48 protein-coding genes and 1 tRNA gene (1 of these 49 running past the window's edge) are annotated in these 57,671 nt (G+C 42.6%); 37 read left to right on the top strand and 12 right to left on the bottom strand.

Annotated features, from left to right (window positions below; all coding sequences use genetic code 11):
* The 6 genes from BMW61_RS13785 to BMW61_RS13760 all read left to right on the top strand — a co-directional run.
* Window positions 1–2,079, top strand: partial view of an NHLP family bacteriocin export ABC transporter peptidase/permease/ATPase subunit gene (locus tag BMW61_RS13785; RefSeq protein ID WP_091822969.1) — the 3' portion only. It extends 156 nt beyond the left edge of the window; 2,079 of the gene's 2,235 nt are visible here — the last part of the coding sequence; its start codon lies beyond the left edge, outside the window; it ends in the stop codon at window positions 2,077–2,079.
* 3 nt (window positions 2,080–2,082) lie between these two features.
* Window positions 2,083–4,662 (top strand): NHLP bacteriocin export ABC transporter permease/ATPase subunit, encoded by a 2,580-nt coding sequence (locus BMW61_RS13780; protein WP_091822966.1) that lies wholly within the window; start codon window positions 2,083–2,085, stop codon window positions 4,660–4,662.
* Entirely contained in the window at window positions 4,649–6,025 is a 1,377-nt protein-coding gene (locus tag BMW61_RS13775; RefSeq protein ID WP_091822963.1) for a radical SAM family RiPP maturation amino acid epimerase, read from the top strand. The genes BMW61_RS13780 and BMW61_RS13775 overlap by 14 nt, the downstream gene beginning before the upstream one ends.
* A gap of 1 nt (window position 6,026) precedes the next feature.
* The gene (locus BMW61_RS13770) at window positions 6,027–7,460 is read left to right on the top strand and encodes a radical SAM family RiPP maturation amino acid epimerase (protein ID WP_091822960.1); all 1,434 of its coding nucleotides are present in this window, start codon (window positions 6,027–6,029) and stop codon (window positions 7,458–7,460) included.
* A gap of 83 nt (window positions 7,461–7,543) precedes the next feature.
* Window positions 7,544–8,257, top strand: a complete 714-nt coding sequence (locus tag BMW61_RS13765; protein WP_091822957.1) for a hypothetical protein — start codon at window positions 7,544–7,546, stop codon at window positions 8,255–8,257.
* A 31-nt stretch (window positions 8,258–8,288) separates the two neighbouring features.
* Window positions 8,289–11,954: an InlB B-repeat-containing protein gene (locus BMW61_RS13760; protein ID WP_091822954.1), complete on the top strand. Its 3,666-nt coding sequence runs from the start codon at window positions 8,289–8,291 to the stop codon at window positions 11,952–11,954.
* A gap of 165 nt (window positions 11,955–12,119) precedes the next feature.
* On the opposite strand, the gene bilS is transcribed toward BMW61_RS13760, so the two are convergent.
* Together bilS and BMW61_RS13750 are read right to left on the bottom strand one after the other, a co-directional pair.
* Entirely contained in the window at window positions 12,120–12,671 is a 552-nt protein-coding gene (bilS, locus tag BMW61_RS13755; protein ID WP_022761598.1) for a flavodoxin family protein BilS, read from the bottom strand.
* Between the two features lie 7 nt (window positions 12,672–12,678).
* Window positions 12,679–12,945: a hypothetical protein gene (locus BMW61_RS13750; protein ID WP_091822951.1), complete on the bottom strand. Its 267-nt coding sequence runs from the start codon at window positions 12,943–12,945 to the stop codon at window positions 12,679–12,681.
* 299 nt (window positions 12,946–13,244) lie between these two features.
* Between BMW61_RS13750 and trkA the strand changes: the two genes are divergently transcribed.
* The 4 genes from trkA to BMW61_RS13730 all read left to right on the top strand — a co-directional run bounded on the left by trkA (window position 13,245) and on the right by BMW61_RS13730 (window position 18,117).
* Window positions 13,245–14,612 carry a Trk system potassium transporter TrkA gene (gene trkA, locus BMW61_RS13745; protein WP_026498911.1) on the top strand — a complete coding sequence of 456 codons (1,368 nt, stop codon included), beginning with the start codon at window positions 13,245–13,247 and terminating at the stop codon, window positions 14,610–14,612.
* 18 nt (window positions 14,613–14,630) lie between these two features.
* Window positions 14,631–16,076, top strand: coding sequence for a TrkH family potassium uptake protein (locus BMW61_RS13740; RefSeq protein ID WP_091822948.1), 1,446 nt, complete (start codon window positions 14,631–14,633; stop codon window positions 16,074–16,076).
* A gap of 97 nt (window positions 16,077–16,173) precedes the next feature.
* Window positions 16,174–17,673 carry an NAD-dependent dihydropyrimidine dehydrogenase subunit PreA gene (gene preA / locus BMW61_RS13735; protein WP_091822946.1) on the top strand — a complete coding sequence of 500 codons (1,500 nt, stop codon included), beginning with the start codon at window positions 16,174–16,176 and terminating at the stop codon, window positions 17,671–17,673.
* A gap of 150 nt (window positions 17,674–17,823) precedes the next feature.
* Window positions 17,824–18,117 (top strand): STAS domain-containing protein, encoded by a 294-nt coding sequence (locus BMW61_RS13730; RefSeq protein ID WP_022761603.1) that lies wholly within the window; start codon window positions 17,824–17,826, stop codon window positions 18,115–18,117.
* 85 nt (window positions 18,118–18,202) lie between these two features.
* Here BMW61_RS13730 and BMW61_RS13725 read toward each other — a convergent pair whose 3' ends face one another.
* Entirely contained in the window at window positions 18,203–19,759 is a 1,557-nt protein-coding gene (locus tag BMW61_RS13725) for an alpha-amylase family glycosyl hydrolase (protein WP_091822943.1), read from the bottom strand.
* A 212-nt stretch (window positions 19,760–19,971) separates the two neighbouring features.
* On the opposite strand from BMW61_RS13725, the gene BMW61_RS13720 reads away from it, so the two are divergent.
* Window positions 19,972–20,838 carry a TraX family protein gene (locus BMW61_RS13720; RefSeq protein WP_022762410.1) on the top strand — a complete coding sequence of 289 codons (867 nt, stop codon included), beginning with the start codon at window positions 19,972–19,974 and terminating at the stop codon, window positions 20,836–20,838.
* Window positions 20,839–20,854: 16 nt separating this feature from the next.
* On the opposite strand, the gene BMW61_RS13715 is transcribed toward BMW61_RS13720, so the two are convergent.
* Window positions 20,855–21,082 carry a hypothetical protein gene (locus BMW61_RS13715; protein WP_022762411.1) on the bottom strand — a complete coding sequence of 76 codons (228 nt, stop codon included), beginning with the start codon at window positions 21,080–21,082 and terminating at the stop codon, window positions 20,855–20,857.
* A 221-nt stretch (window positions 21,083–21,303) separates the two neighbouring features.
* Between BMW61_RS13715 and BMW61_RS13710 the strand changes: the two genes are divergently transcribed.
* Window positions 21,304–24,189: a response regulator gene (locus tag BMW61_RS13710; protein ID WP_091822941.1), complete on the top strand. Its 2,886-nt coding sequence runs from the start codon at window positions 21,304–21,306 to the stop codon at window positions 24,187–24,189.
* 661 nt (window positions 24,190–24,850) lie between these two features.
* Here BMW61_RS13710 and BMW61_RS13695 read toward each other — a convergent pair.
* Window positions 24,851–27,781, bottom strand: coding sequence for an amino acid permease (locus tag BMW61_RS13695; RefSeq protein WP_175475211.1), 2,931 nt, complete (start codon window positions 27,779–27,781; stop codon window positions 24,851–24,853).
* 194 nt (window positions 27,782–27,975) lie between these two features.
* On the opposite strand from BMW61_RS13695, the gene BMW61_RS13690 reads away from it, so the two are divergent.
* The 4 genes from BMW61_RS13690 (at window position 27,976) to BMW61_RS13675 (ending at window position 33,222) form a co-directional block, all read left to right on the top strand.
* The gene (locus BMW61_RS13690; protein WP_091822932.1) at window positions 27,976–28,335 is read left to right on the top strand and encodes a BlaI/MecI/CopY family transcriptional regulator; all 360 of its coding nucleotides are present in this window, start codon (window positions 27,976–27,978) and stop codon (window positions 28,333–28,335) included.
* 57 nt (window positions 28,336–28,392) lie between these two features.
* Window positions 28,393–30,423, top strand: a complete 2,031-nt coding sequence (locus BMW61_RS13685; protein ID WP_091822931.1) for a M56 family metallopeptidase — start codon at window positions 28,393–28,395, stop codon at window positions 30,421–30,423.
* 709 nt (window positions 30,424–31,132) lie between these two features.
* Window positions 31,133–32,410 carry a sensor histidine kinase gene (locus BMW61_RS13680; protein ID WP_091822929.1) on the top strand — a complete coding sequence of 426 codons (1,278 nt, stop codon included), beginning with the start codon at window positions 31,133–31,135 and terminating at the stop codon, window positions 32,408–32,410.
* Window positions 32,407–33,222, top strand: a complete 816-nt coding sequence (locus tag BMW61_RS13675) for a response regulator (RefSeq protein ID WP_091822927.1) — start codon at window positions 32,407–32,409, stop codon at window positions 33,220–33,222. Before BMW61_RS13680 ends, BMW61_RS13675 begins: the two co-directional genes overlap by 4 nt.
* A gap of 145 nt (window positions 33,223–33,367) precedes the next feature.
* Here BMW61_RS13675 and BMW61_RS13670 read toward each other — a convergent pair whose 3' ends face one another.
* A complete protein-coding gene (locus BMW61_RS13670; RefSeq protein WP_139176329.1) occupies window positions 33,368–33,769 on the bottom strand; it encodes a hypothetical protein in 402 nt (133 codons plus the stop codon).
* A 212-nt stretch (window positions 33,770–33,981) separates the two neighbouring features.
* Window positions 33,982–35,466 (bottom strand): CAP domain-containing protein, encoded by a 1,485-nt coding sequence (locus tag BMW61_RS13665; protein WP_091822922.1) that lies wholly within the window; start codon window positions 35,464–35,466, stop codon window positions 33,982–33,984.
* A gap of 185 nt (window positions 35,467–35,651) precedes the next feature.
* Here BMW61_RS13665 and BMW61_RS13660 point away from each other — a divergent pair, with 185 nt between their 5' ends.
* The 3 genes from BMW61_RS13660 to BMW61_RS13650 all read left to right on the top strand — a co-directional run bounded on the left by BMW61_RS13660 (window position 35,652) and on the right by BMW61_RS13650 (window position 37,247).
* Window positions 35,652–36,470 carry an Ltp family lipoprotein gene (locus tag BMW61_RS13660; protein ID WP_022762421.1) on the top strand — a complete coding sequence of 273 codons (819 nt, stop codon included), beginning with the start codon at window positions 35,652–35,654 and terminating at the stop codon, window positions 36,468–36,470.
* A gap of 48 nt (window positions 36,471–36,518) precedes the next feature.
* Window positions 36,519–36,600: transfer RNA gene (locus tag BMW61_RS13655), tRNA-Leu, on the top strand.
* A gap of 398 nt (window positions 36,601–36,998) precedes the next feature.
* The gene (locus BMW61_RS13650) at window positions 36,999–37,247 is read left to right on the top strand and encodes a hypothetical protein (RefSeq protein ID WP_091822920.1); all 249 of its coding nucleotides are present in this window, start codon (window positions 36,999–37,001) and stop codon (window positions 37,245–37,247) included.
* A gap of 69 nt (window positions 37,248–37,316) precedes the next feature.
* Here BMW61_RS13650 and BMW61_RS13645 read toward each other — a convergent pair whose 3' ends face one another.
* Complete coding sequence (locus BMW61_RS13645; RefSeq protein ID WP_091822917.1) at window positions 37,317–37,547, bottom strand: hypothetical protein; 231 nt, start codon at window positions 37,545–37,547, stop codon at window positions 37,317–37,319.
* 31 nt (window positions 37,548–37,578) lie between these two features.
* Window positions 37,579–38,133 (bottom strand): hypothetical protein, encoded by a 555-nt coding sequence (locus tag BMW61_RS13640; RefSeq protein ID WP_091822916.1) that lies wholly within the window; start codon window positions 38,131–38,133, stop codon window positions 37,579–37,581.
* A gap of 143 nt (window positions 38,134–38,276) precedes the next feature.
* Here BMW61_RS13640 and BMW61_RS13635 point away from each other — a divergent pair, with 143 nt between their 5' ends.
* From BMW61_RS13635 to BMW61_RS13610, 6 genes are all read left to right on the top strand, one after another.
* Entirely contained in the window at window positions 38,277–38,468 is a 192-nt protein-coding gene (locus BMW61_RS13635) for a DUF6462 family protein (RefSeq protein ID WP_091822912.1), read from the top strand.
* Window positions 38,469–38,478: 10 nt separating this feature from the next.
* Complete coding sequence (locus BMW61_RS13630) at window positions 38,479–38,814, top strand: hypothetical protein (protein WP_091822909.1); 336 nt, start codon at window positions 38,479–38,481, stop codon at window positions 38,812–38,814.
* A gap of 95 nt (window positions 38,815–38,909) precedes the next feature.
* A complete protein-coding gene (locus BMW61_RS13625) occupies window positions 38,910–39,272 on the top strand; it encodes a hypothetical protein (protein WP_091822907.1) in 363 nt (120 codons plus the stop codon).
* A gap of 252 nt (window positions 39,273–39,524) precedes the next feature.
* A complete protein-coding gene (locus BMW61_RS13620; protein WP_091822905.1) occupies window positions 39,525–40,133 on the top strand; it encodes a hypothetical protein in 609 nt (202 codons plus the stop codon).
* A gap of 199 nt (window positions 40,134–40,332) precedes the next feature.
* On the top strand, window positions 40,333–40,713 hold the full coding sequence (locus tag BMW61_RS13615) for a hypothetical protein (RefSeq protein ID WP_139176327.1): 381 nt from the start codon (window positions 40,333–40,335) through the stop codon (window positions 40,711–40,713).
* Window positions 40,700–40,912 carry a hypothetical protein gene (locus BMW61_RS13610; RefSeq protein WP_091822901.1) on the top strand — a complete coding sequence of 71 codons (213 nt, stop codon included), beginning with the start codon at window positions 40,700–40,702 and terminating at the stop codon, window positions 40,910–40,912. Before BMW61_RS13615 ends, BMW61_RS13610 begins: the two co-directional genes overlap by 14 nt.
* Before the next feature lie 176 nt (window positions 40,913–41,088).
* On the opposite strand, the gene BMW61_RS13605 is transcribed toward BMW61_RS13610, so the two are convergent.
* A complete protein-coding gene (locus BMW61_RS13605) occupies window positions 41,089–41,286 on the bottom strand; it encodes a hypothetical protein (protein WP_091822898.1) in 198 nt (65 codons plus the stop codon).
* Window positions 41,287–41,430: 144 nt separating this feature from the next.
* On the opposite strand from BMW61_RS13605, the gene BMW61_RS13600 reads away from it, so the two are divergent.
* From BMW61_RS13600 to BMW61_RS13580, 5 genes are all read left to right on the top strand, one after another.
* Window positions 41,431–41,658, top strand: coding sequence for a hypothetical protein (locus tag BMW61_RS13600; protein WP_091822896.1), 228 nt, complete (start codon window positions 41,431–41,433; stop codon window positions 41,656–41,658).
* A gap of 78 nt (window positions 41,659–41,736) precedes the next feature.
* Complete coding sequence (locus BMW61_RS13595; RefSeq protein ID WP_091822894.1) at window positions 41,737–42,849, top strand: tyrosine-type recombinase/integrase; 1,113 nt, start codon at window positions 41,737–41,739, stop codon at window positions 42,847–42,849.
* 265 nt (window positions 42,850–43,114) lie between these two features.
* Entirely contained in the window at window positions 43,115–44,488 is a 1,374-nt protein-coding gene (locus BMW61_RS13590; protein ID WP_091822892.1) for a sodium-dependent transporter, read from the top strand.
* 129 nt (window positions 44,489–44,617) lie between these two features.
* Window positions 44,618–45,457: a hypothetical protein gene (locus tag BMW61_RS13585; protein ID WP_091822890.1), complete on the top strand. Its 840-nt coding sequence runs from the start codon at window positions 44,618–44,620 to the stop codon at window positions 45,455–45,457.
* A 291-nt stretch (window positions 45,458–45,748) separates the two neighbouring features.
* Window positions 45,749–47,350: an MBL fold metallo-hydrolase RNA specificity domain-containing protein gene (locus tag BMW61_RS13580; protein ID WP_091822885.1), complete on the top strand. Its 1,602-nt coding sequence runs from the start codon at window positions 45,749–45,751 to the stop codon at window positions 47,348–47,350.
* Window positions 47,351–47,427: 77 nt separating this feature from the next.
* On the opposite strand, the gene BMW61_RS13575 is transcribed toward BMW61_RS13580, so the two are convergent.
* Window positions 47,428–48,516: a hypothetical protein gene (locus BMW61_RS13575; protein WP_091822882.1), complete on the bottom strand. Its 1,089-nt coding sequence runs from the start codon at window positions 48,514–48,516 to the stop codon at window positions 47,428–47,430.
* A 294-nt stretch (window positions 48,517–48,810) separates the two neighbouring features.
* Here BMW61_RS13575 and BMW61_RS13570 point away from each other — a divergent pair, with 294 nt between their 5' ends.
* The 7 genes from BMW61_RS13570 to BMW61_RS13540 all read left to right on the top strand — a co-directional run bounded on the left by BMW61_RS13570 (window position 48,811) and on the right by BMW61_RS13540 (window position 56,961).
* Window positions 48,811–50,094, top strand: coding sequence for a leucine-rich repeat protein (locus tag BMW61_RS13570; RefSeq protein WP_175475210.1), 1,284 nt, complete (start codon window positions 48,811–48,813; stop codon window positions 50,092–50,094).
* Window positions 50,095–50,118: 24 nt separating this feature from the next.
* Window positions 50,119–50,970, top strand: coding sequence for a thymidylate synthase (gene thyA / locus BMW61_RS13565; protein WP_022762427.1), 852 nt, complete (start codon window positions 50,119–50,121; stop codon window positions 50,968–50,970).
* Between the two features lie 12 nt (window positions 50,971–50,982).
* A complete protein-coding gene (locus tag BMW61_RS13560; protein ID WP_022762428.1) occupies window positions 50,983–51,471 on the top strand; it encodes a dihydrofolate reductase in 489 nt (162 codons plus the stop codon).
* A gap of 174 nt (window positions 51,472–51,645) precedes the next feature.
* On the top strand, window positions 51,646–53,715 hold the full coding sequence (gene glgX / locus BMW61_RS13555) for a glycogen debranching protein GlgX (RefSeq protein ID WP_091822877.1): 2,070 nt from the start codon (window positions 51,646–51,648) through the stop codon (window positions 53,713–53,715).
* Window positions 53,716–53,903: 188 nt separating this feature from the next.
* Entirely contained in the window at window positions 53,904–55,037 is a 1,134-nt protein-coding gene (locus tag BMW61_RS13550) for an ABC transporter substrate-binding protein (RefSeq protein ID WP_022762430.1), read from the top strand.
* A gap of 217 nt (window positions 55,038–55,254) precedes the next feature.
* A complete protein-coding gene (locus tag BMW61_RS13545; RefSeq protein WP_091822874.1) occupies window positions 55,255–56,136 on the top strand; it encodes an ABC transporter permease in 882 nt (293 codons plus the stop codon).
* A gap of 33 nt (window positions 56,137–56,169) precedes the next feature.
* Window positions 56,170–56,961 (top strand): ABC transporter ATP-binding protein, encoded by a 792-nt coding sequence (locus tag BMW61_RS13540; protein ID WP_022762432.1) that lies wholly within the window; start codon window positions 56,170–56,172, stop codon window positions 56,959–56,961.
* 111 nt (window positions 56,962–57,072) lie between these two features.
* Here the strand turns inward: BMW61_RS13540 and BMW61_RS13535 are convergent, their stop codons facing one another.
* On the bottom strand, window positions 57,073–57,429 hold the full coding sequence (locus BMW61_RS13535) for a hypothetical protein (protein WP_091822872.1): 357 nt from the start codon (window positions 57,427–57,429) through the stop codon (window positions 57,073–57,075).
* Between the last annotated feature and the right edge of the window lie 242 nt (window positions 57,430–57,671).

Below are 57,671 nucleotides of genomic sequence, written 5' to 3'. Positions count from 1 at the left end.
ATGATACTGCAGTATTACGGCAAGTATGTTCCGCTTGAGGAGCTGCGCGTTGAGACGGGTGTTTCACGAAATGGCTGTAACGCGAAGAATATATATCTTGCGGCTGAAAAATACGGCCTCGAGGTTGTGGCAAGTCAGCGCGATTTAAGATCTATGCTTCAAAAGAACCGGCCGCCCTGCATTATTCATTGGAATTTCTCTCACTTTGTCGTTTTTGAAGGATTACACTTTGGATCCTTTTATATAAACGATCCTGCACAGGGGCGCAGAAAGCTAACCTATGAGGAACTTGAAGAAGGGTATTCGGGAACGGTACTTGCATTTAAACCAACCGAGGACTTTACAAGGGCCGGGAAAAAGCGTACGCTTTGGAGCTTTATGAAAAAGCGCCTCGAAGGTCAGGAAAAGACAATGGTTGCACTCTTTTTGATCGGGATTGCACTGATTTTACCCGGAATTCTGACGCCGGTATATTCCCAGGTGTTTCTGGACAGTATTCTTGTTAAGCACAAGATCACCTGGATGAAATGGCTGATTCTTTTCATGATTGTGACAGCCTTGTATTCGGCATATTTTACATATCTCAATTCTAAAATAGCGCTACTGCTCAGGGCCAAAACAAGTCTGATGACTACTGACCACATGATCGCTCATATGCTGCGGCTTCCAATGGTTTTTTATGAACAGCGCTATGCCGGAGATCTGGTGTCGAGAGTATACAACAACATGGCTGTTTCAGCTTTCCTTTCGGGACAGTTTGTAACGGTATTTATAAATGCGATAACCAGTATTATCTACCTATTACTTATGATAGGTTACTCACCCAAGCTGTCGCTTATTGCTTTGGCATCGTCGTTGATTTCGATGGTTGTGGCGATAAGGGTTTCAGACAAGATCAGAACCATGACCATGAAGTTCGGCATGGATACAGGAAAACTGCAGGGTGCTCTCTATAACGGACTATCTTCCTCATCGAGCCTTAAAGCAGTAGGTGCCGAGGGCGAATATGTCGGAAGACTTATGGGATATTACACAGAGGTAAATATAAATGATCAGAAGCTTGGAAAAACCCAGGCTATGCTGGATGTTATCCCACAGAGTATGGGGCACGTAACCACGGTAATCATGCTTATTCTGGGAAGTATAGAAGTAATTGAAGGAAATATGACTCCGGGTATGCTGCTGTGCTTTAACGGTTTTCTTGCGGCGTTTACCTCACCGTTTAACAGTATTGTCAGCTTTATCAGGTCACTTCAGCAGGTGAAAAATGACATGATGCGTGTTGACGACATCATGAATTATAAGATAGAAAATCGCTATGCATCCGAGAGTATTGCGACTGAAGGAGACAGTAAGCTAAAGGGGCGCATAGTTATGGAGGACGTAACCTTTGGCTACAACAAGATGGACGAAGCGCTTATAAGGAAGTTCAATCTTAAGGCAGAGCCCGGTCAGTCAATTGCTCTTGTAGGGGCAAGCGGCTGCGGCAAATCAACCGTATCCAAGCTCCTTAGCGGCCTATACGAGCAGTGGGAAGGCAACATTTTATTTGATGACAGCAAAATAGAAAGTATAAGTCCGGAGGTGATTTCAAGCTCGGTATCGGTTGTGACTCAGCAGATATCACTGTTTGACGGAACTATATATGAAAACATCAGCGGGTGGAACAGCGCGATAACGCAGGAACAGATAATAAGAGCGGCCAAGGATGCCTGTGTGCATGATGACATAGTAAAGAAAAACGGTGGCTACGGATACCGTTTGAAGGACAACGGTTCAAATATTTCAGGAGGCCAGAGACAGAGAATTGAAATTGCAAAAGCACTGGCAACGAATCCGACAGTTCTGATTATGGATGAAGCAACCTCTGCGCTTGATACCGTAACCGAGAAAGAAATAATCGACAACATAAAGAGAAGGCATTGCACCTGCATAGTTGTAGCTCAGCGTCTTTCGACTATTCGTGACTGCGATGAAATAATCGTCCTGGAGCACGGTCGTATCAAAGAGAGAGGAACGCATGAAGAACTTGTAGCCATGCAGGGGTTATACAAAAAACTAATTTCAGAATCGGCGTAATTTATGGATGACTCAAAGGAACTTATAAAGTTAATAGGCTCACAGTCCTTTGTTACCCGGAGCAGTGACGAATACTTCAGGGTGGAAGAGGGCGATGCATTTGTATATATGCAGCTTTCCAAAGAACAGGTGACCGATAGGTCCTTGTATATTTGTGATGCCAAAAAGGGTGATATCATACCAGGACTTTTCTGTTCCTTATCCGATCCCGAAAGGGAGTACAGTTTTGTAATAATTCCAAGAAAAGAGGTATCGCTTTCAAAGCACGAATTAACAGAGGATGATAAAGAGCTCGGCAATAAATTCGCAAACAAACTTGATAATATTCCGGGGACAGAGGAAGCGGATTATCAAAAAAGATTTATAGACTGGTATGACAACACTCTGACCCGGGAGAAGGATGCGATACAAAAGTTTCACCGTCAAAAATTCAGGGATTTTGACGCCAAGCTTGATCTTATAGGAACTCTTTTTCGCAACAAGAGCATACTTGAATATGATTTTTCAACAGATTCGTCCTTATACAACGCCGTAAGCGTAATGTGCGACTACCTGAAGATACCGCTAATAAGCTATGACAGACTTCTTGCTGTAAAGGGGAACGATTTTACGCTTCAGGATATGGCAAGACTTTCCCACTTTATAACCAGAGAGGTCACTCTCGATAAGAACTGGTATAAGAGGGATGCGGGAATGCTTCTGGGCTTCATGAAGGATGATGGAAGACCCGTTCTTTGTGTTCCGAAAAATGCCCATACATACATGATGTATGACATCGAGAAAAAAGAAGAACTCGTTGTGGAAGAGGTAGAGGCGAATGCGATTGAAAAGACTGCGTTTATCATCTACAGACATCTTCCCGATGAATCCCTGACACTTAAGGATGTCCTTCTGTTTGGAATCAGGCCTATTAATTCCTGGGATATTTTTGTCTTTGTCTTGATGAGTATTTTTGTGGCTCTCATAGGACTTGCAATGCCCTATCTGAATGAGAAGCTGTATGACAATCTGATACCGCTGGGGCTCTTTGAACCCATATATCAGGTGGGACTGGTTATTTTCGTTATAATGCTCGGTAATATGTTCTTCAGCCTAGTCAGGAATCTGGCTAATTTCAGAGCCATTAAAACTTTGGAGTACCAGATTGTCGGCGCGACCTTTGACAGGATTTTCAAGCTTCCGCAAAAATTCATTGAGCAGTTCGGATCAATAGAGCTTGTTAACCGTGTAAGTGCAGTGTCGGGAGTTTTTTCTTCCACGGTTACTTCCGGAGTGACTGCCTGCCTTGGCTTTGTTTTGTCGATGTTTTATCTCTACAAGATGTTTGATAAGTGCAAGACACTGGCATGGCGCGGCGTCATAATGGCGATCATATCGGGAATCGTCATGTATCTGTTCGGATATTTGCGTGTGTCCAAGGAAAAACAGAAGCTGGAAGCATCGACAAAAGCAAACGGAATGCTCTATCAGTTTCTGTCGGGAATCCTTAAAATAAAGGTTTCCGGAATGGAGAACAGGAGCCTTTTTGAATTCCAGAAGGCCAACGTCGAAGCTATGAAGTACGACATGAGATCGGCTAGAATCTCAAATGCCGGTTCCATTTTCTCATCGATAATGGCAGTGGCATATACGGGAATAATCTACTACGTAGTAATAAAAAAGAAGCAGTCACTGACAATAGGTGAGTATACTGCTTTTACAAGTGCCTACGGAATGTTTACTTCCGCAGTATCACAGCTCGTAAATTTCTTCCTGACACAGGCGAGTCTTATTCCGGTTATGGACCGTATCAAACCAATTTTCAGTGAACCGGCGGAAGTGGTGGGGCTATCACCCACAGCGAAGGCACTAAGAGGTGAGATTGAAATATGTCATCTGAGTTTTTCCTACGAAGAGGATGAACCCGATGTTTTGCATGATGTAAACATGCACATACAACCCGGCGAATTTATTGGTATAGTGGGATCCTCAGGCTGCGGAAAATCGACACTTCTAAAGCTTCTTCTTGGTTTTGAGGAGGCAAAAGTCGGCAACATTTTTTATGACAGCAGGGATATCAATACTCTCGAAAAAGCTGAGATGAGAAGGCAGATGGGCGTTGTACTTCAGGACGGAAAAATGGTAGTGGGGAATATATATTCCAACATTACGCTTGCCAATCCGGGGATGAAGCCTTCGGATGTCGAACCGCTTTTGGAGGAGGTAGGTCTTGCGGAAGAGATAAAACAAATGCCAATGGGTATGTTTACATCTATTTCAGAGGGCGGTGGCACAGTATCGGGCGGCCAGCAGCAGAGAATTCTGATTGCAAGAGCTCTTGCCAACGATCCCGTAATTCTGTTTTTGGATGAAGCCACTTCCGCGCTTGATAACATAACTCAGCAGAAGGTATGTGAAAACATGGCTGCCAGAAATATTACCCGTGTAATGATCGCTCACAGATTATCAACCGTTAAAAACTGCGACAGAATTTATGTAATGAACGCAGGCAGGATTGAGGAAGTTGGTGCATACGAGGAGCTCATGGCAAAGAAAGGACTATTCTACGAGCTTGTAAGGAGGCAGGAATTTGGAGAAGTATAGATTTTTTGATCCAAAGGATATAGAGGTGATAGGGAACGTAAAGCGTATTATGGAGTACCAGGCACTTATCCCGGGATTTGCTAAGGAGTTTAATGAAAATCCCAAAGAGTATCTCTCTAAGCTCGGGATGGATTTTACACCTGAAGAAATATCCTTTTTACCGAATACAATTGAAAACGGCGAGATAAAAATGCATCCGGCTTATCCCGGAACACCGGCTGAGAAGTATGCGGAATTTATGGATAACAAGTTCAAGTACAGAGATACTATCAGGGAAAAATGTGAGCCCCTAAATCCTTCAATGAAGAAATGGCGGGCCAGACAGATTGCAAGGTGTGCGATGCAGCTGGGAGGAAAATCAAGTGCGCTTATTCATGCACCTTTCTCTGTTGAGTTGTCCGATGGCTGTTCTGTAGGCTGCAAGTTCTGTGCCCTCGCAGCTTCGGGACTTAAATCGGTTTTCTTCTACACAACTGAAAATGCAAAGCTTTTCAATAATGTAATAAATGTGGCTAAAGAAATAATCGGTGACGCCGCCGGAATGGGGACCTTGTACTTTGGCTGTGAGCCGCTGGACAATCCCGATTATGAGAAGTTCAAGAAGGACTATACGGAGTGCTTTGGAACCATTCCTCAGATTACTACCGCCAGATCCACGAGCAACATAGAGAGACTAAGGCCCCTTTTAAAAGAGATAAATGAGACGCAGAAGAATATCTACAGATTTTCAATGCTCTCGGAGGAAATGGTTCATAAGATATTCGAAGCCTTTACTCCGGAGGAACTGATACTGACGGAGATACTTCCGCAGTTCGATGAAGCTCCTTCATCATCGCTTATAAAGAGCGGAAGAAGGGCAGCAGAGGGAGAATACGAGGATACGATTTCCTGCATGTCGGGCTTTGTGGTAAATATGCCAAGACACGAGGTGAAGCTCACCACACCGGTGTGGTCTTCAAAGGAGCATCCAACGGGAGAAGCAGTCCTGGAGGTTGCAAACTTTACTGACGGTGAGGATTTCAGACAGGTCATTTTGGGAATGATAAGCAGGCATATGCAGAACATCATAGGACCTGATGATATGGTAAGGCTTGAGGACGGACTAAAGCTGGAAGTAGCGCAGGATAAGATTGTTATTCACAGCGATAAAGGCATAGAGTTCAACATGGATTTTAAAGGCGATGCCGGGATGTTCGAGAAGACCTTTGAAATTCTTGGGGAAGGCTACAACCGTAAACGTGATATTGTTGCGCAGCTTTCAAAAACAGATGACGGAAAGATCATCCCGAGTGAACTCATCTATTACGTTCTAAATAAGTGGTGGGGCATGGGACTGATACGTACAAAGAGCGGGAAACTATGACATGAACGAGCATGAGCTTTCACTTATCGATAAAAACTTAAATGAAATGAGTCCACAGGACAGCTCCAGAATTATGCTCGGTCTCTCAAATGCCAAGAGGCTGATTGACGTCACAAGCATTATTCCGGGGGCGAGAGATGAGTATATTTCCGATAAAAAGAGCTTTCTTGAGAAATATGGAATTGAACTTAGCGTGGAAGATGCAGATTTTCTGATATGTCCTGCAAATCCTAAGGAAAAGCTGCAAATAATATCGGATCCGAAGCGGATATCAGAGATGCCGGAGAGCTTTTTCAGATACAGACAGTTCTACGGAAATAAGCTGGCATTCAGGGATAAGATGATAAATGAGCTATGCGTCCCGGATAATGAAAAGCTGAAAAAGTGGAGGCTTCGCCAGAAGAGGCGCTGCGACGGGGAGCTTGGAGGCTTAAATGAATCCTTCGTACATACGGTAGTTACCTATGAGCTTGCCAGCGGGTGTTCGGTAGGATGCCCCTTCTGCGGACTCGACGCAGGACCCCTGAAAGAGCTTTTCAGATATACGCCGGAGAACAGCAAGCTGTTTGGGGATGTAATAAGAGTCTGTCATAAAGTTGTGGGTGACGCGGCAGGTAACGGTATGATGTACTTTGCCACGGAGCCCTTGGACAACCCGGATTATGAGAAATTTGAGAAGGATTTTTACAACGAGTTTCACATAGTTCCGCAGATAACTACAGCGGTCTTTGACAGGGATATTGAGAGAACAAGGTATTTTGTGAATGAGTTGTCTAAAGGTATGGGCTTCATTCACAGATTCACCATAAGATCTCTCGAGATGGCAAGAAGTGTATTTGAGAATTTTTCGGCACCTGAGCTACTCATGGTGGAACTTCTTCCGCAGTTTCCCGAGGCACCTTCCTTTGCACCCTATGTTAAAGCGGGAAGGGAAACGGAAAATGAGCATGAACCCATTGCTGATACGGATCCCGGAACAATATGCTGCGTGGATGGTTTTTGCATCAATTTTCCCGAAAAGAAATTCAAACTGATAAGCCCTGTAAGGGCCTGTGAGAGATTTCCGAAGGGGATATACGAATCCGAGTGGATAGGCTTTTCTGACGGAGATGATTTTGAGGAAAAACTAAAAGCCTATATAGAGGAAAAGCTGGAGATTGAAATTCCGCAGGATAATCCGTTAAAGCTGTATGACTATATGGATATTTCCGAGTATAAAAACGCTCCTGCAATAGTGAGTAAATACGGCGAAGCGATTCCTCTTAAAGAACCGTATATGGTCAGGATCGCAGAGCTTTTAAAGGAAGGAAAATACACAAGAAAAGAGATAGCCGGGATGGTAATGAAGGAGAATATTACTGCTCCGGAAAACGCATACTGGTATCTTAACCGTTTGTGGGACAACGGATGCATTATTGAGACGATTTTTTTATAAAAATATAATATTTAGTCGCACGCAACCTGAAGTAAAATTATGTATATATGTGTAGCTGTAAAACCACAGATTAGGAGGTAGTTATGTCTGATAATTATGAACTTACTGAAGAGCAAAAAAAAGAGTTGAAGCAAGCCATTGATGATCAGATGAATCGCATGGGTGAAGTCTTTTCACAGTGCTGGGAATCTGAGGAGTTTAAGCAGGCATTTATAAAGGATCCCAAGGCAATTTTCAGGGAGTACGAAGTAAATCATAATCCGGAGAAGGAATATGTTGTAATTGATTCTCCTGAAAAGACCATTGTGCATGTACTTCCTCATGATGGTATAAAAAGTGCCGTTAAGGGATTCGGAGATTTGCTTTATAAGAAGGTCGAAGATCTTGACGATAAGGATGGCAGACAGATTCTTCTTGATGGCTGGAAGTATGAGATCTATCAGAATACACCTGATAAGTTCTATATAGTAATTCCGCACAGCCCGGAGAATCTTTCTCCCGAAGAGCTGGAGATGGTTAACGGAGGCTGCTTCTTTGCAGTACTAATATTTGTAGCTGAGGTTGTTGCTCTTGCTACAACAGTAGCTGCTGCTGCGGAGGTTGCTGCAGTTGCCCTTGTTGCTGCCGCTATCGTAGAAGCTGCCGCAGCGATGACTACAGCTGTTGCTGTTGCTGAGGGCTGGATGGTTGTCCTTACGGTAACAGTGATTGCTACTGCGAATGAAGCTATTTCGGGATATTTCATTACTACAAATGCTGAAGCAATCAATCATGCCGCAAATGTTGTAACACGATAACACAGATTAAAAAGTTTTGTGATGGGGTAATATGAAGAAGGGGAGAAAAGGCATAAGCAATAAGCCTAAAATGAGTATTGCTGTAGCTGCAGGTTTTGTCGGACTTACGGCTTTGATAGGGTCGCTCTTTTTGTGCGGCCCTTTTTCTAATGTTTTGAGAACCGATAAGCCTTCGGAGTTGTTCACAGAGATAACTGAAAGCGGGTCACCGGAAGGAACAATTGAAAGTATCTTTGCTGAAGGTGATGGTGAATACTATGCGGGGGATGTTGTTCCCGTAAATACCGATAGCCTTGCAGACATGACTGAAGTTACCGCAGCGTCGGAGAATGAGGACTACGGAGATGTTGAATATTCAACCTGTAATACTGAAAGCGGGAGGACGCTAACCGCCACAGCTGTTCCCAGGGAAGGTTACAAGCTTGAGCACTGGAAAGTAGATAATAAGATTGCATATTCTCTTGGCGATAATACCGAGGTGACGGTTACCGACATTTCACAAAACATGGCGCTTGATGCTGTTTTTGGTCCGGATTCTGAAGATGCTCCGGAAGAACTCGTATCGAATTCTTCTGTTGCCGGAGCGTCAACTGACACTGCGAAGTACCAGGTGTTCACAGTGGTTGATCCTGATTGTATACCGTCGGGGAAAACGGCAAGTGATATCGGAATAGTAAGCGGAGGCTTTTCCGCAAATCAGCCGGCCCAGACGCAGATAAACGCTACGGCCAAGACAGGATATAGATTTGACCACTGGCATATAGTTATAAACTATACCGATAAGAATGGTACCTGGCATACATATATGGATTATGATCTGGAATCTAATCCGTATACGATTTATACCACAGTTGATACCGAAGATAAAAACATAAAATCATACAAGGCTATGTGTTATGCGTGGATTGTTCCAAACGAACCGTCTGTGTCCGTTGTCAGTGTAACTCCATATCCGGATGCGGCTACGGTTACTCATAATGGAACAACCGTAACCGGAGCACCTGTCAGAATTGATAAAAGTAAAGATATCGTAGTTAAAGCAGGAACCGGATATAAATTGAGTCAGGCTTATTACACGGGAACAGACGGAGTTACACATACTTTAACTCCGGCATCACCAACGGATACTACAACCATAACTATTCCTACTTCCGGTATCAATGAAGATGTATACCTTCATGTTGAAGCCGTGAAGGATGCTTATACGGTTACCTGTGTAGATGATCCCATAACCGGAGGTGATTCGGAATTATCTTATACAGATGGCTCTTCGACAGTAACGAAGAAAGAGCAGCTCGAGGTACCTTCAGGAAAAGATGTTACAATAACGGCTACGCCCTATACGGGTTTTGAATTTGACTGTTTTTTATCAGCAACGGGAACAGTAATCCCTGAGACTGATAACGGTAACGGATCCTACAGTATAACACTCACAGGAGTTGCCAAGGATCAGACCGTGACCGCAAAATATATAAAAAATACGGTTAAGGTTACTATAGTCCCTTCCCATTCGGGAGGCTTTGGCGGCGGAGGAAATGTAAGCTATAACGGCGGAACCGCAACACCTGTTCAGGCTACCTATGATTATCATCCGAAGACGGAAACGAGCTTTACGATCGAAGCGATTCCCAATACAGTAGATAATTATGATTTTAAGTATTGGGAGGACGATAAAGGAAATCTCTATAATGACAGGGTATTAACCATAACCGGTCTTAGGGAAGACCGAACCTATGTGGCGGTTTTCACTCAGCAGCATGAAGTTACTGTTGTTATTGAACCGTCGCCCAAGGAGGGGGGAACTGTTCAGTACAACGATGAGACTCCGGTTTCGACTACCAAGGCATATATTTACGGCAGAAGAAGAGAGACAGGCTTTACTCTCACGGCTAAGGCAAAAGCCGGCTATGTTTTCCAGTATTGGACAGACAATAAGGGAACTACCTACAACAAAGATATAATAAGAATTTCTAATTTAAATGAAGACCGCGTATATACCGCATTTTTCACACCTGAGGAAAATGCTTATACGGTTGCTGTCACAGCTGATCCTATATCCGGAGGAAGTACTGAAATAATGTACACGGATGATGACGGAGCTGAGATCAGATCCGGCGGACAGCTTCAGATTCCCGAGGGTAAGGATGTTATCATTACCGCCAAAGCTACTGAGGGCTATGTATTTGACTGCTTTCTGATGCCCACAGGAACTGAAATGGCGGGAACACAGATGACGGACGGAAGCTATAGTCTGACCATAAACAATCTGTCTCATGACCAGGCAATCACTGCCAGATTTATCAAGGATTCCGTGACTGTAACTGTGGTAACTACGCCTGCTGAGGGCGGAACGGCTCAGTACAATGACGGCACTTTTGCAGGCGGTACAGCCACCTATGAGTATCATCCGAAGACTGAGTCGAGTTTTAGACTTACAGCCAAGGCCAATACGGAGCAGGGCTATACGTTCAAGTATTGGGAAGACGGAAGCGGCAATGTTTTCACAAATGAAACCTTTGTGGTTTCCGGATTAAAAGAAGATAAGACCTATACCGCGGTTTTTGTTCAGAGTGCGCAGCAGGTTACTGTCGTTATTGAACCTTCGCCGGCAGAGGGCGGAACTGTTCAGTATAACAATGAAGCGCCTGTATCTAAGGCAACGTCCTACATCTATAACAAGGCCGCTGAGACCGGCTTTACGTTAAAAGCTGAAGTTAAGCCCGGATACACCTTCCAGTACTGGATTGATGACAAGGGTAATACCTATACCAAGAGTTCTGTCAGAATCACCAATGTTAATGAGGACAGTGTCTTTACCGCATTTTTTGTAAATGAGGAAGAGGAAGGGGGACTGCGAGTTGTAGCAAGCCCTCCGAGCGGAGGCCATGTAAGGAAAAAGGTCCTGAAAAACGGTAAGTACAAGATTACCGCTGAGCCTAATGAGGGCTGGTATTTCGTCGGATGGAAGAAGGATGACAGGAAGGGCGAAAAGAAAGGCTATGTGTCCAAGGCCAAATCCTTAAAGGTGAAGGATGAAGATATCACTTATATTGGATGCTTTGAAAAGGATGAGAATTATTCCAGGAACACGGACATAATTAGCGAGCATTTTTATGATGAAAAGCGCGAATTCACAGAGCCGAACTACAGCGTAACAAGGCAGACAATAGAGGGACTTGCGGCAGCAGCTGTCTCCTACGACAGACTAAGATACGGCAATGACCTTCCCGGTTTACATGCCTATGGCGCTGTGAAGTCTGTGGAAAACTACTATAAGGAAAAGCTTAATGATTCAGACTTTTCCTTTGCCCGCGGCATTCTTACAACAACTGAGGATGAAGTGATAGGGACCAGCAACATAAAGGATATTGATCCTCTTATGAATTCGGCAAAGAATATCACACTTGATAAGTTTGGGGAGCGCTACGACAGCGAAGTAGTTGCCGCGGTATACACAGAGCCTCCGGAGGATTTCGACGGCGAAGTAAGAACCTACCTGTGGAGAAACACAGACACGAGCATCAACGACAACATTTACGTCATGTACCGCAACTCCGGCTCAGGCTACAAAGAGATGGCAGCAGTCGTTGACGATGACGGCACCGTCCGCTTCACCCTCGAAGACGCCCTCACCGGCACCGAATTTGCCCTTATCCGCGTCAACATCGAAGACAACGTCCAATCCAAGAAGGATTGATGAATGTTCTGAGCCAACTGACGGTGAAAATGAGCATACAGTTTGGGCCTCCGGGCAGTGAGCCTGTGGGGCTTTATCTCTGAACCGTAGCGGCGCGCAGCCTGAGAGCACCGAGCGGGCGGAGCCGAAGTCGGCGAAGCCAGGGCACTCGGAGCCGGGGTGAATTTACAGAATGTCTCTGAGGTGGGAGTAGTTTTCTTGTTCGGGGATGCGGTGAACGGCCGTGTCGGCAAAGACGTTGGCGCGAAGGAGGTCCTGCTTGTCGGGGTGGCGCTGTCCTTCATCGAAGATGGCGATCATTCGGTCGGCGAATTCATCGCCCCGTTTTCCGCGGAGCTCTTCGTAGCGATCACGGATGAAGGCCGGCATGGAGCCCTGGCAAAAGAAGGAACCGAGATAGCGGTTGTCTGCGGGAAGCCAGACAGTAGCAATGGCCTCGACGGACTTGTAGTAGGCGGGATCATTTCCCATGCCACAGGTGCCGAAAAAGGCCACATTTTTTCCATGCAAAGAAGAAATAAGGTCTATGACTTCCAGTGAACAGGTACCGCGGTTAACCCAAAAACCAACGAAATAAGTCTCGGCATCATGCCTTCCGTTCCAGCTTCGTACATTGATCTCTTCTTTGGAGTCGGAAGGAAGCGCATAGAAAATTTCATCGGCTATTTTCTTGGTATTCCCTGTTTCACTTGCATAGATCACTAAATATTTCAGCATGTTTCCTTTATGGTTTTCTGAAAAACTTTATAATTCTGTCGGTAAATTTTACAAAAGCCTCATTTTCACGATAACGTCTCGGAATATTTTTTGAGAAAAGACGAAAGTAACTGTAAATGAGCAGAGCAATTGCTATGTAATATATAAACTCAAAAGGAGTAAGGTACGACAACACAAGGATAACAACCGAAGCAGCCAGACAGGTTTTTGTCAGTCTGTCAGTGCCATATGCACCGTACCGTCCCTGAAAAAAACGATAGAAAAAATCTTTCATATACTACACCTTCGAACAAGATCAATATGTGTTTAAGTTAACACCCCCTCAATCTTAAGGAAAGTATAGTGTTCATGCGGCGAAAATACAATTAATCGCCAATGAATTTCTCTTAAAAATCCATAAATGTATTATTACCTAAACCCAAACTTTATTAACACGAAATAAGCTTAATAGATCACTATTTCCTTGATTTCTAGTAAACGATGATAAATAGTGGTATTATATATGGGATTATTTATTGCATGGATTGTTTTGAATAAAATATTCCATGCAATAAAGATTTTTTGGAGGAAAGTATGCAGATAATTATAGTTGGCTGCGGTAACGTAGGCGCAGCTTTGACTGAACAGCTCAGTGGTGAGGGGCATGACGTTACTGTTATTGAAGAAAAACGTGACGTCATTCAGAGTGTTGTCAACAACTTTGATGTAATGGGCATCGTCGGTAACGGCGCAAGTTACCTTGTAATGAAGGATGCCGGAATAGAGTACGCGGATCTTATGATCGCGGTTACGGGTAATGACGAGCTTAACCTTCTGTGCTGTCTGATAGCGAGAAAGGCCGGTCATTGCAACACTATCGCCCGTGTTAAGAATCCTATTTATAAGAGAGAGATCAATTTCATAAAGGAAGAGCTCGGTCTCTCCCTGGTTGTTAACCCTGAGGAACTCTCTGCGGCTGAGGCAGCAAGACTTCTTAAATTCCCGGCTGCCACCAAGATCGAGACCTTCGCAAGAGGCCGTGCCGAGATAGTGCACATGACCGTTAGAGAAGATACCAGAATCTGCGATAAGTCCCTTAAGACAATACAGTCTGAGATTAAGAGTAAAGTGCTGATTGCGGTTGTATCCCGTGCGGACGAGGTTTTCATCCCGAACGGAGACTTTGTTCTAAGAGCAAACGACGAGCTTACAATCGTAGGTGCATCGAGAAGTATCGCCGAATTTTTCAGAAAAATAGGAATGCCCACCGCTAGAGTACATTCCTGCATGATCATCGGCGGAGGTGCGACATCATATTACCTCGCACAGCAGCTGATTTCATTCGGAATTGATGTAAAGATATTCGATAAGAGCCTTGAGAGATGTAAGAAGCTTTCCGATCTTGTTCCGCAGGCGCTCATAATAAATGCTGATGGAACCGACAAGGATGCGCTGATGGAAGAGGGCATCGTCGGAACGGAATCCTTCGTTGCCATGACCAATCTCGATGAAGAGAACATCATGCTTTCTATGTATGTAAAGAGCGTGAATCCCAAGGCTAAGCTTATTACCAAGGTTCACAGAGTTAATTACGGTGAGATTATCGGCTCACTTCAGATCGGAAGCGTTATCTATCCCAAGAACATCACTGCACAGAGAATTGTCCAGTATGTCCGCGGAATGAGTAATTCCATGGGTAGTAACAACATAGAGGCACTCTATAAGATGAACGACGGCAAGGTTGAGGCGCTGGAGTTCTTCGTAACGGAAGGGGCATCGGTTATCGGCAAGCCTCTTTCAGAGATGCATTTGAAAAAGGGTATCCTGGTGGCTCTTATTAACCGCAAAGGCGAGATCATCTCCCCTAAGGGTTCAAGCGTCATAGAGGCGGGAGATACGGTTGTTATCATAACCAGCCAGCTTGGACTTCAGGATATTTCGGACATCATATCCGACAAATAATTACAGAGGTGATTTTGTATGAACTATAAGATGATCCGTTTTCTGCTCTCACGAGTTTTGCAGATAACCGGAATTCTCATGATGCTGCCGCTGATTGTGGCGATCATATATAAAGAGTACGGCTGTGCCCGCATGTTCTTTTTACTTATTATGGCGTGCCTTGCAGTCGGATCCATCGGCGCACATTTCAAGCCGAAGAATGTTGCAATTTATGCCAGAGAGGGCTTTGTATCCACAGCCCTGACCTGGATTCTTATAAGTATGATCGGCGGGCTTCCCTTTGTCCTTTCGGGAGTAACCGACAGCTATGTGGATGCTGTATTTGAGACGATTTCAGGTTTTACAACGACCGGATCTACGATTCTCACAAGCGTTGAGATGTACTACAGTGTGCAGTTCTGGCGCACCTTCACCCACTGGGTAGGCGGTATGGGTGTGCTGGTGTTCATCCTTGCTATCATGCCCATGGGAGGCGGCTATAGCATGCACCTTATGAGGGCGGAGAGCCCGGGCCCCTCTGTAGGAAAAATCGTACCGAGGGTTCGCGACACTGCCAAGATTCTTTACCTGATTTACATCGGTATTACGGTAACTCAGATTATCCTGCTTATGATCACGGGACTTAATCCGTATCAGGCTATGACAACAACCTTTGCTACGGTTGGTACCGGAGGTTTCGGCATTACAAACAGCGGCGCCAACGATTTTTCAACAGCATCACAGATAGTCATAACCATATTCATGATCATGTGTGGTATCAACTTCAACGTATACTACTATTTGATAACGCTGCGTCCGAAGGAAGCTATTAAAAGTGATGAGGTTAAGCTCTATCTGGTGCTGATGTTCGGATCCGCTTCACTTATCGCATTCATGATTTATAGAAACGGTGTGACTGCAACTCCCTTTGAATCCTTCCATCACTCACTTTTTACTGTGGCATCAGTGATGACGACGACAGGTTTTGCAACTCTGGATTTCAATCAGTGGCCTCAGCTTTGTAAGACTCTTCTGGCGTGTCTGATGCTCCTTGGAGCCTGTGCGGGTTCAACGGGCGGTGGCTTCAAGCTCTCCAGATTCGTCATCTTGATAAGAGCCCTGAAAAATGAGCTGATCTACATTGTTCATCCGAAGTCAGTCAAGAAGGTGTATATGGACGGACATCCGATAGATTCTACGGTTGTGAAGTCGGTATCTGCTTACCTTAGTATGTATGTGGTGATTTTCATTATTTCAATCCTTCTCATTTCCTTTGATGAGTTTGATTATGAAACGAATTTCACGGCGGTGGCTGCGACACTTAACAACATCGGTCCCGGCCTTGGAATGGTCGGTCCTACAGGAAACTTCAGCGCATATTCCGATCTGTCCAAGATTGTTCTTATGTTTGATATGCTGGCAGGAAGACTTGAGCTGTTGCCGATGCTGATTCTCTTATCACCCAGGACCTGGGCCAAGAGATAAATATAAAATAAAAATAAAATAGTGACGATTTAAAGATGTGAATATAAGTCCGGTAGTATAATTGAGATAACGAATTAACGTTATTGAGGGGGAAATTATGCTGCCGGAAAATTATATTAATCGAAAAGACATGCTTGCCTGTGTGCTGTGCAAAGATCCGCCGTGCACCAAGGCATGTAAGAAGATGGATCCGGGAAAAGCGCTTTTTGATATTTGGTTTGACAATGCAGATATCGCAGCACTAAACCTTCCGGAGAATAATGTTTGTGCAAAGTGTGATGCACACTGTGAAGATGCCTGTATCAGTTCCCGCAGGGTTCCGATACAGAGACTTATGTCGACTTTACATAAGGTGGTCGCACCTGAGGCGGAGATTGATGTGCCTGAGGATTACAAACGTCTTCAGTGTGACATCTGCGGAATACCGATTGAGAATCCGTTCCTATTGTCGTCATCGGTGGTGGCATCGACCTATGATATGTGTGCAAGAGCCTTCGAAGCCGGTTGGGCAGGAGCCTGCTTTAAAACTATCTGCTCTTTTGATATTCATGAGGCTTCACCTAGATTCTCGGCGATTACAGGGGATAGCGGAAGCATAGTGGGCTTCAAGAATATTGAGCAGTTATCGGACCACAGTGTTGCTGAAAACATGGAGATTTTCAGAAGGCTGAAAGAGAGGTATCCAAAGAAATTCATTCTGGCATCCATAATGGGACAGGATGAGGACGAGTGGGAATCACTGGCAAGGCTCTGTGAGGAGAACGGAGCGGATGCCATAGAGCTCAATTTTTCATGTCCCAATATGCAGGAGGACGGGCTTGGTTCGGATATCGGGCAGATTCCGGAACTGGTTGAGAAATACACCGCTGCGGCAAAGAGAGGCGCCAATATTCCTGTCCTTGCAAAGCTGACTCCCAATGTGGCAACCATGAGCCCCGCAGCAGAAGCGGCTTTTCGCGGCGGAGCGGATGGCATAGCAGCCATAAATACGATAAAGAGTATAATCGGGGTAAGTCCTTATACCTTTGTTTCAGCCCCGGCGGTCAAAGGAAAATCAGCTATCGGAGGGTACAGCGGCAATGCGGTTAAGCCCATTGCGCTCAGATTCATTTCGGAGATCGGTCAGAATCCCATGCTTAAGGGCATTCACATAAGCGGAATGGGAGGAATCGAGACCTGGAGAGATGCTCTTGAATTCATCCTGATGGGAGCAGGCTCAATACAGATAACCACAGCGGTTATGCAGTACGGCTATAGGATTATCGATGAGCTTAAGGACGGCCTCAATTATTATCTGAACCAGATGGGCATAAATTCCGTCAAGGATATAATCGGTGCAGGCCTTGACAGCGTCAGTGATACCACGGATGTACTTGAGAGGGATTCGGTTCTTTTCCCTAGATTCGAGTCCGAAAAGTGTATAGGCTGCGGAAGATGCGTGATTTCCTGTAACGACGGTGGTCATCAGGCAATCTCTTTTGAGAACAGAAAACCCAAGCTTGACGGAAGCAAGTGCGTTGGATGTCATCTCTGCCGCCTTGTCTGCCCGCAGAATGCAATTGTTCCTTCGAAGAAGAGAATAAATCGTGCGACATAAGATTATAATAAAAACTTATCAAATAATAAAATGATATAATTAGCATTTTATAATAATTTTAGTGTTGAAAAACCGATGATGGATGTATAATAATGAAGTATAGAATAATGACTTATTCAAGAATTTCTTTTATGAAGGGAGAGTTTTGCTATGACAATAAATAAGGAAGCAAGCGGAAGCGATCTGGTTATTGCACTCGGAGGAAGACTTGATACCACTACTGCGCCGCAGCTTGATGATGAAGTTAAGAATCTTGATGGCGTCGAGAAACTTACTTTTGATTTCAAGGATCTTGAATATATTTCATCTGCTGGTTTAAGAGTTCTTCTGTCAGCTCAGAAGGTTATGAATAAGCAGGGCAGCATGGTTATTAAGAATGTAAGCGAAGAGATCAGCGAGATCTTTGAGGTAACAGGTTTTGTTGATATTCTTACAATAGAGTAAGGGAATCCTATAATTATTTGATTTATGAAGGCTGTTGTACTTTTTGAGTACACAGCCTTTTAATTTGAAAAATTATCCCCAAATTTTATTCCCACACGCCAAAGCTCTGGGCACCAATAACAAGCTCATCTTCTAAGAAATCGGCCTTACCGATGCCGTAGATGAGGTTACTGCAGGAAATAGAGTCAAGCTCGGAAACAGGAATCTTCACAGCTTCACCTGAAGGGTTAACTGCAATAAGAAGATTTCCGCGCTTATATACTAAAACTCTCTCGCCTTCTTTGGCATAGACTACTTCAAAAGGTGCGTCGGCCTGAAGGTCCTCGTATTCATGACGAAGAGCGATGATACTTCTTACTGTGTGAAGTATGGAGTCGGGATCACTTTCCGCTTCTGCAAGAGAAGGCGCATCTGCAGAAGAATCCTGCGGTATGTAGAGCATCTCGGAAGAAGCTTCTGAGAAGCCGAAGTTTTTAGCGGAAGCATCCCACTGCATGGGAGAACGGGAGCCAGTCCTATGAAAACCGCCTTCCTTTGTGCGAACATCAGCTAGATAGCGCATACCTATTTCATCACCATAGTACAGGAAAGGCACGCCGGGCATTGTGAAGAAAAATGCATAGGCAAGCTTTATTTCAGAAATATCAAGTGCCTTGGTGACACGGGGAGTGTCGTGGTTACAGGTGATAAAACTTATGTAGCCATAGTCTTTGGAACCCTCGTAGCGGGGAAGGTAGTCCGCAAGGAATCGCTGCGGTCCGTCGCCGCCATCCTTCTTAAAGTAGCTGTGGTCACAGCCTTCTGTCTCACAGTCGCGAACGAGAACATTGTAGCCATTTCCGTGATGATCAAGATAGAAATCTGCGTGAAAACCGTATTTCAAGGCACACTTGGGATTACACCACTCGGAAACAAGAGCTGCTTCAGGGTAATCCGCATCCAGCATCTCTCTGATATTTGTCCAGATAGCTCCGGTCGCACTTTTAACTTCATCATCCTCTTTTACAAGAGAGTCAGCCATATCCACGCGGAAACCGTCGCAGCCTTTATCCAGCCAGAAGCGCATTACATCCTTGATGGCTTCTCGTGTTGCGATACAGGAAGGATGATCTGTGGGAAGCTGCCATTTTTCGGTGATATTCAGCACTCCATAGTTGAGCGCAGGCTGACACTTGAAGAAGTTAAGCATATAGCAGCCGTCACGCTCAGCCTCACCGCCGATGTAGGGGTGACCGGCGATTCCGCAAAAAGCTCCGTCGGTCCAGATGTACCTGTCGGAATATTCGTTTCTGTCAGCCTCGCAGCTTTTCTTAAACCACTCGTGCTCCTCGGAGGTGTGTCCGGGAACCAGATCAAGAAGAATCTTTATGCCCTTATTATGAGCTTCGTCAAAAAGTCTGACAAGGTCCTCATTTGTTCCATATCTCTCTGCGACCTTCTTATAGTCGCGCACGTCGTAGCCCGCATCCTTGAAGGGTGAATCGAAAAGTGGATTAAGCCATATCGCGTTACAGCCAAGCCCTTTCACATAATCAAGTTTTTCAATAATTCCTTCAATATCGCCTATTCCGTCAGCGTTTGTGTCGTTGAAGGATTGCGGATATATCTCATAAAATACTGCGTCTTTTAACCATGCCGGCATGATAGCCCTCCTCGTTTAGTTAGTTTTTTTCGAACACCAAAACCAATAGAAATGTTTAGAAAAACGTTTTCCTAAACTTTTTACATTATTACATATCTGTGAAGTAGATTTCAACATGCAAATAAGGAAACGTGAAATTATATCTGAGGGAGGGCAGCAGTTCTGATATAATAGATGGATATAAAGGTTTTGCCCGGGGGAAATAATAATCAATGGATGAATTATATAACAGACTGGAGAAACTTGCAGAAGCGCTTCCCAGGTTTGATGCGAGTACTCTGAAAATTGTAGCGGTTATCACAATGCTTATAGATCACATTGGAGCCGGAATTTTACTGTATCTTATTAAGGGTGGATTCTACCCTTTTGGCGGTGATTTTGATCATAATGCGGAGATATATTACTGGATAAGACATGTGGGAAGGCAGGCTTTTCCCATCTATTGTTTTATGCTCACGCAGGGACTTGCGCATACGAGGAGTGTGCCGAAATATCTGCGTAATCTTGCTATATTCGGTATCATTTCCGAGCCGTTTTTCGATTATGCAGTGAAGATAAAACAGGATGTTTTTTCACTTGATCTTGTAGCGGTTTTTAACGCAAACAGAGAGATAATTCTTACCAAGTGTAATGTGTTTTTTACACTTCTTGTCGGGCTGATTTCGATTTGGATGATGAAATACGTGGAAGATATGATTTTTGAAGAAGATCCGACTTCACCCTTTGGAGTTTCTGCGGCAAGTCCTTTTCATGTACTTCTGTACCTGGCGCCCTTGGCAGCAGGCTGCATTCTGACGCAGGTAATTCAGTCGGATTACAGGTGGTGGGGAGTTTGCCTCATCGGAATTTTCTATGTCTTTAGAAGGAGCAGGAAAATATCCTGTATCATCGGATATCTGTTTTTTATGAATATGGGAGGAGAGGCGTGGAGCCTTCCGGCTTTTCTTTTGATCATGCTATACAGCGGCCGTCCGGGCACAATAACAAGACGCTTCAAGTATGCTTTCTATGCATTCTATCCGCTTCATCTGTGCCTGATATATCTTGTCAGATGCTATATGGGAAAACTGATGCCTTGAGAATGTACTTCCAATCCTATTCAAACCTTGCCATCGTCAGGAAAAGGGCAACAAGAATAAGAAGCACCATGATAACGAAGATGATTTCGATTATCTTGGCGAAGATACTGAACTGCCTGAAATCTCCGCTGAAGAATAAAAATCTGACAAGCACAAGAAAGAAGAGCAGCTCGGCTATAACAATTATTGCGTCAAAAATGACGGACATGAGGGCTATTGAAGCCATAAACGGAACTGGGATCATCGGCAAATTCCTTCAAAAATTTTTATCAAAAAAATATAAATATCAGAAACATTTTCTCAATTTCATTTTAACACCAAAACATAGTCAAATAGAATCCATAAATCCCTTTTTTAAGCCATTTTTAATACCTAGTTAATAGAATTGTCATTGTTATTGTGATACCATAAAATCGAATTATCATAAAACTATGATGTCGTAACTATGCGGGCAGAGGAGTGTCGATGAAACAAAAAAAGATTACCCTCACAATGCAACTTATACTAATAGTGGCAGCTATTTTGCTCATTGGAGATGCTCTGATGGGTTATGTTATGATGAGGCAATCCCGGGAATCGATTAAGACGATCCTGAATGAGAGAATGCTGGACATCGCCAACAGTGCTGCGGCACTGCTCGACGGAGATATCATGGAATCGATTAGTCCGGCGGATACAGGAACTCCTGAGTACAACAGCCAGATGGAAAGGCTGAGTGCCTTCAGAGACAGCATCGAGCTCAAATATATCTATTGCATCAATGACGATGGAAACGGCAAATTCACGTTTTCAATAGATCCCACAATTCTTGATCCTGCGCCTTTCGGAGCGGAGGTTGTATACACCGATGCCCTATACGAGGCGAGTCTTGGAACCCCTATGGTAGATGAAGAACCATATACCGATGAATGGGGCACTTTTTACAGTGCTTACAGTCCGGTATTTAATTCGGAGGGAAAAGTTGCCTGTATAGTTGCTGTGGACTTTTCTGCAAAGTGGTATGATGACGAGCTTGCAAAATATGCAAGGGTCACCATGATAAATATTGTCTCATCATTGATTGTCGGTATTGCGCTTGTTGCCTTTGCCATGGGAAGAGTAAGGAAGCGCTTTGGAGAGCTAAGCGTTGAGATAAATGATCTTGCTTCCGATATTGATGACATTACTCGTGAGCTTCAGACTCAAACGGATAAGACAGTTTCGGAGCCTGCAGTGATAGAACCTGAAAAGAAAAAAGCAAGCACCGATGCCATCGATGATATCAAGGAAATCAGTGAAAAAATCCACGAGGTTCGCGGTCATATAAGTGAGTATATGGATCATGCACAGAGACGTGCAAACAGCATGATCACGGCTCTGGCTGCGGATTACAGAAGTGTCTATTATGTAAATCTGGACAAGGATGAAGGCGTCTGCTTCAGAGAGCATTCAAATATAAAAAATGGCCTTGGTGAAGGAGAGCACTTTATTTTCAGCGAGACCTTTACAAAGTATGCGAATGATTATGTTGCTGAGAGCTACAGGCCCGGATTCCTTGAATTTATATCACCTGAGGTTATTAGGAAAAATCTTGAAAGCGAACCGATAATAGCTTTCAGATATCTGGTTTCCAGAAACGGAGTTGAGTCCTACGAGATGCTTAGAATAGCAGGTGTTCGAAGGGCTGAAGACAGGGACGATCACATCGTTCATTCTATTGGAGTGGGATTTACCGACGTTGATATGGAGATGAGAAGATCCCTCGATCAGAGCCAGGCTCTTAGTGATGCGCTACAGGTTGCTGAGGAAGCAAGTAAAGCGAAAACTGTTTTCCTGTCAAATATGAGTCATGAGATCAGAACGCCCATGAATGCCATCATAGGGCTCGACAGGATTGCCCTGAGCGACCCCGATATCTCTGAAAAAACCAAGGATTACCTTGAGCAGATTGAAAGCTCCGCGAATCATCTGCTTAAGATAATAAATGACATTCTTGATATGTCCAGGATCGAGTCGGGACGTATGACGATGAAAAATGAGGAATTTTCATTCATTAAATTATTGGGGCAGATCAATACGATTATCGGAAGTCAGTGCAACGACAAGGGACTTAGGTTTGAGAGCAAGATAGTCGGAGATGTTGATAAATACTATATCGGCGATGACATGAAGCTGAAGCAGGTCATCATAAATATCCTTGGCAACGCGGTTAAGTTTACACCAAAGGACGGTACGGTGAGTCTTGTAACCGAGCGAACGGCAAGGTTTGACGGGAAATCAACCCTGACCTTCACCATGAAGGATACTGGAATCGGAATGGATGAGGAATTTATTCCGAAGATTTTTGAACCCTTTGCACAGGAAGATGCTTCCAGTACCAACAAGTACGGCAGTACCGGCCTTGGTATGGCAATAACCAAGAATATCGTCGAGATGATGAATGGTAAAATTGAGGTTACAAGCAAAAAGGGAGAAGGTACAACGTTTGTTGTCTCTGTTACTCTGATGGACTCCGACAGAGTGGACACAGCTGAGGATGGAGATGAGATAAATCCGCAGGAGATGGTTGTACTTGTTGTTGATGATGACGATTTTGCATGCGAACATGCAAAGCTTGAGCTTGAGAAGGTGGGAATAGCCTCGGAGATTGCACACTCAGGAGAGGAAGCACTGGAGATGGTAAGGCTTCGCCATGCAAGGAGAGAACTGTACAATCTTATTCTTATGGACTGGAAGATGCCTCAGATGGACGGTATTGAGACCACAAAGAAGATAAGGGAGATAATCGGTGATGATTCTGCGATAATCATCCTGACCTCTTTCCAGTGGGATGATGTGCTTCAGGAGGCATTGGAATCAGGCGTTGACAGCTTTATCTCAAAACCGCTTAATTCAGTCTTTATTCTTGATCAGTTCAAGGAAGCATTGGTTAAGAAGAATATGGAAAATTCAGCCCGCATAGACAAGGTTAAGCTTGAGGGACGACGGGTTCTTCTGGCCGAGGATATAATGGTTAATGCCAGGATTATGATGAAGGTTCTTGACATGAGGAAGATTGAAGTCGACTATGCCGAGAACGGTAAAATTGCGGTCGAGTTCTTTGAATCCCACCCTGAGTGGTACTATGACGCAATTTTGATGGACATGAGAATGCCCGAGATGGACGGACTCACCGCAGCGGCTGCGATAAGAGCTCTTGACAGGGACGATGCCAAGAAGATCCCGATCATCGCCCTGACCGCCAACGCCTTTGACGAGGACGTACAGCGAAGCCTCCAAGCAGGCCTCAACGCCCACCTGAGTAAACCCGTTGAACCCGACATAATATTCGAAACACTCGAAAGCCTCATCACGGATCACCCGCACAATTAAAAACTTCACACAGTAAATAAGAATCCCGCCTTAGTCGTTTTTTACAGCGCTGGCGGGATTTTATATTTCATGGCATGCTCCGCCTCCAATGGCCTTGGCCCCCATGCAGCCCGATGGCTCCGGGGCCGAGACCATATGCTCAGATGAACCGTCATCTGGCGAAATTCATCAGGCTCTTGGTTTGTCATCATGCGTGGGACAACATGTTTGAGAAATGTTTGCTTAGAGCCACTTACGTTCTTAAGACTTTTTGCTTCTATATTCACTCGCTTGAATTTTCTAATGCTCACGCAGATTTCTTCTATTGTGCATGCTCGATATAATCGCTTTTTCAAAGCTCGTTATCTCGCATGCACTTAAAATCTGCTATGTGAGCATAAGAAAATTCAAAGCTCAGAATAAATTGCAAAAGAGTCTTAAGGACGTTAGTGGCTTTCGCAAACAGTTTTGAGTTTTGTCCCACGCATGAATTAAAGAAAACAAAGAGCCTGATGAATGTTCTGAGCCAATTGACGGTGAAAATGAGCATATGGTCTCTGCCTCGGAGCCATCGGGCTGCATGGGGGGCCAAGGCCATTGGAGGCGGAGCATTTGACAAACGAAATCCCGCCAGCGCTGATGAGAACGGCTGAGCGGGATTCTATTGTATTATGTGAAGTTTTTAGTTGGCGATAATCTTTTCGGGGGGCATGTACTTCATGATCATTTCTTCGAGGAATTTGCCGGGGACAGGTTTTGACATGTAATCATCAAAGCCCAGTTTAAGGTATTCGTCGCGCGCAGTCACGCCTGCGTTGGCGGTAACCGATATGCAGGGCTTTTTTCTGTTTGGATTGTCCGCAGAAGATCTAAGGGTATTCAGCATCTCAACACCGTCCATTCCGGGCATGTGATGATCTATGATAAGAAGATCGTATTCATTTTTCGAAGACATTTTAAGGCCTTCGTAGCCGTCTGATGCGGTGTCTATCGTGAGGAGAGTTTGTTTTAACAACCCCTTGAAAACAGTAATATTAGTCTCGTTATCATCCACGATAAGAATACGCCCGTTAGGGGAGGTGAACAGAGGTCGATAGGTCTCCTTGGTCCAGGGAAGAATTTCTTCCTGGAGCGCGTTGGATCCGATGGGAGCCCAATCAATTACCCTTTGCTTAACGGTAAAAGTAAAGTTGGAACCAAGTCCGGATTCGCTCTCCATCTCCAGCTTTCCTTTCATCAGGGAAAGAAGGTTGCGAATGATGTTCATACCGAGACCTATGTTCTGCATGTTCAGTGATTTCCTGTCACCTAAGTGCTCAAAGGAGTTCGCCATGCGCTTTTTATCATTATCGGAGATACCGATACCTGTATCTACTATGGAAGAAATCATGGATATCGTTTCATCATCCAACTTTGTAAAATTGATAATCAGAGAAATTTTTCCTTCATTGGTATATTTTACGGCATTTGACAAAAGATTCTGATATATCTGGCGCAGCCTGACAACATCACCGTACAACCTTCGCGGCATGTCCTGATCTATCCGAACCTCGTAGGCCAGGCCCTTTGCTGCAGCCAGGCGTCTCGAGGATTTGATCGTTTCGTTGACCATTTGTGGAAAATCATATTCCGTCTCTGCAAGTTCCAGATTTCCCGAATCAATCAGAGAAAAATCAAGCAGATCATTGACCAGAGAGACTACCAGATTGCCGGCAACATGTATTTCGGAAGCCTGCTTTCGAATAGTGTCATCAGAGGTCTCGCGAAGAATCATCTCATCAAGTCCCATGATGGAATTGACGGGAGTTCGAATTTCGTGTGACATGTGGGACAGGAATTTGTTCTTTGTTTTTACAAGGTTCTCGGCCGTCTTTTTCTGCCTGTTGATTAAACCGGCATATAAACTGAAGACGATGATAAGCGTGATGATAATCAGACCATTTTCAATCGTACTTTCTTTCATCTGTGAAACTTTAATTATAGTCATTTGTTCATCAAGAAATGCATCAAGATGTGCTTTTTCTTCCGGAGTTTGACTTATTCCGTTTTGATCAAAAGCATGGTTGTGATAGTCCTGGAGATTTTCCACTACAGTATTTGTGGCTGTGTCCGTAATCTGTCTTGTCCAAACCGAAGTGGTGAAGAAGATCAGAAACAGAAACATTATCCATACAACAGTGGAACTACCGAATCGCCACTCGTCATCCTTTCGACAGATGTAGCGGAAAAAGATGAAACCAAGGACGCTCCAGATAACAAGAATCAGGTAGGACTCCGTGGAAAGAGTTGATACTGATGAAAAACTGGGAATAATGAAGTACATAAAGAAAAAGACGGAACAAAGCATTCCGATTGTGCCGGTAGTTGTAACTATATAATTTTTCTCATCCTTTGATATTTTGAAAGCTACCAGTGAAATATAAAAATACGCAATTGAGGCGCCTATTGAGCTTATATCCACGATCCAACCGATAACACTTCTTCCGAGGAAGGGGATAGGTAATGAAATAAGAACGATAAACGGAATAATATTTTTGGAAATGTGTTTTTTGTCGGAATGTCCGAACCAGGAGGGGAGCATATTCTGTCTGTACATGGACATCATGAGCCTTGATAGTACAAACATGTTGCCGAGGATTCCTGTGAACAATGCCCCTACTATTGTAAGAATGAGAAATCTGATACCACTTTTTCCAAGGATTGTTTCTACTGAATTAAAGACAGGAATGCTATTGACTCCGGTAAATCTGCTAAGGTTATTTATATATGAAAACCAGTCCCCATATGGCTTTTTGGGTGCAGATGCGGCAACGAGTGTGAGGGCAATATAACAAAAAGCACTGAGTAACACAGAAACAATAATAATCGGAAGACATTTTTTAGTTGAAAAATTGAACTCCTCTGAGGCGTGTGAGATGGACTCAAAGCCAACAAAAGCCCATGGAGATAGCGCAATAATATTCATCATCCCAAGGAGCGGTATTTTGCCGGGGGGATAATTAGGCTCTATATTGAAGCCGTTTTTTGAAAGATGGAAGATTGCAGCTATGAAAATTACGGTGATTCCCGCAATCATTATTAAGGCGCAGACGGTCTGTACAATACCGGGAATTCTATTTCCGGCATAGCAAATTCCGCCTATTAGAAGTATTGCAAAGACGGACAGGAGAGCTTCGCCTAAATATACATCGTAGCCTGCAATCTGATAATGGAAGCCGAATTGAAATTTTTTTCCCATGAAATATCTGAAGATCAGCGGGAGTGCCGTGGCATTTGCCCAGGCGATTGAAATATAAACAATCGCAAGGAACCATGAGCAGAGAAATCCGTGATCATAACTAAGATTCGTTCGAACATAGGTAAAGGCTCCGCCTGCATCAGGTGAGTGGTTTATCAAGAAATGATAATTGACGCCGATTATCAGCATAATTGCAGCGCTGATTAGCATGCTTATTATCGTACCGAGAGGTCCGGCTATGGGAAGGAAAGTTGTTCCCGGCATTATGAAGGCACCCCAGCCGACAGCGCAGCCAAAGGAGATGGCCCACACATTTAGCGGAGACAGATTTTTCTGGAGCATGGATGCGGATTTTTTCGTATTGGTTGGTTTCATTTCGCTCACCATTTTTCCTTAAAAGATTCGACAATATCTGCATATTATAATTATCCACCAAGCTGATAAACCTATGATAAACTGAGCATTAAATATCGATAAAAAGTTTTGCGAAAAATGGTTGACAGAATGGTCTATTGCAAATAGACTATAGATATGAGGTCGATTGAGAATAGACTAACATAAAGGAGGATATCATGGCTGTAGAATTAGGGGAAGTTCAAATGCAGTTTGCAGAGCTTATCTGGGAGAAAGAGCCCGTGGGATCGGGCGAACTGGTGAAGCTGTGTGCTGATTCATTCGGATGGAAAAAGTCCACAACCTATACGGTTTTAAAAAAGCTCTGCGAAAAGGGCCTGTTTCAAAACGTGGATGGCACTGTTACATCCATGATTTCCAAAGAGGATTTTTATACGAAAAAGAGTGAGGAGTTTGTGGAAGAGACTTTTGGGGGATCGCTTCCTGCGTTTCTGGCTGCATTCACATCGAGACAGAAGCTTTCTAAAAAAGAGATTGATGAGATAAAGAAGATAATCGATGGGGCGAAGGACTGACAGTGACTTAATGAAGTTGATGACCGGTATTTGATTTGGGCTAGAGGAGAAGTGTGTATGGGGACAATTTTTATCAGGATAATAGGGATGAGCGCAGCTGCAGTGTTTCTGATGCTGGCAGTAATTATTATAAGGATTCCGCTTAAGAAGGCGCCGAAATGGTTTATGGGAGTGCTCTGGGCGCTTGTTGCTCTGAGGCTTGTTATACCATTTCAGATTGAGTCGAAGATCGGATTTTTACCGGATATAGGTAATGTGATTGAGCCCTATGCCGATGGCGGAAGGAGTACAAGTTATAGGACAGAAGTTACAACCCATGTTTTTCAGGCTGATGGAGATGTTGGCAGTGATGATGCTGCAGGCACGGCTGAGGAAACTGTGAAAGAATATCTTCCGGCTGAGGAAATTACAACTACAAGTATAGGAAGCACAGGCACTTCGGGGAGTCTTTTGTGGAATGAGCTTTTCATAAGACTTCAGATGATCTGGCTGTTCGGAATGCTTCTTGTTATTGGCTATGCGGTGTTCAGTTTTGTTTCTATAAAAAAGAAGACGAGCGCATCTATAAAAATGGAGGGCGTGGACAGAGCATATATCTGCGACGAAATCGATACTCCGTTTATATTGGGAATAGTTCGTCCTGCAATATATCTGCCTTCGGGGCTTGACGGCGAGACCACAAGAAATGTTATCGCACATGAGAGAGCACATATCAGAAGAGGAGACCATCTCCGCAAGCAGTTTGGATTCCTTCTTCTTGCGATTCACTGGTTCAATCCGCTGGTGTGGATTTCCTATATTCTGTTCTGCAAGGACATTGAGCTTGCCTGTGATGAGAAGGTTATTAGCCGTATGTCTCTCGATGAGAAGAAATCCTATGCGAATGCGCTTCTTCTTTGCAGTACGCATCAGAGGATGGTGCTTGCTTATCCGCTTGCTTTCGGCGAGGTTGGAGTTGGCACGAGAGTTAAGCAGATATTCAATTATAAAAAGCCGACCTTCTGGCTTATTCTTCTTCTGGTTGTAGTTAGCGGAGCGCTTTCGACTTGCTTTCTGACAAGTGCTGCTGAGAGCGATGTCGCTATGGCCGGAGCCGATGTAAGTGAGAATTCCGAATCCGAAAATGAAGCTGATTCAGTGACAGGGAGTACAGCCGATTTTGATTCTATAAATGATGCGAAGGACAGATTACTCAAGAATTGGGCCGACGCTTTTATTGCAAGAGATGCAGACAAGATTATCAGCTTTTCATCGGAATCTGTTCAGCAAAAACTAATAAGGGAAGGCCTGCTTTCTAAAGAAGATGATGGTGCCACCTTTGGCTGGTCAAGTCCCTGGCCTTTGGTTTCCACGCTTGGTAAGAGTGCTTTTTCCACATGCTATTTCACAGATGATTCCAAGACCGAGGCAGAGTTTCACTATCTGGCGACAGATTCCGAGCCCCATGTTTATGTATGGATAGAAAAGATTAAGATTGCGGAAGATGAGAACGGAGACTACAAAGTAGTCGAAGAGCATATGGACATCTACTATGAGATTTCATCCTTCAAGGACTTCCAAAATGCTTATTATTTGAACAGTGTCGATAATGAGTACATCGATTACGTGAAGAACGGCTTCGGAGAATATCTCAATCAAAATGCGAAGGAAGATAAGGATGGGCTCTACGCAAAGCTGTTTGATCCGGCAGAAGCTGCGAGATATCTTCTGAATCTCTCGGATGATGAATCGCTTGTTACCGTTGGCACAGGTGCTGATAATGGAGAAGGAGTAGTTGTTTCGGTCAAGTTCTTTAAAGAAAATAAGTTCCTGGACATTCTGATGATACAACCCTTTGGTGAAGACAGCATCTATGTGCCCAGGATGGATCTTCCGATAAGCAATTACGGTAAGCTGAGCTATCCGAATTATAATGATGAAACCGGATATGAGTTTACTGAAGAGGATGGCGATTCAGCCGGTGAGGGCGTGACGAATCTTCCGTACACTAAGGACACCGATGCCGAGACAGTGAATCTGCCTTATGAAGGCGACGTGGATTCTGCTGAATATATAGATGAGAATAAATCCGTACTGGATGGTGAGTAATGTGGGGCAGATTCACGAGAATAAGAGCTATTATGAAGATATGGCGGGACGCAAGTGGGAATCTTGATATTCCTATATTACGTCCTGTTTTTTATTGAAAGTTTTATTGAAATGCGTGCATACAATAATAAGTCGGCAGAGAATCACAGTGTTTGTTGTGAGCCTATTGAAATTTATGATATTTGTTTGGGATGCCAAGATATTTGTAAAACTAAGATAATATGGGTACATCGAGAACGCCTGAATGCCAAGATTTTCATATAATCAAGCATATTTGGGCTCGGCAATTTTAAAATACTACCAAGATAACTTGAAGAACTGAAAAATCTTGGTATGGAAAATAGTTGGCATTACCAAGATATTATTAAAAATGGAAATATCTTGGCATGAGGAAGATTCGGGAATACCAAGAAAAAGTGAAAAATAGAGATATCTTGGTTTAGAGAACAATGGGGAATACCCAGAAAAAGTCGGAAATCCAAATATCATGGCATGATCACAATAACATAAAAAATTTGTGACGACCTTTTGTAGGACAGCTAGTGATACTGTATATGGTGTTGTAAAATGGTGTTTGGAAGGTTTCCAGGTATATCAAGGGGTTATCAATAATGGAACTATGAAACCTCAGAACAGATGCTGATACTGGAATAATAAGAAAAAAGAATCAGCACGATACTCGAATACATATATTAGGAAGGACAACTATTTGACTACAGATTCCAACATACAGATTATTGTGGCGCTCAATATGACGCTTATATTGCAACTCCTCGGGGTGTTTTTTGCGGTGCTGGCTGATCCATATATAAAAAGAGAGCATAGGATCAGTCTTTATACAATCTTAGGGCTTGTGACCTTTTTGCTTGTTGAACCGCAAATCAGCGAGGCTTATGGAGAGGTGCTTTATAGGAGTGCACCGGGACTATGGAATACACTGATATCGGCGGCCGGTTATATTATGCGCACAATAGTGCTGTATCACTTTATAAAACTTACAGGAAATGAAAAAGGATTAAAGCTGCTGAAGATTCTCATTATTGCAAATGCGGCTTTATGCTTATCCAGCCTTTTTGCGCCCTGGGTGTTCTTCTATGACAGTGCAGGGCATTGGCACAGAGGACCGCTGAATTACATTATTTTTGTGGTGAGTTTCTTTATGGTGCTTTGGTTCGTGGCAGGGACCCTGATAAGATATCGTGGAATTAGGCACAGAGAGAGTATCGTACCGATTATCATTTCCGTAAATGTTGCAATTGCCGTTGCAATGGATCTTTCGCTGGGGTTTGGCCCCAAAATATCCTTTTTGACAGTGGCGATGACTGAGAGTACCGTATTTTTCTATATCTGGCTGCATCTCCAGTTTGTGCGCGAGCATGAAAATTCTCTTAAAGCTGAACAGAGAATTAAAATCATGATGTCCCAGATACAGCCGCACTTTTTATTCAACACACTCTCAACCATACAGGCGCTGACGGAGATCGATCCGGAGAGAGCGTCTAAGGTCATCGAGGAATTTGCGATGTACCTGAGGCAGAACATCAACTCGCTCAATCAGGAATCACTCATTCAGGTGAAAAAAGAAATAGAGCACACGAAGATTTATTCAGACATTGAGGAAGTGCGTTTCCCTTCCATAAGAATAGATTATGAGATAGAGGATGATGACTTTTTAGTTCCGCCACTGACGATTCAGCCGATGGTGGAGAATGCTATTCGCCACGGAGTAAGAGGTAAAAAGCATGGCTGGGTTTCCGTCAGCACTTTCCGTGAGGACGATTTTCATGTTATCTCTATTCGCGATAACGGTAAGGGATTTGATGTGGATAAGATGATCGAGGATAGCATGAACGGAGATCATATAGGAGTAAAAAATGTACGCGACCGTATCATAGACATGACGGGAGGAACCTTCGTAATTGACAGCGTGATCGACGAAGGAACATCCGTCACTATAAAGATACCGATTATAAGGGAAGATTTATGAAAGCAATATGTGTAGATGATGAGGAGCTGATTCTTTCAAGGACGGTTTCACTTGTTAAAAAAACAAAAAAATTCGATAATGTGGAAGCTTTTTCCAATGCACTGGACGCACTGAAATATCTTGAGTCCGACAGCGCTGAGCTGGCGCTTCTTGACATAGATATGCCTGAGATGGGTGGACTTGAGCTTGCGACAAATATCAAGGACAGGTGTCCCGATATCAAAATTATTTTTCTGACGGGATATTCAGAATATGCTGTTGATGCGTATACCATGCATGCGTCGGGGTATCTTCTTAAGCCCATCGGATATGACAGACTTCTCTCCGAGATTGAGTATGCGCTGGGACCGTCTGCTGCAGGAGTGACCGCTAAAGACAGCGAGAGTAAACCTTCGAAAATCAAGGTTGAGACTTTCGGATTTTTCAATATTCTGGTCGATGATAAACCGGTGGTTTTTAAGAGATCGAAGGCAAAAGAGCTCCTTGCATGTCTCGTCGATCGCCGTGGACAATTCATCTCTCGTAAGGATTTATTCTATATTCTCTGGGAAGATGATGACTATGACAGAGCTAAGCAGAAGTACTTTGACACAATTATAAGAAGTCTCAAGGACACTTTAGAGGAGTACAATATATCGGACATCTTTGAGACTCAGCCCGGGCTTATGCGAATAGTACCTGAAAAAATCGACTGCGACCTGTACCGGTTTCTGGATAAAGATAAGGAAGCAATTGACAGCTTCAGGGGAGAGTACATGAACTCCTATACCTGGGCGAGTGCAACCGAAGGATATCTTGACGACATTTTGTAGGACAGTCGGTGATATAGTTATTACAACATTAAGATTTCCGGTGAGGGGGAGATTCTAATGCGACGATCAGACACACGGTGGCTGATCAAAGTACAAAATGTTTACGAAAAAGAAGAGGCGCGGCTTAGGCCGCGCCCTTTCGTTTTTATGCTGTATCAGGATCAAGATCATATAATTTGTAGTTACTATATGAATCCTCAACATTCAAAGCTAGATAATTCCTGGAGTCTTTTGCCATATTAAGCGCAGCCTTATAACTTTGAAGCACCGCGTCCTTGCTGTAAGTATCAGGAAGAGCAGCATATCCTATTGAAAACATAGTCTGGTAATCGTAGGTATAAGAGTTGCTTCTTGGATAATATCCCTTCAGCACATCCTGATTCAAAAATTGCTGCAGTGCGGATGTCCAGTCCAGCTCAGCGGTTTTTCCGTCGGTATAACTAATCTTTGCTCCGATTACAACGGTATAAGTATGGTTCGGAGTAAGACCTCTCAGCATATAGTTGCCCTGGTAATCGTTCAGGCGATACTGCTTTTTTCCGATCATAGCCTTTGCTGCTTTTAAGGCATTATCTTTTCCGTTTGCCTGGTCCCCGTAGCGCCGAGAACAGGAAGTTCCTTCGGCTTTGTGGAAGTGCAAACTCTTCCGAGAGTAATATTGCACATAGAATATGACGGACTGCCGGGTGCGTATCTAAAGTAAATAAGGGCGCCATGCGATACACACATAGCGCCCTGGGAATTCTCAATATAATGATGTTACTTTACTTTAATCTTCTTTGTCTTGCTCCATCCTGAGTAAACTTTCATGCCATAAATATTTTTATAGCAGCGGATGCGGACGAAGTATTTTTTTCCGGACTTAAGCTTTTTGATCTTTGCAGAGCTCTTGCTTCCTGCAAAGGTTTTCGTTTTTGCATCTGAAAACTTCTTGTTTGTAGCATACTGAATTTCATATTTGCTGGCGCCGGATACCTTGTCCCAGCTTACGGAGATGCTGCGTTTTCCTTTGGAAAGAGAAAAGGTCTTTATTTTTTCCGGAGCCTTAGCGGAGCTCTGCTCAACCGAATCGGCTTTTTTTGCCTGACTGTTATTCTTCGAACTTTTCATTATATAAAACATAAACTGTTTGGTACCGGTGAAATTGCCCTTTCCGGTTACTATTGCATAGGCATAGCCGGGCTTAACATTGTTCGAGTAGGAAACAGTGTAGTCAACGCCGTTTACTAAAGGTGTTCCATTATAGGTCAGAGACACATCGGGTGTCACAGCGCTTCCGGTGGCAGTTTGCGCAGGAATTGATTCACTATCAACAAAGTACATATTCACGGGATTAACTGTAACAGGTATTGAAAAACGGCTTCCATTAGAAAGGGTACCATCTATGGTTGCTGAGCCTGCCCTTTTTCCGATAAGAGTCGACTTGTCAATATCAATAAGTGAGCTGTCTGAGACGGAAAAGCTGCTGATGGGCTTAGTCTGAATGGGACGATATACCGATTCATAGAAAACAGCCTCCTGAACCTTGGACAGATCGTAAGTTTCGCCATAGTCCAGACTTATACGTGAGACGGAAGTTCCGCTTTTTATTTTTGATGAAAGGCAATCCACATTTACGGCCTGTGTACTGTTGGTAGCGGGGGTAGCAGCTGTGGATATGGTGGGACTTCTGAACTCCTGAACCCAGTAATGGGTGCCGTTTCGGATGACATGACCGACAGCTACGCAGGTAAATCCTTGTTCCAACATATTTCGGCGGTGTCCCTGTCCTTCGTAAGGATCATCTGTCTCCTGCCATGCCCGGAATACTGAATCAGCTGAACTATAGCCGTAGGCTATGTTCTCACCCGCATACATATATTGGCTGTATGCAGAAAAGCATTGACTACCATTTGGCCTTGTGTGCTCAAATAAAACGGATATCTCCATGGCTCTTTGCATAGCAGTTTTCTCAAGATCATAATCATACACGAGGTTAGAGAGACCGGTGTAGCGGACCTTCTGGGTGTTACTTTCGTTCCATGCCCATGCCTCGGAACCGGTCCTGAAATCATTGATTGCCTTCAGCATATTTCGCGCACTCGTCTGCTCGTAGGTTCCCGTAACCTGATAGGTCACGATGGACTCAGCGTGCACGGGTATAGGTGAGGTCAGTGCTGATGAAACTGCCATCATCGTGACCATTGCTGTAGAGATTATCCGGGCAGATAGTGATTTAATTGTGAAAACAGATTTTATATTCATATAGCCTCCAATAAGCTTTTATCAGTCTTTCAGAGTATAGCATATAACAACATCAGGTTTGCAACTTTTTTCATGACTGATCTGTATAGATAGTATAAGGGAAATAATTGTATTTTTGCCTGTGAAAATGTATCATAACCATAGTAGATATATGGGGATATCTATTGTTTTACGGAGGGAATGTTATGTCAAAGATTTTTGTTGGGAAATGTCCTCAGTGTGATGCGAATGTATATCAGGAGGAGGGAGAGCAAATAGCAAAGTGCTATTATTGCGGGTCAATTGTCAGTGCGCTCCCTAAGGCCGATACACCATTAAAATGCGTTACCATTGAAGCGGAGGTAACAAAGCGAAGAAAATCTGCTGAGACTAACAGTAAGATTGCACTTGGTCTTGTAATAATGCTCGGCATTTTGTTTGTGGGACTCGGTGTTATGCTTAGCGTTCTAGGCATCAGCTACGCAAAGGAACGCCTTGTTGCTTCCAATAAGAAACAGGAGCCTGCAACTATCAGTAATTTTTATGATAAAACGGATGATTCTGACTTGGATTATGATGAACCGGTAGAGCTTCCTGATGTTGCTACCAATCAGGACATTGAGACCATTATAGAGGAGGAAGCACCTACGGCAGCTGCACCTTCTGAGGCTTTGGACGGATCTGTTCCTCAGTACGGCGACCTCACGGTAAATGAGTGCAAGGCAGTGGAGGATGCGAGATTTTATCTGAATTTATACAGCTTTTCCAGAAGCACTTTGATGGAGCTTTTATCAGAAGGAGAGGATGCGAAGTATACAGAGGCTGAGGCCAGCCATGCTCTTGACTATATGGAAGAGAATGACTTCGTGGATTGGTATACACAGGCTATGCTGGCAGCAGAGGAACTCCTGGAGATCTATCCTGATTACACTAAGAAGCAAATAGTATATTTGCTGACTACAGGTTCTCAGAGATACACACAGAAAGAGGCTGAGTTCGCGGCAGATGCACTCGGCATAAAATAAATCACGTCATTGACGTGTGGTATAAAAAACTGTATATTAAAACAGTTGGCAGAAGTGATGGAATTGGCAGACATGCAGGATTTAGGTTCCTGTGCCGCAAGGCGTGTGGGTTCAAGTCCCATCTTCTGCATTTGCTTTTGTCAGTATTCATAGAGTGTTGTGGAAGTACCTAAACACTAGATGAATACTGACTTTTCTTTTCTTTCACTTTGTTTGTGTAGTGTTGGGGTTGAACGTCATTTTTTACCATGTTTTATATGCAAGTGGGGTCAAAAAAGGGGTCAGATTTGAGGTCGGAAAACGTCCATAATTGATTGGAAAAACAATCATATACAATCACAAAAGTATATGTTAGATTGATTGTAGAATGTTGTGTATCTTCATCACAGAACAAAATAAATAAGCAAAGAAAAATAAAAGAAACTAAAGAACACTAAAGAATATGATGCTCAAAGGAGCCGTAACGGATTGTCGTGGTTTGGCTTGGAGTGGTACTTTTTAAAAATTTATCACGTGGAGGATTATATTATGTATTCTGAAAGTACTTTGAGAAAAAAGGCAAATGCAGTTGGATATTCAATCAGTAAAGGCTTTGTGCATTATTTGGGTAATGGCTATCCGATTGCATATCGAGAAGTTGGATATAATGTTATAGATAATCTCAATAACATAAATGTTTGGGGATGCTATAACGAGGTTTATGATCATCTTTGGAGTTTAGAAGATGTGAACGACTTTATAAAATCCATTTATCAGGATTCAAACCTAGAATTCTAAATAAATACAAATAATAGATACACAACAAAAAGTGGCAGTAGTATGTAAACTATTGCCGCTTTTTTTCTTTTACCCTTTTTGCAAAAAGCTTTTTTGCTCGAGAAAATAGTTTTCATATTCTTCTTTTGCATAATCCGGTGCTGAATGATCAACTTCATACCAACCGTTACCATAGTATTTTAGATATGGAGTAAAGCTGTATTCAGATAAATCATCAGGTTTATTAAACATAGTTGGATAAGCTGGTGTTATTTCATCGGAGTATTCCTTTTCCCACCTACCATTGATTAAGTATGCCATTATTTGTTATCTCCATTGATGCAACTTGAAGTTATTTAGTGATATTTAGGCGCTTAAATAATATAAAGTCTACAAAATCTTGTATTTCTTCCTCTAAAGAAATCATTTCTTTAGAATCCATTTTTAGAACTAGTTTATCTTGATTATCTTTAATCTCATACCAGCAATCTACAAAACGCCGGGTAAATGAATCAACATGCATTCCATTGTTTTTATGCACAAATTTTAGTGACATACCATTCTTTTTTAGGGATTTTTCTATGATAGCCCACATTGAATCGGCTATTATATCTTCAAAATTCACTTTATTGATAAACTCGTCAGAATAAGTCATATATTCTGAATCTCCTAAAAGCCAATCAATTCGATATTCGGGGTATGCCTTTTGTATCATGCGACAATACTTTTCAGATACATCTTTTTCATTATCATCAGACATAGCGCGTGAAAGGTTTTGAGGATCTATGGGATTTCCTTTTGCATTAATCATGGAAAGAGCAAGCTCTTTTCTTGTTATATTTTCTCGGTCTATTAATGTTTGAATCCTAGATGCTCGTATATTTTTAGGGAATGATTTTTTTTTCATGACATATCTCCTTTTTCGCCTAAAACTAATCAAAAATAATTAGTAAATGCTGTCTAAAATTATCAAAAATGATTATATACTACAACCATAGATAAAACAAGTTGCGCGTACTTGTAAACAGATAATTTTAGAAAGGAGAGAAAATGAGAAAAGCAGAGTTTTCAAATGATATTCAAAAACTTGCTACAAAGCTTCAGGCTAGGGAACGTTATAAATTATCAATGGGAACGATAATGAAGATTGCGGAGCAAGCAAATGCTGTTAGGCGTTTTGGTCGTTCAGTAAGAATAGATATAGAGGTTCTAGATAGGGCTATTGAAGAAAAGTATTCGTGAGGGAGAAAGGATGTATGAAAAAATAATATCGTTACTCCAATACGGCAAAGAAAACGCGATACCTAAAGCAATACTTGCCGCACGTCTTGGAGTAACGACAAGAGAAGCACAAAGGATTGTGAATCAAGCGAGAATTGCTGGTTACATTATTTTATCAGATACCGAAAAAGGTGGCTATTATTTATCCAAAGACATTTATGAAATCAAGGAGTTTTACCGCTGGATGGTAAAACGGCAAAGCACCACTTCAAAAGTATTAAAGAATGTTCGGAAAATGTTGAAAGAATCTGATAATCAGTGTGAAGGTCAATTATCATTTGAAGATGTGGAGAATTTCAATGTTTGAGCGCTGGCAAAAACTAGTTGATCAGGAAAAGAAAAGGCAGAAGAAACAGCACAAAAATGAGAATTTTTTGAAGAAATCAAAGAGAGGAAAACAAAATGGATATATCAGAGCTAAACCAATGGAATGATTCAGAAGAAGTAAGCTCCGGTCGTCCACAATGGTACAAAATGTGGGTGGAGAAATACGCTACCGCTTTAGATATCGAAAATCTTGATAATGATCTGACACCAAAAGAAAAGCAGACACTATTTATAGAAATCGGCAAAGTGTTTATAAATTCACTATTTTATTTCATGGGACATGATGAAGGTCGCTGGAGTGAATACAAGCCAAGTACAAGAGATGGACGTATTTTATGGAATGCTTTGAAACGTGATATTGATCAGAGTTACCGAGATTATGAAAAGCGTGTTGAAAATGGTAAGACAGGCGGTAGACCGCCAAAGAGTAGTGAATAAAAAACCAATGGTTAGTATTGGTTAGTAATGGTTAGTATATCAAAGTATTGCTAACCATAGCTAACCAAAGCAAACAGAAGTAAAGAAGTAAAGAATAGATGTAATTAGAGGTATAGAAAAGAAGTATAGGAAACAGAATTAATAGAAAAGAGATATGTATGTGTCACCAAAGTGACACGCGATTGTTTGATTCTATAAAAATTCTATACAATAACATGTTTTAAAGCTCTTAGGAGCTGGAAAGGAAAAACAATGAGTAAAATCAAAATCAATGTTATCAAGTCATTAAAAAACAATGCCGGAGCTATCAAGGAAAAGCAAAGCGAGCTTGAATCTATCCAGCTAAAAATTAGAAAGATGGATTCTGAAAAAGAGCAGGGATTCAAGATTGATGAAAAGAAACGTCATGAGCTGATAGTGAGAAAAGATCACTTGATCACTGTGATTGCAGATTCAGTTAATGCGGCAAAGTTCGAAGCTGAAAAGATTTATGATGATGAAATTGAGAGATTGAGAATTGCAGACATGCCAAAAGCAGAAGATATAAGCCCTGATGCTGAATTGCTAAAGTCCGGAGTGAGATTAACACCGGATGAATTGCTTCACCTGATGAATAAAAAAGAAAATCAGAATACAACTATGTATCGCATGTTTAATGATTTTGCAGAAGATCATAAATACATGGAGAATATAAGTGTTAGACAGGCTTTTAAGACTTCATTTTCCGGACATGCTGATGAAATAGCAGAAATGCAGGATGAAAAAGGAGCTTTACAGTATGTTTCTCGCTGGCTGAATCGGGATGATGCATGCAGTATGATTGACAAAATGCTTGGTGATGGAGAGGTTGCAACGCTGTGAGAAAAACTATAGATGGTTTGTGCTATATACCATTCTTTCAGCATGAAATGAGTTTATTTCCCTATAAGCGAGCATGTAAAAGAATGAGCTTGATAATTGCCCTAGAAACAGCTTTAACAATGATTATGGCTATATTATTAATCAGGTCAAATAAAAGCCACTAAACGGGCAAATATCAATGATTATAGGCGGTTTGATTATGGGTATAACTAATAAACAATGTAAAGCAATTCAATGTTTGCTAACAGCTCCAACACAAGAGGAAGCCGCTAAGATGGCAGGATGTTCATCTTCTACTTTGCGGCGCTGGCTTGATCAACCGGAATTTGTAAAGGCTTATCAGAGAGCACAAACAAAACTGATTGATTCTTGTGTTATGAAGGCTAGAAATATGGTTTCTCCAGCTTTTGAAGTACTGTCAGAGATTATGAATGATAAAGATAATAACGCCCAAACAAGGGTATATGCTTCAAGATCAATAATAGAGTTTTCTTTGAGGTTGGTTGAGATAAACGATATACTTCACAAACTTGAATCGCTTGAAGATTGGAAGGAGTTAAGAGAAGATGAATATCTTTAATAATATTCGCGGTAGGTTGAAGAAGCTGGAAAGGTTCAAAAATCAGGTTACTCCGCTACCCAAAAGGACACTTGATCAGGATGGATTTGTTGCGGCGCTGGTAGGTGATAAGAAATCAAAATACCGGGATGAAAACGGCGGTTATGATCTAAAGCAGATTTTGAATGATACTGCAAGAGAAGATTGGAAAAGTGAATAAAAAAGGCGTATAATTTAAGTGGGTCAAATATAGGACAGTTGATTTGTATATAAGTCGCTTCACTAATCTATACGATAGTGGAGCGGCTGAATGAAAAAAGACTTCCTCTAATACACCTTCTGTTTTGTAACTCAAATTCTCATAAAATAACCGCCTTGCAGAATGTTGCTAGGCGGTTATGCTTTATTATCTCGTTCTATTGTTTCACGTATTGCACGTTTAATAAAACCGTTGATTTTTTCATTTCTGCTTTCAGCATGCTTCTTTATAGTCTCATATTCCGCATTTTGAACATCTAAAGGTATACGCTTTATATTTTTGTCGCGATATTTTTTTGAAGCTTTAGCTGATGCTTCTGTATAGTATTCTGACATATATATACCAACCAAATAAGATTTTTAAAGTATTTTAACATGAATTACCTGACAAAATAAATAGTTGCATATATGTGTACGTATATAATATAATGTGCAATGATAACACATCACAACAAACCACAAACAAAGAAAGGAGAATAAATGAGCAAAAGAAACATGCGGAAGATCATTAACGATACTGATGTTGAATCAGGCTTTGATCTAACTGTATATGAGATCAATGAATTGGTTTCTGAATTGAAATTACAATCAGTTGGTGAACTATTCAACATTATTACTGATGCATTTATTTATGGCTATGCGCTAGGGAAAAGAGCTGAAAGAAAAAGGCTTAACCGTACTGCGAATACGGAAAAGCCTGAAATGTAACCTCGTAACCACTACGAAACAAGGTACATAGTTCTTATATGCTTTGTACCTTGTTTAATACAATAGGAGTATAAAAGCATGGCAAAGAAGCAAAAGAAAAGAAATGATGGAAGATTAAGAAAGTCGTTTACTTTCAATTCCAAGCGCTATTATGTTTATGGTCGTGATAGTCAGGAATTAGATGATAATTACATAGCCAAGAAAAATGAGCTTAAAGCCGGTAAAGATTTTCATGATCGTCCAACATTAAATCAATACTATGAAATGTGGACGGAAGCCCGGAGAAATAGTGTTAAAGAAGCTACTTTAAGATGTCAGTATTTCCAGTACAAATCGTGTGCTGAAATCGTAATAAAAAGCCTAAATAAGCCGTTTGGAGATATTCGATTGGTGGATGTTACTGTAGACGATATAAGGGCCGTACAAAGGGCGTTAAAAGATGGCGGTAATTCTGATCAAACTGTTAATGATAAGATAGCTGTAATAAATCACATTCTGAATGATGCGATAAAAGAACGTCGTGTAGAATACAATCCTTGTGTGGCTGTTAAGAATCTGAAAAGGACTGAGCCCCCAGCACGCGATACGTTTCACCGTGCATTGAGTAGAGAAGAAACAGAAAGATTCTTTAGTGAAGCTGTTGATTCTGCATATTATGATGTTTTTCGTATCGCGGTCCATACTGGGGCAAGAATCGGCGAAATCGGCGCTTTGTTTGAATCGGACATATATGATAATAAGATTCATATTAGAAGAACGTTAACAAAGGCAGAAATAGGGAATATGATAATAGGTGATACAGCTAAAACAGTAAAGGGTCAAAGAGATATTCCGATAAATGATGCAATTTCAGAAATAATAGATCATCAGAAACAGATAAACCGCATTTTATATGGGGATAAGGTTGTAAATATCCATGAAACGATTTTTAAAGCGCCTGAAGGCGGCCTTTTAGTCGCTTCACCAACTAATAGAGAGATAAAACGTATATGTAAAAGGGCCGGCGTAGAAGTGTTCACAATGCACGCTTTTCGTGCGACTTTTGCCACAAGAGCGATTGAATCCGGAATGGACCCAAAGACGCTGCAGGAACTTTTAGGGCATGCATCTATTAAAATGAGTTTGGATTTATACGGCCATGTTATGGATAGCACAAAGAAAGAAGCAATGAAATCATTAAAAATCATATAGACGCAAAAGCGTTTTTGTTGTAAATGGGGTCAAAAGTGGGGTCAATTTAAAGAAAATACAGTATTCATGCGGTGTGAAAGAAAAAATCCCATCTTCTGCAGGAATAAAAAGCCACCGACTCGAAAGAGGAGGTGGTTTTTTATTCCTGCAGAAGATGGGCTCCAATATATACTTTTTTCTACTAACAATTCCATTCCAGTTATGATATATTAGAAGTCCGGCCTAAAAATATAAGGATAAAATAATTAAGGGGAACTAATATATTATGAACGAACGTGAATCACTTGGCAGCAGAATGGGATTTATTCTGCTTTCGGCGGGCTGTGCCATTGGAATCGGAAATGTGTGGCGCTTCCCGTACATGGTTGGAGAGTATGGCGGTGGACTTTTCGTAATCGCTTACATATTTTTCCTTCTGGCACTTGGTATTCCGGTGCTGACAATGGAATATGCCATCGGAAGATCCAGCAGACTCAGTATTCTTCCGGCATTTAAGAAACTCGAACCCAAGGGGGCGAAGTGGCATATCTACGGATACTTTGCAATTGCGGGAAATTACCTGCTTCTCATGTTTTACTCGGTTGTATCAGGATGGATTTTGAGATATTTCATTTTCGCGGTGATGGGCAAATTTGACGGACAGACTCCCGATGAGATAAACACCATTTACTCGCGGATGATGTCCAGCCCTAAAACGCTCATCTTTTTCATGGCACTTACCATGATCATAACCGTATCCGTGGCATCCATGGGACTTAGAAACGGAGTTGAGAAGATAACGAAAATCATGATGGTTGTACTGATTGTAATCATGGTTTTCCTTGGAATCAGGTCACTTACTCTTCCCGGAGCGCATGAGGGCGTGAAGTTTTACCTTCTTCCGAATGCTGCGAATGTGAAAAAAGCAGGCCTCGGTAATGTGCTTTACGGAGCGCTAAATCAGAGCTTTTTCACACTGAGTCTCGGAATCGGAGGCATGGAGATATTCGGAAGCTATATCAAAAAGGAGCGAAGCCTTGTGGGTGAGGCTATGATAGTTGCAGGCCTTGATACCTTTGTGGCTATAGTTGCAGGCCTTATCACGATTCCCGCCTGCTTTGCATACGGTGTTTCACCGGACAGCGGACCGAGCCTTATATTCCTGACACTTCCCAACATCTTTGCTACGATGAAGGGCGGCAGAGTGATAGGCAGCTTTTTCTTCCTGTTCATGTACTTTGCGGCGCTGTCTACCATGATCGGAGTGTTTGAGAACGATGTCAGCTTTTTGATCGATCTTTTCAATATAAAAAGAAAGAACTCGGCGCTTATCGCGGGAGTGCTTATAACTATCGGCTCAATTCCGTGTGCTCTCGGATTCAATGTACTTAGCTCATTCCAGCCGCTTAAGACAGGAAACACTGTCATGGACCTTGAGGATTTCATTGTAAGTAATCTTCTCCTGCCTATAGGATCCCTTATTTGCTGTCTTTTCTGTACTATGAAATTCGGCTGGGGATTTGACAATTACATTGATGAAGTAAACGGAGGAAAAGGCTTAAAGCTCAGTAAGAAGTTTAAGTGGTACTTTGTGGTAGTACTTCCGATGGTGCTTCTGTTTTTATCGGTGTACGGACTAATGAGTTATTTTAAGAAGTGACAATATAAGAAAAATACAAAAAGAACGTATAAAATTTAATTTTTTGTGCATAATACCTTGTTTTATGTTAGAATAGGTTTTGCGTTTTTCTATTATTGAGGGGACAATAATACACTAATGGAGGGAAGTATGAAAAAAGAAAATTTATTCAAGAGAATTGTGGCTACAGTTCTCACAACTGCTATGGTTGTAGGTGCAGCTGTAGTATCACCCGCATTTGGAACAGATGTCCACGCAGAAAACTTCACGGAGACAACACTTCAGCTGTTTGCAAACGCTGAGGACGGAGCAAGTGCACCGGCATTATTTACAATGCCTTGTAAGCTTGAAGAGGAAGGTGAAAACGAGAGAGGTTATGCAAAGGAAGCAAAGGGCTATTTCAAGTTTACATTAGCTCAGGATGCATGGGTATATTTCACCAGCTCAACATCTTCTGATCGTGATAAGCAGTCACTCAGTTCCCGTACTAAAATCTATGGAGATCCTAATTTCTCAAATCAGGTTGCTGAATTTGAGGATCCTTACTTTACAGATGCTAAGAATGATACAGCATTCCTGAAAAAAGGTACCTATTATGGTTATGTTTACGCACATTGTGATAACTGGGATTATTTTGAAGGTAACGTAAATGTTATTGGTTACGGTGTTCCGATTGCAAGTTGTTTCCAGATTAAACAGAAGAAGAAGCACAAGAAGACAATCGTAACAATAAATAATGCTCTTGGAAGATTCAGCAAGTATATGCAGTGCGTTCCTAAGGGAGTTGGCAGCCAGTCACTTTACAATGACAGAGTTTGGAAGGATGAAGGAAAGTGGCACGGTGATGACAAGACTAAGGTGCTGGATTGCAACGAGAACGATCAGTTCACCTTCACTGTAAAGAAGAAGTCCAAGAAGTATACAGTAATGCTTGAGGATATCAATGGTAAGAGATACCAGAAGACCTTCAAGGTTAAGGTAAAGAAATAATATTGTAAGATAAGTTAATGGGCTGCCGGTTTGGCAGCCCATTATTTATTTTCGCGCTCAAGCTGTGCGCCATATACAAAGTACTGGGCAAGGCACAGGATAACAAGTCCAAACAGAACCTCGCTGAGCTCAACACCGAACGCAAATGTTCCGGTAAGTAATCCGAGAATAATATTCGCAAGACATTATCTGTAGGAAATATAATTTTTTCTTAATTGAATTAAGGGTGATACAGAATTAAAATTAAATATAAGGAAATACCATACTAAGACATAAGGAGGGAACGGGCCTATGAAGCTTTGTTTCATCGGTGCAGACCATGAAGTTACCGGCAGCTGTCATTATCTTGAAATTGGTGATAAGCATATTCTTGTAGATTATGGTATGGAGCAGGGGAGAATATCCTTCGAGCATGTGGACCTGCCTGTGAGTGAGGCAGAGATAGATTATGTTTTCCTGACGCATGCGCACGTTGATCACTCCGGAAATCTTCCACTTCTATATGCAAGAGGATTCCGCGGGAAGATATATATGACAAGGCCCACAGCGGATCTGTGCAGCATCATGCTTCGCGACTGCGCGCACATCCAGATGCAGGAGGCTGAGTGGAGAAAGCGCAAAGGCAAGAGGAATAAGGAAATTAAGCAGATAGAGCCGTTGTACACCATGGAGGATGCAGACAACACGCTGCGTCACATCATTCCTTGTGATTACGATAAGAAGATCGAAGTCTGCGAGGGTGTACAGATAAGGTTCACAGATATAGGTCATTTGCTCGGATCTGCCAGCATCGAGGTGTGGCTATCTGAAAAAGGTGCCGATAAGAAAATCGTCTTTTCAGGAGATATCGGCAACAATGATCAGCCGCTTATCAAGGATCCTACTTTCACATCAACCGCGGACTATGTTGTCATGGAGTCGACCTATGGCGACAGATATCACGGCGAAGAGAAACCCGATTATGTCAGCGAACTTGCGGAGATATTAAACAGGACCTTTGCGAGGGGCGGAAACGTGATCATTCCTTCCTTTGCAGTTGGAAGAACCCAGGAGATGTTATATTTCCTTCGTATTATAAAAAAAGAAAAACTTGTCACGGTTGTGCCTGACTTTCCGGTATATGTGGACTCCCCGATGGCTGTTGAAGCGACAGAGGTTTTCACTGACCATGCAATAGAGTGCTATGATGAGGAAGCGATGGCACTTGTGAAAAATAAGATAAATCCCATATCATTCCCGGGGCTTAACCTTGCGATTACAACAGAGGAATCCCGCGCAATAAATGAGGAGGAGACACCAAAGGTTATCATCTCAGCGTCGGGTATGTGCGAGGCGGGGCGTATCAGACATCATTTAAAACACAATCTCTGGAGACCGGAATCCACAATCCTGTTTGTGGGCTATCAGTCAATCGGAACGACAGGACGCGCGATCATCGATGGCGCGGATGAAGTAAAGCTCTTCGGAGAAGTTATTGATGTCGAGGCGGAAATCTGCAAGATGACCGGCCTCTCCGGACACGCAGACAAGGGCGGCCTTATCAGATGGATTCAGGGATTTACGGAAAAGCCGAAGAAGGTATTCATAGTTCACGGTGAGGATTCGGCATGTACTTCCTTTGCAAATTGTCTGAAGGATGAGTACGGATTTAACACCTATGCGCCTTACAGCGGAACCGAGGTCGACCTTATTTCAGGTCAGATAATTAAGGAAGGGGTTCCGAAGGCAGCAGTCAAGAAGACCAGCAAGGTTGTATCCGACGTATTTACAAGACTCAAGGCAGCAGGCGCAAGACTTACTGCGATTATTGCAAGAAGCGAGGGCATGACCAACAAGGACAAGGCCAAGTTTGCCGACCAGATTCTTGCACTTTGTGATAAGTGGGAAAACTGAAAGAAGTATATATGTTAAACAAGGAGCAGGCGCACGGGAGTGCGCCTGTTATCATTATTTCTTTATACAAGGAATGCTTAGTCATTGCCCCATATTTCTATAAATTTATCAAATCTGGGCAATCGGATTTTTAATCTGCCTCTTGAATCCCCATCGACTAAGTGTTTGTTTATCAATCTGTTTCTGAATACAGGATATGATGCCGCATTTTTCATTTGGGATTTGATGTCTTCGGCTTTTCCGTCTTTGGTTTTGTATAAACATCTGACTACTTCTTTTTCACCATCTGTCAGTGATTGCCAAATCAGGTCATATGAATCTTTGAACAAAATGCGTTCATAATCAGGTATGAGGTCGTCAAGTGTTTCATCATCTTTCTTGCTAAAATATAGAGAACCTAATACCTGATATGCATAAGCATATTCACCTGAAACGGATTCTATTCTTCTGGCTTCTTCTGAATCAATTCCCAACAGTTTTTCATACATATAGGCGATATCAAATTTGTTCAGGCCTTTTATTTCTCGTGAATCAGCTCTCTTAAAAAATGTAAGATTCTTTTCTGATGAAAAGTCTTCAATGTTTTCTGATAATCCTGTAACTATCAGGTATATCTGTAGTCCCTCCAACTGCATTGAACCAATCATTGACAAAAGACGGACCATTTCAGGGGTTTTTGAAATATCATCGATTCCAACGAGAACCTTATATTTTTTTTCGTTCGCAATGGTAATCATTTTTGTAAGTGTCGCTTCCTCAGAATAAAAATGCTCATTCTCTGTATATGATCTCGAAACATTAATGGATTCTTCTCCTGATACTACTGCGATATTACCTTTTGCAGATGTGGATGAACTAACAGCTGTTGTTATATTCTTGGAATTGATAAATTTTTCCATGCTGAGCTTTGAAATAAGTGTCGAAACGGCATCACCTGAAGATGACAACGGATATACCAGCCATCCCTTATCCTCTTTAAGTGTGCGAATTACCTTGCTATATTCTACTGACTTGCCTGAACCGCGCAGTCCTGTAATCTTATATACATATTTGGCGGAGTCATCACTTCTGAAATTCTCTATTATTTCATCAGCTATACCATTGTCAATATAAGCCTTTCCGGCAATTCCGGGGGTTCTTGTGAAAGGATCAATTTTCTTGTTCATGATACTCCACCTACTTTCAATATTTGTTCTGATTAAATTGTGCTGCTTGTTATGATTTGTTATTGAGATTTATTATTTGTTATTAATTGTTATTGCTGTTTATTGTTTGTTATCATTTTATTCTGCTTTTTATTTTTAGTCAAACGCTAAATATTGTGATTTTCAAAGATTAATAGTCTAATCCTAGTATTTGTGGTAGAATATACGAGGAGTTTTATTGTAAATTCATGGATTTCTTCTATGAAATATATGCAATCCATGAGATTGCAAGATTTTTTATGTGAGGTGAAAGGTATGAAAAAAGGGATAATTGCAGCGCTTGCATGCGCTCTGTTTGTTACGGCAGTTCCGCTTACGGCAAAAGCCTGGACGGGAACTCCCATCAGGGGATACGACAATCAGGAAAATGCTACTCCTCTGACAAATGGTGAGGCTTATTTTGAAGAAGCCATCATTGAGGATAAGGGATATTACTACAAGTTCAACACAGGAGCTCAGGACGGAGTTAGTCTGGTGAGCCTTGAGTCCGTTGTTGAGAACAGCACAGCCAGCGGTCAGTTCACGGCTAAGATCCTTGACAGATATGGAAGCGTTATTTCTCAGCAGACAGTTGGCGGAGCAGGTGCGGCATACAGAAATGATGCCGGCGGAAGAGCACTTGATATCATGTTCCCGCTTAACGGACTTGCTAAGAATGAATGGTATTATATTTGCCTCAGCGCAAATGATGGCAACGCAAGTGCAAGCTATCCGATTACCAACAGACTTTGTGTTAAATTTGTTTCTTTCCTTCCTGCTGAGGGATTTACCATGAAGCATGAAGGCAACAAGCTGAACTTTAGCTGGAGTAATGTTCAGAAGGCAAATAACTACAGCACACTTAGCTCTTTTGACGGTTTCTGTCTTGAACTTTATGCAGATAATGTAACCAAGATCAAGGAAATCGGAAACGGCGGTGCTACATCATATTCACTTTCTACAACAGATCCCGATCTTTTAAGTCTCGGATATCCGGCAAAGGGCGTTCGTATAAGACTTGGCTGCATTCAGAAGTATCGTTCTGCTCTTGAGCATACGGTTACTACAACTAATTGTGTTTATTCCAACACCGTATTTGTTACGGAAGTGGTTAAGAAGAAGACAGCATCAGCAGTCTCAGACTTAAAGTATGAAATTACAAGAGTTGCCGGTGACGGATCAGGAACAGTTAAGCTTCTTGGTTTCACAAAGACAAATAACAATATCAAGAATGTGAAGATCGGCGCAACCGTAAACATCGATGGTACTACATACAAAATTACCGAGATAGATCAAAAGGCATTTGCCGGTAATAAGAAGATTAAAACTGTAGAGATCGGCGATAATGTGACCAAGATCGGAACAAAGGCATTTGACAGCTGTACAAGCCTTAAGAAGATTACCTTCAGAACAAGAAATCTCAGTTCAGTCGGCAAAAATGCATTTACCAACATAAGCAAGAAGACTACAGTACTCAGCCCCGATTCAAAGCTTAGAAAGAAATACAAGAAGCTTCTTAAAAAGAAGATCGTCGGCGGCGTTAAGTACAAGATTATCTAAGAACTGTTTTGTTCGGAGGATTCAATGAGTAAAGCTGATGAGATTTTCATAAATATGTGCAAGGACATCCTTGAGAACGGTACCAGTACCGAGGGCGAGAAGGTTCGCCCTCACTGGGAGGATGGAACGCCTGCATATACGATAAAAAAGTTCGGCGTGGTTAACCGCTACAATCTTGCAGAGGAGTTCCCGATAATGACTCTTCGCAAGACCGCGCTCAAGAGTGCAACGGATGAGATGCTCTGGATCTGGCAGCAGAAGTCCAACAATGTAAACGATCTGCACAGCCACATCTGGGATGAGTGGGCTGATGAAAACGGTTCAATCGGTAAGGCCTACGGCTATCAGATGAGCGTTAAGCACAAGTATAAAGAGGGAATGTTTGATCAGGTTGACAGGGTTATCTATGATCTTAAGAACAATCCTTTTTCCAGAAGAATTATGACCAATATCTATGTGCACCAGGATCTGTCAGAGATGAACCTATATCCCTGTGCCTACAGCATGACCTTCAATGTTACTCAGAAAAAGGGCGACGATAAGCTCACCCTGAATGCAATTTTGAATCAGCGCTCTCAGGATGTGCTGGCAGCAAACAACTGGAATGTTGTTCAGTACTCTGTTCTGGTTCATATGCTTGCGCAGGTCTGCGATATGAAGGTAGGTGAGCTTGTGCACGTGATCGCTGATGCTCACATCTATGACAGACATGTAGATATTATCAAGGAACTAATAAAAAGAGAGCCGAAGCCTGCTCCGACTTTCAAGCTGAACCCCGATGTTCACGATTTTTATGAGTTCACAAGAAATGATGTCTCGCTTGAGAACTACGAGGTGGCGGGCGAGCAGATCACGAATATACCGATAGCGATTTAAGAGGAAAAATACATGAAAATGATTCTATCTGCCGACGAGCATTGGGGAATCGGCAACAAGGGCCAGCTCCTTATCAGAATTCCAAACGACATGAAGAACTTCAGAGCAGAGACCATGGGCAAGGTACTGGTATACGGAAGAAAGACACTTGAGACCTTCCCGGGGCAGCAGCCGCTTGAAGGAAGAAAGAATATTATTCTTTCAACCAATCCCAATTATGAAGTAAAAAATGCTACAGTAGTTCATGATCTTGATGAACTGAAGGATGCACTTGCAGAGTATGACACGGACATCGTGTATTGCATCGGCGGAGCGAAGGTATACGAAGAGCTTCTTCCGATGACAGATACCTGCATTGTTACCAAGATTGACAGGACCTTTGAGGCTGACCGTTTCTTCCCGAATCTCGATGAATCGGAGGAATGGGAACTTGTCGAGGAGAGCGAGGAACAGGCGTATTTCGATACGACCTACACCTTCAGAACCTACAAGCGGAAGTAATATTTAAAAGAGCATATTATAATGATAAGGACTCCCACGAATTTGTAATGTGATTCGTGGGAGTTTTTGTTTATATAACTTTTATAAAGTATGAAAAAAAGTAACATCTGTAGCGTATAGGTGTATTTTATAATTTTTATATATAGGTATTTTTCTAAGTCCGGAGGTACACGAATGCTGCTGATTGATGATATTCCTACCAATAAAATCGGACCATTAAGGTATAGAGCCGGGAAAGTGTTCCCTTTTGGGGCAACGCTCCGGGAAGACGATAGTGTAAATTTCAGCGTTTACTCGAAGGAGGCCACAGGTTGTACCTTGGTTTTGTTTCACCACGGTCAGAAAAAGCCGTGGATAAAAATACCGTTTCCTGAAGAGTACAGAATCGGAAATGTGTACACTATGCTGGTTTATGGAATAAATGTTGAAACTACGGAATACGGATACATTTTTGATGGCCCCTATGAACCTGAAAAAGGGCTTTTATATGACAAGAACAGAGTGCTGCTGGATCCTTATGCAAAATCGATTTCCGGCAGGACCGTATGGGGGAAGAAACATCGTGAAGATGAGCAGTTTGTTCATAGAGGGCAGATTGTGGATGAGGACTTTACATGGGGCGGGGACAAACCCCTTGAAATTCCGGTAGAGAAGCTGGTTATCTATGAGATGCACGTTCGCTCTTTTACACAAAATAAGAACAGCAATGTCAGGCACAGAGGGACTTATGCCGGAGTTATGGAAAAAATCCCGTACCTTAAGGAGCTTGGCATAAACTGTGTTGAACTCATGCCTGTTTTTGAATTCGATGAGTTTGAAAATTTGAGAGAGGTCGGTGGAAAAAGACTTTATAACTACTGGGGGTATTCCACGGTGGGCTTCTTTGCGCCGAAGGCCGGGTATGCAGCTTCTGCTCCTCTTGGAATGGAAGGTTACGAATTCAAACATATGATCAAGGAATTCCACAAGAATGGAATAGAAGTAGTACTGGATGTGGTTTTCAATCATACTGCTGAAGGAAATGAGAACGGGCCTTACATTTCATATCGCGGAATCGATAACAGGACCTATTATCTCCTTACACCCGAGGGATATTACTACAATTTCAGCGGCTGTGGCAATACCATGAACTGCAATAATCCCATTGTGAGGCACATGGTTCTGGACTGCCTCAGATATTGGGTGACGGCTTATCATGTTGACGGCTTCAGATTCGATCTTGCATCGATTTTGTCAAGAGATAAGGATGGGGCTCCGATGATGAACCCACCGCTTTTGAACAACATAGCCAATGATGTGGTACTTGGAAAATCACTGCTGATTGCTGAAGCCTGGGATGCGGGCGGGCTCTATCAGGTCGGCAATTTCCATCATTGGGGAGAGCGCTGGGCTGAGTGGAACGGAAAATACAGAGACTGCATCCGCAAATTCATCAAGAGCGGTGAGGAACAGGCTCCCGAAATAATAAGGAGAATAAGCGGTTCCAAGGATCTCTACGGGGAGGGAGGTTTCGAATCCTCAGTTAATTTTGTATGCTGTCATGACGGTTTTACACTCTATGATCTTGTATCCTATAACGAAAAGCACAACGAGGCCAACGGTGAGAGAAACCAAGATGGCTGTAATGACAACGACAGCTGGAACTGTGGCTTCGAAGGCGACACGGATAATCCTGACATTTTGGATCTACGGTTCAGACAGATGAAAAATCTGATGACCATACTTCTTACAAGCCGCGGAATGCCTATGCTGCTTTCCGGGGACGAATTTGGGAATACACAGTTTGGCAACAACAACGCGTATTGTCATGATGATGAGATTTCCTGGCTGGACTGGTCGCTTCTTGATAAGAATAAGCACCTGTATGACTATGTAAAAACGCTAATAGCCTTCAGAAAAAGGCATCCTGTTATGTATACGGGTTCTGCGGACGGCGAATATAACGGTACGGGATATCCGGAACTGTCATTTCATGGATGCAGGGCTTGGGATATTGATACGAATTCACCGGGGCTGGCCTTTGCGTACATGTATGCTGAGGATGGCCAAAAGTATGGCCTTAAAAAGAATACATTCATTTATGTAGCTGTAAATGCGCATTGGGAGGATCACGATTTTGAACTGCCTGTTTTGCCTGAAGGGTATAAATGGGAGCTTGTACTCGAATCAGTAGGCTATGGCTATGACGGTTCGGGAAGAATATGTTTAAAGAGCAGATCCACGGCAATACTTAAGGCAAATTGAGAATGGATGATAAAATATATCCTTTTTTCTTGACCAAAGGGGTAGTTTGAGATAATATAATATTTGTTTACTTTGACAGTTTAAAGTGTCAAAATGTTAAAGAGTTAAATAATCACAGGATGGCTTGAAAATACCGGGGTTACACCGGCTTTTTAAAAGGTGCATCCGAAAAAACGAGGAGGAAACGTATGAAAAAGAAGATTCTTGCTATGGTTCTTAGCACAGCTATGATTTTCAGTATGACAGGCTGCGCTCGTACAGCAGGCGGCAACACTACTTCTGAGCCTGCAAAGACAGAGGAGACTGCAGAGGCAGATACAACTGAAGCAGAAGCTGCTGATGATACAGCAGAGGCTGAGGATGCTGCAGAGGAGGTGACCGAAGAGGCAGCTTCTGAGGATGCAGAGGATCCCGAAGGTGGTAAGACTTTCCACGTAGGTGTTATCCAGCTGGTTGAGCATCCCGCACTTGATGCTGCTACAAAGGGCTTCGAGGAAGGCCTTGAGGAGGCACTTGGTGAGGCAGGCTATTCAGTAGAGTTCGATTATCAGAACGCTCAGGGTGAGCAGGCTAACTGTGCTACCATCGCTACAAAATTCGTAAATGACAAAGATGATCTTATCATGGCAAACGCAACACCTGCACTTCAGGCAGTTGCAGCTGCTACAGGTGATATCCCGGTAGTCGGAACATCGATCACAGACTACAAGTCAGCAGGCGTAATCAATGATAACAATGCACCCGGCACAAACGTTACAGGTGCTTCCGACCTTGCTCCCGTAGACGAGCAGATCGCACTTCTTCAGAAGCTCGTTCCCGATGCTAAGCAGGTTGGTATTCTTTACTGCTCATCAGAGGCTAACTCCAAGTTCCAGGTTGACCTTGCTGCCGCAGCTCTTGATGCAGCAGGTATCGGTTACAAGGAGTACACAGTTGCTGATTCTAATGAGATTCAGTCAGTTGTTACAAATGCTATCGCTAACAGCGACTGCCTGTACATCCCTACAGACAACACAATCGCTGATAATATGTCTATCGTTAAGAATGCAGCATGGCCTGCAAAGCTTCCCATCATCTGCGGTGAGGAGAACATGTGCAAAAACGGCGGTCTTGCAACACTTTCCATCAGCTACTATGACCTCGGTGTTACAGCAGGTAAGCAGGCTTTCGAGATTCTTGTAAACGGCAAGAACCCTGCAGAGATGCCTATCGAGTATGTATCCGAAGGTATCACAAACGAGTACAATCCTGAGACTGCTGAAGCTATCGAGTTTGACGATGCTCTTCTTGATGGCCTTACAGCAATCGATATGTCAGAGTAATCTATCGGAATACATTTTAAATAAAAAACAGGCGAAGGTGCTCATATCACGCGAGCACCTTCTTATCTTGTTTTTTCAAAACAAGATAAGCGCTCCGCGGGATGCGCAGCTCGCAGAAAGGTAGTTATTGCTCACGCAATCTGCTCGCGCGCAAGAATTTCGCAAGCGAAATTCTATTTCTATGCGTTGTATATTTTTTTACAAAGGAGTAATATTTATGATCTCGCTATTACATGCACTGCCGGGTTCTGTTGCCCAGGGACTTATCTGGGGAATTCTGGCAATCAGCGTTTTTCTCACATTCAAGGTACTTGACTACGCCGACATGACTGTTGACGGATCCTTCTGTACCGGAGGAGCTACCTGCGTAATGCTTATGCTCTCAGGACAGAGCGTATATGTAGCTCTTATTTGTTCATTTATTGCGGGAATGTGTGCCGGCTATGTCACCGGACTTCTGCATACAATGTTGAAAATTCCGCCGATACTTTCCGGAATCCTTACACAGCTCGGTTTATATTCGGTGAACCTTGCCATTATGGGAAAATCGAACCAGGCGATAAGCGTAGATCAGTATGCTCTTATTGTCAGCCTCAGATTTATCAACTATTCGATCATCATGAGTGTGATCATAGTTGCGATAATCATTTTCCTTCTGTACATGTTCTTCGGAAGCGAGATCGGATCAGCTATCCGTGCTACCGGATGTAATCAGAACATGGCAAGAGCACAGGGTATCAATACAGGCCGCTGCATCAGAATCGGACTTGTTGTAAGTAACGGTCTTACTGCTTTTGCCGGCGGACTTTATGCACAGTATCAGGGAAATGCCGACGTCAACGCAGGTCGTGGTGCTATCGTTATCGGACTTGCTGCGGTTATCATCGGTGAGGTTATTTTCGGATCAAGACATAATTTCGCAGTGAGAATGGGAGTATCTGTTGTAGGCGCGATCATTTACTACATCGTAATCGCAGTTGTTCTTCAGCTCGGACTTCCTTCAACATACCTTAAGCTCTTAAGTGCGGTACTCGTTGCGGTATTCCTTGGAATCCCGGCTATTCAGGGATATCTTGGAATCAAGGTGAAACAGAGATAAAGTAAAAAGAGCATAAGCAGAGGAAAAGAAACTATGTTAGAAATCAAGAATCTTGTAAAGATATTCAATAAAGGAACAATCAACGAGAGAGTCGCTCTTAACGGCGTTGATCTCACATTGAACGACGGAGACTTCGTAACTGTTATCGGTGGTAACGGTGCGGGAAAATCGACCATCCTTAACGCTGTTGCAGGCGTGTGGCCGATTGATGAGGGAAGCATAGTCCTGAACGGTCATGATATCACAAAGCTTCCTGAATATAAGAGAGCGCAGTACATCGGACGCGTTTTCCAGGATCCCATGATGGGAACCGCTGCTACAATGCAGATTGAGGAGAATCTTGCACTTGCTGCAAGACGTGGACAGAGCAGAGGTCTTAAGAGCGGAATCAATAATAACGAGAGAGCAAGGTACAAAGAGCTTTTGAAGTCACTTGATCTCGGACTCGAGGATCGTCTTACCAGTAAGGTTGGACTTTTGTCCGGTGGTCAGAGACAGGCAGTGACTCTTCTTATGGCTTCACTTAAAAAGCCCGATCTGCTCCTTCTCGATGAGCACACAGCAGCTCTTGATCCCAAGACTGCAAAGAAGGTGCTTGAGATTTCCGAAAACATCATCAAGGAGCACGGTCTTACAGCTCTCATGGTTACACATAACATGAAGGATGCCATCGCTCATGGAAATCGTCTTATCATGATGAGTGAAGGTAAGATCATCTATGATGTATCGGGTGAGGAGAAGAAGAACCTCAAGGTTGCCGATCTTCTTCAGAAATTCGAAGAGGCCGGAAATGATGAGGTCAATGATGCTATGGTGCTTTCATAAAGAATAAAAAATAAGCCCTCTGTAATCTGCATGATTCTCTTGGAAGAATAGCAGGTTACGGAGGGCGTTTATTTATTTCATCTTATGAGCGATTAAAACTGCATTTTTGGTTTACTTAACCTTAATGGGTTTGCGGGTGTATTCTGACCATCCGGAGAAATACTTCTTGCCGTCTTTTACAACATAAGTTCTTACGCCAACATAGTATTTCTTTCCCTTCTTAAGCTTCTTGATGGTTACTGTACCGTTCTTCTTTTCGAACTTTACCTTCTTATTTGCAAATGCTTTTTGTACACGATTTTTTTCGAAATACTTATCTGTGGCACAACTGACTATACCCACGGGCAAGCCCGTGGGGTTCTGATTGGCAAGCGTAGCTTGTAATCGTACATCATTTTCAGACTTTGGAGTTACAAGTGTAAATCTGTTTGAATCAGGACTTTCATTACCAAGCAGTCCAACGACCACATTAGCGGTAAATTTCTGCTTTTCAGCAAGGAAGTATAGTCAATCTCCCTGATTATTAAGTTGTTAAGCTACGTTAATTCCACTGTTTAATATCTTGATTTTATATGCCTTGATCCAGGTGATTAAGGTTTTTTCTTTATTGTATTGTGCCTCAAAAGTCTTAGCACATTTGTCTTTATCTATATTTTGCGTTTTAGGTTCATAGCAATAGAGCAGGAATGATGAATACCAGTCTCTTTGTA

Source organism: Butyrivibrio sp. ob235 (assembly GCF_900109475.1).
Classification (GTDB): domain Bacteria; phylum Bacillota; class Clostridia; order Lachnospirales; family Lachnospiraceae; genus Butyrivibrio.
Note: the sequence above shows the minus strand (reverse complement) of the source record. Positions and strands in the feature narration are given on the sequence as shown.

What these genes read in the sequence shown, in the direction of transcription:
- BMW61_RS13575 (WP_091822882.1), bottom strand. Translation starts at nt 48,516, where the DNA reads ATGAACAAGAAAATTGATCCTTTCACAAGAACCCCCGGAATTGCCGGA.
- BMW61_RS13540 (WP_022762432.1), top strand. Translation starts at nt 56,170, where the DNA reads ATGTTAGAAATCAAGAATCTTGTAAAGATATTCAATAAAGGAACAATC.
- bilS (WP_022761598.1), bottom strand. Translation starts at nt 12,671, where the DNA reads ATGCTGAAATATTTAGTGATCTATGCAAGTGAAACAGGGAATACCAAG.
- BMW61_RS13720 (WP_022762410.1), top strand. Translation starts at nt 19,972, where the DNA reads ATGGATGAATTATATAACAGACTGGAGAAACTTGCAGAAGCGCTTCCC.
- BMW61_RS13545 (WP_091822874.1), top strand. Translation starts at nt 55,255, where the DNA reads ATGATCTCGCTATTACATGCACTGCCGGGTTCTGTTGCCCAGGGACTT.
- BMW61_RS13765 (WP_091822957.1), top strand. Translation starts at nt 7,544, where the DNA reads ATGTCTGATAATTATGAACTTACTGAAGAGCAAAAAAAAGAGTTGAAG.
- thyA (WP_022762427.1), top strand. Translation starts at nt 50,119, where the DNA reads ATGAGTAAAGCTGATGAGATTTTCATAAATATGTGCAAGGACATCCTT.
- BMW61_RS13710 (WP_091822941.1), top strand. Translation starts at nt 21,304, where the DNA reads ATGAAACAAAAAAAGATTACCCTCACAATGCAACTTATACTAATAGTG.
- BMW61_RS13625 (WP_091822907.1), top strand. Translation starts at nt 38,910, where the DNA reads ATGGATATATCAGAGCTAAACCAATGGAATGATTCAGAAGAAGTAAGC.
- BMW61_RS13695 (WP_175475211.1), bottom strand. Translation starts at nt 27,781, where the DNA reads ATGAAACCAACCAATACGAAAAAATCCGCATCCATGCTCCAGAAAAAT.
- BMW61_RS13630 (WP_091822909.1), top strand. Translation starts at nt 38,479, where the DNA reads ATGTATGAAAAAATAATATCGTTACTCCAATACGGCAAAGAAAACGCG.
- BMW61_RS13665 (WP_091822922.1), bottom strand. Translation starts at nt 35,466, where the DNA reads ATGAATATAAAATCTGTTTTCACAATTAAATCACTATCTGCCCGGATA.
- BMW61_RS13715 (WP_022762411.1), bottom strand. Translation starts at nt 21,082, where the DNA reads ATGATCCCAGTTCCGTTTATGGCTTCAATAGCCCTCATGTCCGTCATT.
- BMW61_RS13640 (WP_091822916.1), bottom strand. Translation starts at nt 38,133, where the DNA reads ATGAAAAAAAAATCATTCCCTAAAAATATACGAGCATCTAGGATTCAA.
- BMW61_RS13725 (WP_091822943.1), bottom strand. Translation starts at nt 19,759, where the DNA reads ATGCCGGCATGGTTAAAAGACGCAGTATTTTATGAGATATATCCGCAA.
- BMW61_RS13560 (WP_022762428.1), top strand. Translation starts at nt 50,983, where the DNA reads ATGAAAATGATTCTATCTGCCGACGAGCATTGGGGAATCGGCAACAAG.
- BMW61_RS13620 (WP_091822905.1), top strand. Translation starts at nt 39,525, where the DNA reads ATGAGTAAAATCAAAATCAATGTTATCAAGTCATTAAAAAACAATGCC.
- BMW61_RS13675 (WP_091822927.1), top strand. Translation starts at nt 32,407, where the DNA reads ATGAAAGCAATATGTGTAGATGATGAGGAGCTGATTCTTTCAAGGACG.
- BMW61_RS13600 (WP_091822896.1), top strand. Translation starts at nt 41,431, where the DNA reads ATGAGCAAAAGAAACATGCGGAAGATCATTAACGATACTGATGTTGAA.
- BMW61_RS13730 (WP_022761603.1), top strand. Translation starts at nt 17,824, where the DNA reads ATGACAATAAATAAGGAAGCAAGCGGAAGCGATCTGGTTATTGCACTC.
- BMW61_RS13740 (WP_091822948.1), top strand. Translation starts at nt 14,631, where the DNA reads ATGAACTATAAGATGATCCGTTTTCTGCTCTCACGAGTTTTGCAGATA.
- BMW61_RS13685 (WP_091822931.1), top strand. Translation starts at nt 28,393, where the DNA reads ATGGGGACAATTTTTATCAGGATAATAGGGATGAGCGCAGCTGCAGTG.
- BMW61_RS13770 (WP_091822960.1), top strand. Translation starts at nt 6,027, where the DNA reads ATGAACGAGCATGAGCTTTCACTTATCGATAAAAACTTAAATGAAATG.
- BMW61_RS13550 (WP_022762430.1), top strand. Translation starts at nt 53,904, where the DNA reads ATGAAAAAGAAGATTCTTGCTATGGTTCTTAGCACAGCTATGATTTTC.
- BMW61_RS13590 (WP_091822892.1), top strand. Translation starts at nt 43,115, where the DNA reads ATGAACGAACGTGAATCACTTGGCAGCAGAATGGGATTTATTCTGCTT.
- trkA (WP_026498911.1), top strand. Translation starts at nt 13,245, where the DNA reads ATGCAGATAATTATAGTTGGCTGCGGTAACGTAGGCGCAGCTTTGACT.
- BMW61_RS13580 (WP_091822885.1), top strand. Translation starts at nt 45,749, where the DNA reads ATGAAGCTTTGTTTCATCGGTGCAGACCATGAAGTTACCGGCAGCTGT.
- BMW61_RS13780 (WP_091822966.1), top strand. Translation starts at nt 2,083, where the DNA reads ATGGATGACTCAAAGGAACTTATAAAGTTAATAGGCTCACAGTCCTTT.
- BMW61_RS13750 (WP_091822951.1), bottom strand. Translation starts at nt 12,945, where the DNA reads ATGAAAGATTTTTTCTATCGTTTTTTTCAGGGACGGTACGGTGCATAT.
- BMW61_RS13760 (WP_091822954.1), top strand. Translation starts at nt 8,289, where the DNA reads ATGAAGAAGGGGAGAAAAGGCATAAGCAATAAGCCTAAAATGAGTATT.
- BMW61_RS13610 (WP_091822901.1), top strand. Translation starts at nt 40,700, where the DNA reads ATGAATATCTTTAATAATATTCGCGGTAGGTTGAAGAAGCTGGAAAGG.
- BMW61_RS13585 (WP_091822890.1), top strand. Translation starts at nt 44,618, where the DNA reads ATGAAAAAAGAAAATTTATTCAAGAGAATTGTGGCTACAGTTCTCACA.
- BMW61_RS13570 (WP_175475210.1), top strand. Translation starts at nt 48,811, where the DNA reads ATGAAAAAAGGGATAATTGCAGCGCTTGCATGCGCTCTGTTTGTTACG.
- BMW61_RS13605 (WP_091822898.1), bottom strand. Translation starts at nt 41,286, where the DNA reads ATGTCAGAATACTATACAGAAGCATCAGCTAAAGCTTCAAAAAAATAT.
- glgX (WP_091822877.1), top strand. Translation starts at nt 51,646, where the DNA reads ATGCTGCTGATTGATGATATTCCTACCAATAAAATCGGACCATTAAGG.
- BMW61_RS13650 (WP_091822920.1), top strand. Translation starts at nt 36,999, where the DNA reads ATGTATTCTGAAAGTACTTTGAGAAAAAAGGCAAATGCAGTTGGATAT.
- BMW61_RS13615 (WP_139176327.1), top strand. Translation starts at nt 40,333, where the DNA reads ATGGGTATAACTAATAAACAATGTAAAGCAATTCAATGTTTGCTAACA.
- BMW61_RS13645 (WP_091822917.1), bottom strand. Translation starts at nt 37,547, where the DNA reads ATGGCATACTTAATCAATGGTAGGTGGGAAAAGGAATACTCCGATGAA.
- BMW61_RS13670 (WP_139176329.1), bottom strand. Translation starts at nt 33,769, where the DNA reads ATGATCGGAAAAAAGCAGTATCGCCTGAACGATTACCAGGGCAACTAT.
- BMW61_RS13595 (WP_091822894.1), top strand. Translation starts at nt 41,737, where the DNA reads ATGGCAAAGAAGCAAAAGAAAAGAAATGATGGAAGATTAAGAAAGTCG.
- preA (WP_091822946.1), top strand. Translation starts at nt 16,174, where the DNA reads ATGCTGCCGGAAAATTATATTAATCGAAAAGACATGCTTGCCTGTGTG.
- BMW61_RS13660 (WP_022762421.1), top strand. Translation starts at nt 35,652, where the DNA reads ATGTCAAAGATTTTTGTTGGGAAATGTCCTCAGTGTGATGCGAATGTA.
- BMW61_RS13635 (WP_091822912.1), top strand. Translation starts at nt 38,277, where the DNA reads ATGAGAAAAGCAGAGTTTTCAAATGATATTCAAAAACTTGCTACAAAG.